General features: G+C 40.2%; 63 protein-coding genes and 3 tRNA genes (1 of these 66 running past the window's edge). 43 read left to right on the forward strand and 23 right to left on the reverse strand.

Translation table 11 applies throughout. The features are described 5' to 3' along the window. Positions 1–1,082 (forward strand): TrpB-like pyridoxal phosphate-dependent enzyme (locus ABWK04_07500; protein ID MEZ0361718.1); only part of this gene is annotated, 1,082 nt, incomplete at its 5' end. Here ABWK04_07500 and ABWK04_07505 read toward each other — a convergent pair. Beyond that, positions 1,079–1,333: a hypothetical protein gene (locus ABWK04_07505; protein ID MEZ0361719.1), complete on the reverse strand. Its 255-nt coding sequence runs from the start codon at positions 1,331–1,333 to the stop codon at positions 1,079–1,081. The two genes, ABWK04_07500 and ABWK04_07505, sit on opposite strands and share 4 nt — an antisense overlap. 95 nt (positions 1,334–1,428) lie before the next feature. On the opposite strand from ABWK04_07505, the gene ABWK04_07510 reads away from it, so the two are divergent. The 5 genes from ABWK04_07510 to ABWK04_07530 all read left to right on the forward strand — a co-directional run bounded on the left by ABWK04_07510 (position 1,429) and on the right by ABWK04_07530 (position 3,914). After that, positions 1,429–1,504, forward strand: a tRNA-Asn gene (locus ABWK04_07510). A gap of 12 nt (positions 1,505–1,516) precedes the next feature. Then, positions 1,517–2,095 carry a septum site-determining protein MinC gene (gene minC / locus ABWK04_07515; protein MEZ0361720.1) on the forward strand — a complete coding sequence of 193 codons (579 nt, stop codon included), beginning with the start codon at positions 1,517–1,519 and terminating at the stop codon, positions 2,093–2,095. After that, a complete protein-coding gene (minD, locus tag ABWK04_07520) occupies positions 2,092–2,880 on the forward strand; it encodes a septum site-determining protein MinD (protein ID MEZ0361721.1) in 789 nt (262 codons plus the stop codon). Before minC ends, minD begins: the two co-directional genes overlap by 4 nt. A 3-nt stretch (positions 2,881–2,883) precedes the next feature. Beyond that, entirely contained in the window at positions 2,884–3,123 is a 240-nt protein-coding gene (gene minE / locus ABWK04_07525; protein ID MEZ0361722.1) for a cell division topological specificity factor MinE, read from the forward strand. Then, the gene (locus ABWK04_07530) at positions 3,096–3,914 is read left to right on the forward strand and encodes an HAD-IIA family hydrolase (GenBank protein ID MEZ0361723.1); all 819 of its coding nucleotides are present in this window, start codon (positions 3,096–3,098) and stop codon (positions 3,912–3,914) included. Before minE ends, ABWK04_07530 begins: the two co-directional genes overlap by 28 nt. Here ABWK04_07530 and ABWK04_07535 read toward each other — a convergent pair. The 4 genes from ABWK04_07535 to ABWK04_07550 are packed head-to-tail and all read right to left on the reverse strand — an operon-like array spanning position 3,874 to position 7,634. Next, on the reverse strand, positions 3,874–4,911 hold the full coding sequence (locus ABWK04_07535) for a polysaccharide deacetylase family protein (GenBank protein MEZ0361724.1): 1,038 nt from the start codon (positions 4,909–4,911) through the stop codon (positions 3,874–3,876). The two genes, ABWK04_07530 and ABWK04_07535, sit on opposite strands and share 41 nt — an antisense overlap. After that, the gene (locus ABWK04_07540; protein MEZ0361725.1) at positions 4,908–6,002 is read right to left on the reverse strand and encodes a glycosyltransferase family 4 protein; all 1,095 of its coding nucleotides are present in this window, start codon (positions 6,000–6,002) and stop codon (positions 4,908–4,910) included. Before ABWK04_07540 ends, ABWK04_07535 begins: the two co-directional genes overlap by 4 nt. Next, positions 5,980–6,852 (reverse strand): peptidylprolyl isomerase, encoded by an 873-nt coding sequence (locus tag ABWK04_07545; protein MEZ0361726.1) that lies wholly within the window; start codon positions 6,850–6,852, stop codon positions 5,980–5,982. The genes ABWK04_07540 and ABWK04_07545 overlap by 23 nt, the downstream gene beginning before the upstream one ends. Continuing rightward, positions 6,795–7,634, reverse strand: coding sequence for a peptidyl-prolyl cis-trans isomerase (locus tag ABWK04_07550; protein ID MEZ0361727.1), 840 nt, complete (start codon positions 7,632–7,634; stop codon positions 6,795–6,797). The genes ABWK04_07545 and ABWK04_07550 overlap by 58 nt, the downstream gene beginning before the upstream one ends. Before the next feature lie 64 nt (positions 7,635–7,698). Between ABWK04_07550 and ABWK04_07555 the strand changes: the two genes are divergently transcribed. Next, complete coding sequence (locus tag ABWK04_07555) at positions 7,699–9,096, forward strand: FAD-linked oxidase C-terminal domain-containing protein (GenBank protein MEZ0361728.1); 1,398 nt, start codon at positions 7,699–7,701, stop codon at positions 9,094–9,096. Positions 9,097–9,196: 100 nt separating this feature from the next. On the opposite strand, the gene ABWK04_07560 is transcribed toward ABWK04_07555, so the two are convergent. The 3 genes from ABWK04_07560 to atpC are packed head-to-tail and all read right to left on the reverse strand — an operon-like array spanning position 9,197 to position 10,867. Next, positions 9,197–9,745: a DUF507 family protein gene (locus ABWK04_07560; protein MEZ0361729.1), complete on the reverse strand. Its 549-nt coding sequence runs from the start codon at positions 9,743–9,745 to the stop codon at positions 9,197–9,199. Between the two features lie 26 nt (positions 9,746–9,771). Continuing rightward, entirely contained in the window at positions 9,772–10,497 is a 726-nt protein-coding gene (locus ABWK04_07565) for a methyltransferase (GenBank protein ID MEZ0361730.1), read from the reverse strand. Then, complete coding sequence (gene atpC, locus ABWK04_07570) at positions 10,469–10,867, reverse strand: ATP synthase F1 subunit epsilon (protein ID MEZ0361731.1); 399 nt, start codon at positions 10,865–10,867, stop codon at positions 10,469–10,471. The genes ABWK04_07565 and atpC overlap by 29 nt, the downstream gene beginning before the upstream one ends. Before the next feature lie 48 nt (positions 10,868–10,915). Between atpC and gspG the strand changes: the two genes are divergently transcribed. After that, a complete protein-coding gene (gene gspG, locus ABWK04_07575; protein MEZ0361732.1) occupies positions 10,916–11,347 on the forward strand; it encodes a type II secretion system major pseudopilin GspG in 432 nt (143 codons plus the stop codon). 3 nt (positions 11,348–11,350) lie between these two features. Then, positions 11,351–12,472, forward strand: a complete 1,122-nt coding sequence (locus tag ABWK04_07580) for a glycosyltransferase family 1 protein (protein MEZ0361733.1) — start codon at positions 11,351–11,353, stop codon at positions 12,470–12,472. Here the strand turns inward: ABWK04_07580 and ABWK04_07585 are convergent. Next, positions 12,423–13,538, reverse strand: coding sequence for a glycosyltransferase (locus ABWK04_07585; GenBank protein MEZ0361734.1), 1,116 nt, complete (start codon positions 13,536–13,538; stop codon positions 12,423–12,425). The genes ABWK04_07580 and ABWK04_07585 overlap by 50 nt on opposite strands. Positions 13,539–14,242: 704 nt before the next feature. On the opposite strand from ABWK04_07585, the gene ABWK04_07590 reads away from it, so the two are divergent. Genes ABWK04_07590 through ABWK04_07645 form a run of 12 tightly spaced genes read left to right on the forward strand, consistent with a single transcriptional unit; the run spans position 14,243 to position 24,343 of the window. Next, the gene (locus ABWK04_07590; GenBank protein MEZ0361735.1) at positions 14,243–15,208 is read left to right on the forward strand and encodes a gluconokinase; all 966 of its coding nucleotides are present in this window, start codon (positions 14,243–14,245) and stop codon (positions 15,206–15,208) included. 46 nt (positions 15,209–15,254) lie between these two features. Beyond that, a complete protein-coding gene (gene leuA, locus ABWK04_07595; protein MEZ0361736.1) occupies positions 15,255–16,814 on the forward strand; it encodes a 2-isopropylmalate synthase in 1,560 nt (519 codons plus the stop codon). A gap of 10 nt (positions 16,815–16,824) precedes the next feature. Further along, a complete protein-coding gene (locus ABWK04_07600; protein ID MEZ0361737.1) occupies positions 16,825–17,754 on the forward strand; it encodes an FAD-dependent oxidoreductase in 930 nt (309 codons plus the stop codon). Positions 17,755–17,773: 19 nt separating this feature from the next. Next, entirely contained in the window at positions 17,774–19,057 is a 1,284-nt protein-coding gene (gene eno, locus ABWK04_07605; GenBank protein ID MEZ0361738.1) for a phosphopyruvate hydratase, read from the forward strand. A gap of 19 nt (positions 19,058–19,076) precedes the next feature. Next, positions 19,077–19,337 carry a septum formation initiator family protein gene (locus ABWK04_07610; protein ID MEZ0361739.1) on the forward strand — a complete coding sequence of 87 codons (261 nt, stop codon included), beginning with the start codon at positions 19,077–19,079 and terminating at the stop codon, positions 19,335–19,337. Then, positions 19,324–20,412 (forward strand): bifunctional diaminohydroxyphosphoribosylaminopyrimidine deaminase/5-amino-6-(5-phosphoribosylamino)uracil reductase RibD, encoded by a 1,089-nt coding sequence (gene ribD, locus ABWK04_07615; GenBank protein MEZ0361740.1) that lies wholly within the window; start codon positions 19,324–19,326, stop codon positions 20,410–20,412. Before ABWK04_07610 ends, ribD begins: the two co-directional genes overlap by 14 nt. Further along, complete coding sequence (gene fmt, locus ABWK04_07620; protein MEZ0361741.1) at positions 20,409–21,305, forward strand: methionyl-tRNA formyltransferase; 897 nt, start codon at positions 20,409–20,411, stop codon at positions 21,303–21,305. The genes ribD and fmt overlap by 4 nt, the downstream gene beginning before the upstream one ends. Before the next feature lie 39 nt (positions 21,306–21,344). Next, entirely contained in the window at positions 21,345–22,220 is an 876-nt protein-coding gene (locus ABWK04_07625; GenBank protein MEZ0361742.1) for a DUF86 domain-containing protein, read from the forward strand. 45 nt (positions 22,221–22,265) lie between these two features. Then, entirely contained in the window at positions 22,266–22,661 is a 396-nt protein-coding gene (locus ABWK04_07630; protein ID MEZ0361743.1) for a DUF2203 domain-containing protein, read from the forward strand. A 38-nt stretch (positions 22,662–22,699) separates the two neighbouring features. Next, positions 22,700–23,587, forward strand: coding sequence for a 4-hydroxy-tetrahydrodipicolinate synthase (dapA, locus tag ABWK04_07635; GenBank protein ID MEZ0361744.1), 888 nt, complete (start codon positions 22,700–22,702; stop codon positions 23,585–23,587). Position 23,588: 1 nt separating this feature from the next. Next, a complete protein-coding gene (locus ABWK04_07640; protein MEZ0361745.1) occupies positions 23,589–23,981 on the forward strand; it encodes a DUF4149 domain-containing protein in 393 nt (130 codons plus the stop codon). Beyond that, positions 23,978–24,343 carry a RusA family crossover junction endodeoxyribonuclease gene (locus ABWK04_07645; protein ID MEZ0361746.1) on the forward strand — a complete coding sequence of 122 codons (366 nt, stop codon included), beginning with the start codon at positions 23,978–23,980 and terminating at the stop codon, positions 24,341–24,343. Before ABWK04_07640 ends, ABWK04_07645 begins: the two co-directional genes overlap by 4 nt. On the opposite strand, the gene ABWK04_07650 is transcribed toward ABWK04_07645, so the two are convergent. The 3 genes from ABWK04_07650 to ABWK04_07660 are packed head-to-tail and all read right to left on the reverse strand — an operon-like array spanning position 24,337 to position 26,502. Next, positions 24,337–25,872 (reverse strand): LysM peptidoglycan-binding domain-containing protein, encoded by a 1,536-nt coding sequence (locus ABWK04_07650; protein MEZ0361747.1) that lies wholly within the window; start codon positions 25,870–25,872, stop codon positions 24,337–24,339. The genes ABWK04_07645 and ABWK04_07650 overlap by 7 nt on opposite strands. Beyond that, the gene (locus ABWK04_07655; protein ID MEZ0361748.1) at positions 25,841–26,113 is read right to left on the reverse strand and encodes an acylphosphatase; all 273 of its coding nucleotides are present in this window, start codon (positions 26,111–26,113) and stop codon (positions 25,841–25,843) included. The genes ABWK04_07650 and ABWK04_07655 overlap by 32 nt, the downstream gene beginning before the upstream one ends. A 17-nt stretch (positions 26,114–26,130) precedes the next feature. After that, on the reverse strand, positions 26,131–26,502 hold the full coding sequence (locus ABWK04_07660; protein MEZ0361749.1) for a hypothetical protein: 372 nt from the start codon (positions 26,500–26,502) through the stop codon (positions 26,131–26,133). A gap of 37 nt (positions 26,503–26,539) precedes the next feature. Here ABWK04_07660 and ispH point away from each other — a divergent pair, with 37 nt between their 5' ends. From ispH to ABWK04_07685, 5 genes are all read left to right on the forward strand, one after another. Next, positions 26,540–27,409: a 4-hydroxy-3-methylbut-2-enyl diphosphate reductase gene (ispH, locus tag ABWK04_07665; GenBank protein ID MEZ0361750.1), complete on the forward strand. Its 870-nt coding sequence runs from the start codon at positions 26,540–26,542 to the stop codon at positions 27,407–27,409. After that, positions 27,406–27,984, forward strand: coding sequence for a TetR/AcrR family transcriptional regulator (locus ABWK04_07670; GenBank protein ID MEZ0361751.1), 579 nt, complete (start codon positions 27,406–27,408; stop codon positions 27,982–27,984). The genes ispH and ABWK04_07670 overlap by 4 nt, the downstream gene beginning before the upstream one ends. 67 nt (positions 27,985–28,051) lie before the next feature. Further along, positions 28,052–28,471, forward strand: a complete 420-nt coding sequence (locus ABWK04_07675) for a hypothetical protein (protein ID MEZ0361752.1) — start codon at positions 28,052–28,054, stop codon at positions 28,469–28,471. 19 nt (positions 28,472–28,490) lie between these two features. Continuing rightward, positions 28,491–28,988 (forward strand): DsbC family protein, encoded by a 498-nt coding sequence (locus ABWK04_07680; protein MEZ0361753.1) that lies wholly within the window; start codon positions 28,491–28,493, stop codon positions 28,986–28,988. Continuing rightward, positions 28,985–29,503 carry an AAA family ATPase gene (locus ABWK04_07685; protein ID MEZ0361754.1) on the forward strand — a complete coding sequence of 173 codons (519 nt, stop codon included), beginning with the start codon at positions 28,985–28,987 and terminating at the stop codon, positions 29,501–29,503. Before ABWK04_07680 ends, ABWK04_07685 begins: the two co-directional genes overlap by 4 nt. Here ABWK04_07685 and ABWK04_07690 read toward each other — a convergent pair. Beyond that, positions 29,460–30,578 carry a S41 family peptidase gene (locus ABWK04_07690; GenBank protein MEZ0361755.1) on the reverse strand — a complete coding sequence of 373 codons (1,119 nt, stop codon included), beginning with the start codon at positions 30,576–30,578 and terminating at the stop codon, positions 29,460–29,462. The two genes, ABWK04_07685 and ABWK04_07690, sit on opposite strands and share 44 nt — an antisense overlap. 90 nt (positions 30,579–30,668) lie before the next feature. Between ABWK04_07690 and ABWK04_07695 the strand changes: the two genes are divergently transcribed. The 6 genes from ABWK04_07695 (at position 30,669) to ABWK04_07720 (ending at position 34,836) form a co-directional block, all read left to right on the forward strand. Beyond that, positions 30,669–30,899, forward strand: a complete 231-nt coding sequence (locus ABWK04_07695) for a ferredoxin oxidoreductase (GenBank protein MEZ0361756.1) — start codon at positions 30,669–30,671, stop codon at positions 30,897–30,899. 60 nt (positions 30,900–30,959) lie between these two features. Further along, entirely contained in the window at positions 30,960–31,529 is a 570-nt protein-coding gene (locus tag ABWK04_07700; GenBank protein MEZ0361757.1) for a carbon monoxide dehydrogenase beta subunit family protein, read from the forward strand. Continuing rightward, positions 31,526–32,005, forward strand: coding sequence for a Uma2 family endonuclease (locus ABWK04_07705; GenBank protein MEZ0361758.1), 480 nt, complete (start codon positions 31,526–31,528; stop codon positions 32,003–32,005). Before ABWK04_07700 ends, ABWK04_07705 begins: the two co-directional genes overlap by 4 nt. Before the next feature lie 65 nt (positions 32,006–32,070). Further along, positions 32,071–33,276: a transketolase C-terminal domain-containing protein gene (locus ABWK04_07710; protein ID MEZ0361759.1), complete on the forward strand. Its 1,206-nt coding sequence runs from the start codon at positions 32,071–32,073 to the stop codon at positions 33,274–33,276. Then, positions 33,266–34,126, forward strand: a complete 861-nt coding sequence (locus ABWK04_07715; GenBank protein ID MEZ0361760.1) for a thiamine pyrophosphate-dependent enzyme — start codon at positions 33,266–33,268, stop codon at positions 34,124–34,126. Before ABWK04_07710 ends, ABWK04_07715 begins: the two co-directional genes overlap by 11 nt. After that, positions 34,123–34,836: a 2-oxoacid:acceptor oxidoreductase family protein gene (locus ABWK04_07720; GenBank protein ID MEZ0361761.1), complete on the forward strand. Its 714-nt coding sequence runs from the start codon at positions 34,123–34,125 to the stop codon at positions 34,834–34,836. The genes ABWK04_07715 and ABWK04_07720 overlap by 4 nt, the downstream gene beginning before the upstream one ends. A 132-nt stretch (positions 34,837–34,968) precedes the next feature. On the opposite strand, the gene nuoH is transcribed toward ABWK04_07720, so the two are convergent. Both nuoH and ABWK04_07730 read right to left on the reverse strand, forming a co-directional pair. Continuing rightward, positions 34,969–35,979 (reverse strand): NADH-quinone oxidoreductase subunit NuoH, encoded by a 1,011-nt coding sequence (nuoH, locus tag ABWK04_07725; protein MEZ0361762.1) that lies wholly within the window; start codon positions 35,977–35,979, stop codon positions 34,969–34,971. A gap of 2 nt (positions 35,980–35,981) precedes the next feature. Next, positions 35,982–37,013, reverse strand: a complete 1,032-nt coding sequence (locus ABWK04_07730; protein MEZ0361763.1) for a histidine kinase dimerization/phosphoacceptor domain -containing protein — start codon at positions 37,011–37,013, stop codon at positions 35,982–35,984. Between the two features lie 11 nt (positions 37,014–37,024). Here ABWK04_07730 and ABWK04_07735 point away from each other — a divergent pair, with 11 nt between their 5' ends. The 3 genes from ABWK04_07735 to ABWK04_07745 all read left to right on the forward strand — a co-directional run bounded on the left by ABWK04_07735 (position 37,025) and on the right by ABWK04_07745 (position 40,182). Beyond that, on the forward strand, positions 37,025–37,672 hold the full coding sequence (locus tag ABWK04_07735) for a response regulator (protein ID MEZ0361764.1): 648 nt from the start codon (positions 37,025–37,027) through the stop codon (positions 37,670–37,672). 65 nt (positions 37,673–37,737) lie between these two features. Beyond that, positions 37,738–40,083, forward strand: coding sequence for a TonB-dependent receptor (locus ABWK04_07740; GenBank protein MEZ0361765.1), 2,346 nt, complete (start codon positions 37,738–37,740; stop codon positions 40,081–40,083). 25 nt (positions 40,084–40,108) lie between these two features. Further along, a tRNA-Met gene (locus ABWK04_07745) sits at positions 40,109–40,182 on the forward strand. On the opposite strand, the gene ABWK04_07750 is transcribed toward ABWK04_07745, so the two are convergent. The 4 genes from ABWK04_07750 to ABWK04_07765 all read right to left on the reverse strand — a co-directional run bounded on the left by ABWK04_07750 (position 40,183) and on the right by ABWK04_07765 (position 43,879). Next, positions 40,183–41,901 (reverse strand): ATP-dependent DNA ligase, encoded by a 1,719-nt coding sequence (locus tag ABWK04_07750; GenBank protein ID MEZ0361766.1) that lies wholly within the window; start codon positions 41,899–41,901, stop codon positions 40,183–40,185. A 10-nt stretch (positions 41,902–41,911) separates the two neighbouring features. After that, a tRNA-Lys gene (locus tag ABWK04_07755) sits at positions 41,912–41,984 on the reverse strand. Further along, entirely contained in the window at positions 41,947–42,924 is a 978-nt protein-coding gene (gene lpxK, locus ABWK04_07760) for a tetraacyldisaccharide 4'-kinase (GenBank protein ID MEZ0361767.1), read from the reverse strand. The genes ABWK04_07755 and lpxK overlap by 38 nt, the downstream gene beginning before the upstream one ends. Continuing rightward, positions 42,914–43,879 carry a flippase-like domain-containing protein gene (locus ABWK04_07765; GenBank protein ID MEZ0361768.1) on the reverse strand — a complete coding sequence of 322 codons (966 nt, stop codon included), beginning with the start codon at positions 43,877–43,879 and terminating at the stop codon, positions 42,914–42,916. The genes lpxK and ABWK04_07765 overlap by 11 nt, the downstream gene beginning before the upstream one ends. A 173-nt stretch (positions 43,880–44,052) precedes the next feature. On the opposite strand from ABWK04_07765, the gene ABWK04_07770 reads away from it, so the two are divergent. The 5 genes from ABWK04_07770 to rimO are packed head-to-tail and all read left to right on the forward strand — an operon-like array spanning position 44,053 to position 48,458. Beyond that, positions 44,053–44,673, forward strand: a complete 621-nt coding sequence (locus tag ABWK04_07770; protein MEZ0361769.1) for a hypothetical protein — start codon at positions 44,053–44,055, stop codon at positions 44,671–44,673. Between the two features lie 11 nt (positions 44,674–44,684). Continuing rightward, a complete protein-coding gene (locus ABWK04_07775; protein ID MEZ0361770.1) occupies positions 44,685–45,551 on the forward strand; it encodes a tyrosine-type recombinase/integrase in 867 nt (288 codons plus the stop codon). Continuing rightward, complete coding sequence (gene trmD, locus ABWK04_07780) at positions 45,548–46,291, forward strand: tRNA (guanosine(37)-N1)-methyltransferase TrmD (GenBank protein ID MEZ0361771.1); 744 nt, start codon at positions 45,548–45,550, stop codon at positions 46,289–46,291. The genes ABWK04_07775 and trmD overlap by 4 nt, the downstream gene beginning before the upstream one ends. Beyond that, entirely contained in the window at positions 46,288–47,199 is a 912-nt protein-coding gene (locus ABWK04_07785; GenBank protein MEZ0361772.1) for an MBL fold metallo-hydrolase, read from the forward strand. Before trmD ends, ABWK04_07785 begins: the two co-directional genes overlap by 4 nt. After that, positions 47,196–48,458, forward strand: coding sequence for a 30S ribosomal protein S12 methylthiotransferase RimO (rimO, locus tag ABWK04_07790; GenBank protein ID MEZ0361773.1), 1,263 nt, complete (start codon positions 47,196–47,198; stop codon positions 48,456–48,458). The genes ABWK04_07785 and rimO overlap by 4 nt, the downstream gene beginning before the upstream one ends. Here the strand turns inward: rimO and ABWK04_07795 are convergent. After that, entirely contained in the window at positions 48,455–49,012 is a 558-nt protein-coding gene (locus ABWK04_07795; protein ID MEZ0361774.1) for a Fe-S-containing hydro-lyase, read from the reverse strand. The genes rimO and ABWK04_07795 overlap by 4 nt on opposite strands. 43 nt (positions 49,013–49,055) lie before the next feature. Between ABWK04_07795 and ABWK04_07800 the strand changes: the two genes are divergently transcribed. Genes ABWK04_07800 through ychF form a run of 3 tightly spaced genes read left to right on the forward strand, consistent with a single transcriptional unit; the run spans position 49,056 to position 52,505 of the window. Next, positions 49,056–50,147: a type IV pilus twitching motility protein PilT gene (locus ABWK04_07800; protein ID MEZ0361775.1), complete on the forward strand. Its 1,092-nt coding sequence runs from the start codon at positions 49,056–49,058 to the stop codon at positions 50,145–50,147. Positions 50,148–50,149: 2 nt separating this feature from the next. Further along, on the forward strand, positions 50,150–51,373 hold the full coding sequence (locus tag ABWK04_07805; GenBank protein ID MEZ0361776.1) for a type II secretion system F family protein: 1,224 nt from the start codon (positions 50,150–50,152) through the stop codon (positions 51,371–51,373). 34 nt (positions 51,374–51,407) lie between these two features. Beyond that, positions 51,408–52,505, forward strand: a complete 1,098-nt coding sequence (gene ychF / locus ABWK04_07810) for a redox-regulated ATPase YchF (protein ID MEZ0361777.1) — start codon at positions 51,408–51,410, stop codon at positions 52,503–52,505. On the opposite strand, the gene ABWK04_07815 is transcribed toward ychF, so the two are convergent. The 3 genes in view from ABWK04_07815 to ABWK04_07825 are tightly spaced (each overlapping or abutting the next) and all read right to left on the reverse strand, a layout consistent with a single transcriptional unit that may run on beyond the window. After that, positions 52,495–53,538: a glycosyltransferase family 4 protein gene (locus ABWK04_07815; protein ID MEZ0361778.1), complete on the reverse strand. Its 1,044-nt coding sequence runs from the start codon at positions 53,536–53,538 to the stop codon at positions 52,495–52,497. The two genes, ychF and ABWK04_07815, sit on opposite strands and share 11 nt — an antisense overlap. Beyond that, positions 53,535–54,215: a polysaccharide deacetylase family protein gene (locus ABWK04_07820; protein ID MEZ0361779.1), complete on the reverse strand. Its 681-nt coding sequence runs from the start codon at positions 54,213–54,215 to the stop codon at positions 53,535–53,537. The genes ABWK04_07815 and ABWK04_07820 overlap by 4 nt, the downstream gene beginning before the upstream one ends. After that, on the reverse strand, positions 54,212–54,704 hold the 3' portion of the coding sequence (locus ABWK04_07825) for a protein kinase (protein ID MEZ0361780.1). It continues 323 nt past the right edge of the window; the window shows 493 of its 816 coding nt (coding positions 324–816); the start codon falls outside the window, past its right edge; the stop codon is at positions 54,212–54,214. Before ABWK04_07825 ends, ABWK04_07820 begins: the two co-directional genes overlap by 4 nt.

A 54,704-nucleotide genomic window follows, 5' to 3' on the forward strand; every position in this document is an offset into this window, starting at 1 on the left:
TGTGGAGACCTACACCTCTTCATAGAGCGAGAAATCTGGAAGAGTACCTTCAAACACCTGCAAAGATCTTTTACAAAAATGAGAGTGTATCACCGCCGGGAAGCCACAAACCAAACACTGCTGTAGCTCAAGCCTATTACAACAAAATATCCGGTGTTAAAAAGCTCACCACGGAGACGGGCGCTGGTCAATGGGGGAGTTCTCTCGCTTTTGCTACACAGTTTTTTGGTCTTGAGTGCGAGGTTTACATGGTTAGGGTAAGCTACAATCAAAAACCCTTCAGAAGGATACTTATGGAAACATGGGGAGCAAGAGTAATCCCCTCTCCCAGCCCTTACACAAACTCAGGAAAGAGTTTCTATGAGGAAAACCCCGAACACCCTGGGAGTCTTGGCATAGCCATAAGTGAAGCTATAGAAAAAGCGGTAACTTCATCCAATACTAAATACTCACTTGGAAGTGTTCTCAATCATGTGCTTCTGCACCAAACTGTAATAGGTCTTGAAGCAAAAAAGCAGATGGAAAAGGCAGGATATTATCCTGATTACGTAATAGGTGCGGTTGGTGGAGGGAGTAACTTTGCAGGGCTTGCCTTTCCCTTCATAAAGGATAAGATCACGGGAGACAAACCCAACCTTGAGATCATAGCTGTAGAGCCAGAAGCATGTCCTACGCTGACAAAGGGTGAATACAGATACGATTACGGAGATACGGTGGGGCTTACACCACTTTTGAAGATGTACACCTTAGGACACAACTTTGTTCCACCACCCATACATGCAGGTGGTTTGAGATATCATGGAGATGCACCTCTGGTGTGTCTTCTCTACAATGAAGGCTACATATCCGCATACGCATACAAACAGAGAGCGGTTTTTGAAGCTGCACTTACTTTTGCAAGAACAGAAGGTATAGTTCCAGCTCCAGAAACGGCGCATGCAATAAGAAAGGCTATAGATGTCGCTTTAGAGTGTAAAAAAACCGGTGAGGAAAAAGTTATACTCTTTAACTTTTCGGGACATGGCTACTTTGACCTTTCAGCTTACGATATGTACCTAAGGGGCGAACTGCCAGACACTTAATCGTCCCAGTCTCTCCAGTGTTTCCAATGCTTGTGCTTGTGAATGATGATAACCCTCTCTACAGGAGCGTAATTAACTGGCGGAGGATAATACGGGCGGTAGATAACGGGTCTTTCTACGTAAACCACTCTATCCGGACAGTAATAAGGGACTCCCAGATTCAAACCTACCGAAAAAAATACCCTATCGTGTGCATTTGAGATGCCAATAAGTCCTGAAGTTAATAAAATGGAAAGTATAAACTTCCTCATGCCTTTTACCTCCTTGCTTTTGAATTTACATTCCGTATATGAACAGAGGATGAAAGTTGAAGAGCAAATAAAAAACGGTTATAATTTTCTAAGTATCCGGGGTAGCTCAACAGGCAGAGCGGGTGGCTGTTAACCACCTGGTTGGGGGTTCGAGTCCCTCCCCCGGAGCCAAAAAGGTAAAAGATGATAGAAATAAGGGGATTAACGCTACCTGTCGTAGTAATAAAGGTGAAGGAGAAACTTAGCCCTCAAGAAGTGATAGGATACATAAACGAGAGGCTCTCCTCCAAACTTTTCAACGGTAGCTATTTTTTGTTAGATGGCGGGGGGTTTTTAAATGAGGAAGATCTTTCACAGATAGAAAATTTTTTAAGCTCTAAAAATATAAGGAGCGTAAAGAAGCTCAATTTAGATACGGGTGAGAGGGAAAAAGGCAGGCTTCTTGTGGTTCAGAGACATCTCAGGTCAGGTCAGAAAGTGGAACACAACGGTGACATACTCATCCTTGGAAATGTCAATAAAGATGCACAAGTTATAGCCAGTGGAAATATTATAGTTATGGGGAAACTCAGAGGAATTGCCGTGGCAGGTGCCTTGGGAGACGAAAGTGCAGTAGTTGTTGCCCTTCAAATGGAACCTCAGCAAATAAGGATAGGTAGGAAGGTTGCCATATCCAGCGATGAAGATAGAAGGTCACCCGGTTATCCGGAGGTTGCAAAAATTGAGAATGATACAATAGTTTTAGAGAAGGTGAAAGGATGACAAAGATATACGTTGTTACATCGGGGAAAGGTGGTGTAGGAAAAACAACGGTTACAGCAAATTTGAGTGTCGCCCTTGCCAAACTTGGCAAAAAGGTGTTGGCAGTGGATGCGGACATAGGATTGAGGAATCTTGATATGATACTTGGGCTTGAAAATAGAATAGTTTACGATGTACTGGATGTACTTGAAGGGAGAGTTGAGTTTTCTAAAGCGCTTGTCAAAGATAAGAGGGGAATAACTCTGTGGCTTCTCCCGGCAAATCAAACCAAGAACAAGGACGCTGTTGATAAAGATAGATGGGTAAAACTTCTTGAGGATATAAAATCATCGCAAGAATATGATTATGTGTTTATAGACTCACCGGCGGGTATAGAGCAAGGATTTCAAATAGCCGTACTTCCAGCTGATACAGCGCTTGTGGTGGTAAATCCCGAGGTTTCCTCTGTAAGAGATGCTGATAGGATAATAGGACTGCTTGAAAACATGGGTAAGAAGGATTACTTTTTGGTTGTGAATCGCGTAAGATGGGATGCCATAAAAAAGGGTGAGATGCTCTCCGTTGAAGATATAGTAGATATACTTAAGGCACCTCTCCTTGGTGTCATACCGGAAGAGCCAAAGCTTGTGGATTTCACAAACAGAGGGGAACCCATAGTTCTTGATAACAGTTATGGTGCTTCAAAAGCCATTTTAGACATGGCAAGGAGGATACTTGGAGAAGATGTGCCAATGATGTATCACGGGGAGAAGAAGAGCTTCTTAGAAAAGCTGTTCGGGAGGTAAGGTTTGTTTGACTTTCTGTTTGGCAGGGGAAAGAGCAGGGATGAGGCTGTAAGGAGACTTACTTTGGTGCTGGCTTACGAAAGGAGGGGACTGCCACCCAATTTTGTGGAAAAGCTCCGCGACGATCTCGTCTCGGTTTTCTCCAAGTATCCTCAGTTTGAGGTAAGAAGGATAGAGGTAGACATAAGGAGGGAAAAGGAGGGTTTTGATGAACTTTGGATCAGTATACCTTTCAAAAGCTAAACATGGTAAGACTTTTGCTCGATCTGGATGGTGTCCTTGTTAAGGATAAGGCTTTAAATCCCTTTCCTGATACAGTAGAGTTTCTAAGGTTTCTCAGCGACACTGGACTCCCTTTCAAGGTAGTTTCCAACAATTCCACAAGACCCCCTGAGGAGATACTTCAAGAGCTAAAAATCAAGGGCGTGAATCTAAGTAAAGAGAGGCTCGTTACACCCCTCAGCGTGCTTCCCAATTATCTCAGGGAAAAAGGCTTGTTTCATATATTCGTGATAGGTACTCCGTCGCTAAAGTCTTATCTTGAAAGGGAAGGCTTTCATGCAATTGAAAATCATAATGTTCAAGCAGTTGTAATAGGACAGGATAGATCGCTGGATTTTAGAAAGATAAAGGTGGCAACTTCGGCAATATTTCTATCAGATGCGGAGATAGTACCTGTAAACTTGAGTAGAATCGTAAAGGATGATGATGGTCTCTATTTTCCCGGTGCGGGATCAATAACACAGATGCTTCTCCATGCATGTAACTACAACAGGGAGGTGCCGAATCTCGGTAAACCTTCAAAAGAGTTTATAAATTACGCCCTTAGGGATATGCCAGAAGGAGAAACCTTTCTCGTAAGCGACGATATATATACGGATCTTATAGGGGCAAAGGATCTCGGTATAAACACAGTCTTTATGACTACAGGAAAATATAAAAGAGAAGAGCTTTTGAAAACAGATTTCCGTCCTGACTTTGTCTTTGAAAGTCTCAAAGATTTCGGAAGCTTTTTAAAAACTTTCCTAAGATAGCAAGAAATGACCACATGTCTTTGGGTACTGTCACCCTTGGCAGGAGATATGTGTCATCTTGAGGCTTTACTAATCTCTTTTCTGTGGTGAAGGCAGATATAAACCTTTTGGAAAGCTCTTTTCTTAAAAAGATGTCATAATCACCAAAGGGATAAGCCGAGTGTAAAATCTTCTCTCCTGTAATAGCTTCAAGCTCACTAAGAGATTCTTCTACTTCCCTTATAGTCCTTGCCATTCTTTCTTCTTCTTTCTCAAATTCCAAAAGCTTATCAAACCTACTTAACAGGTCATTTTTTAACTCCCTTTTCCAACCTGACATCTTAAAAAAGTCCTTATTTAGACTCTTCAAAAAGGCTTTCACTTCTTCTTTCAGCTTACCCTTCCTCACCGAAAGAGAGCCTCTCATAGGGAATATAGGAAATCCCATCTTTGGTTCTTCGGCGTAGGCGTGATATAAAGACCAGTGAAAATTCTTTCCATCACACAGATCCAACAGTTTCTCTTCATAGAAATCTTTAGTGTGGTACTTGGAGTGCCAACCGATATCAAAGACATCTTTCATGCTTAAAAGCTCCTCCTGTGTCAAAAAGTCATCACTTTTACCATATTTGAGAAATTCGTAATTGGCTTCCCACATATTTTTAGGATCGTATAGTTCACGAAGAGATACCTCTCCCTTCCAGTAATCCTCAAGATTCTTTCTTTTCCTTTCAATCCTTAGTATCCTTGAAGAAGCAATGAAAAGGGTAGCCTTTAGCTTATGCTTTTTTAGAATTGGATAGGCATAGATGTAGTTATCCGCATAACCGTCATCAAAGGTTATGGCGACAGATGGTGATTCTGGAAACTTACCGATCCTGAAATATTCTATTACATCGTCAAGAGTGATCAATCTGAAGAACCTTTTGAGTATATAAAGCTGTATATCAAAAGTCTTCCACCACAGATCAAAGGTTGGGTACTTGACAACTTTATGATAAAGCAAAATCAGTATCAAGAAAGTAACCTCTCAAAGAGTTTTTCGTATCCGTCTGCGGTTTTGTTTATAGAAAAGTCCTGTGCAGTTTTTATAGCCTCTTTGGATATTCTAATCAGATCCCCCTCAGTAAGCGAAATTACTTGCATCATCTTTCTTAAAAGTCCATCAAAATCACCTACATCCACCAAAAATCCGTTCTTTCCATCTTTTATCGCTTTCTCTATACCACCTGCTTTTGTTGATATGACAACCTTACCGCAAGCCATAGCTTGCAAAAGCGCATTAGATATACCCTCAAGGTAAGAGGAAAGCACAAAAAAGTCAGCCATGTTGAGAAGCTCATCCACATCTTCTCTAAAACCGAGAGCCAAGGATTTACTTTCTATACCGTACTTTCTTAAAAGCTCAGGCGCATAAATATCCGTATCAATACCCACAAGGACTAAATAACACTCATCACATTTAAGTTTAGAAAATGTCTCAATAAGTCTGTCTTGTCCCTTCACCTTTGGGTTCCAATTTGCAACATTTATAAACACCTTTGCATCTGGTGGGATATGGAGTTTACTCCTCACGATCTCCCTTATCGTAGGATCTGGTCTAAAGCGTTCAGTGTCTATACCGCTTTCTACAACAAAAACCTTTTCTGCGGGAAACCCCACGTTTAGAAGCTCCTCCTTTATGGTGGACGATACCACAACGAGAGCATCAGCATAGGCATACTTAAATTTTAGAGACATTATGTTCGGTATCCTACCAGATCTTTTTACAGCTACCAACTTAGGTCTCTTACTTAGAAAGGGATAAACCAATCTCACAAAGTCAAAGGCGTGCGGTGAATTTGCAATTACCACATCAAAATCCCCATTTTTTATTATCTTCCAAAGTCTGTAGTAATTGGCTAAGCTGAATCTTGAAAGCTTACTGTGATGTTCAAAAAAGTGAAATTTTACACCGTAAGGTGTTAGCTTTTCCACCATTTTTCCATACTCAAAGGCTAAGGCTAAATGCACATCCATACCTCTTTTCGCAAGCTCTTTTGCAAGGAGGTAAACCTGTTCTTTTGTACCACCCCAGCCTATCCCGTCAATTACCGAAAGAATGCGCATCGGAAATTATCTTTATAAAGCTTTTCTTTTTCAGACTTTCAATAAGCTCCCTCCTCCTTTCCTCAAGCTTTTTAGTAAAAAGCTCTTTTTTTAGCTCTTCCTCAGGAGTACCGCTGTATGTTTCCCTCTGATCTTTCACATATGCTAAATAAATGTGTTCATTATCTTCAGAGATAACAAGGTTTCCTGGGCTTGTCCTCCATACTTCCTTATCTAAGGGTTCAACGAGATCGCCTTTTTCTACGCTGAGGCTTTCCAGATTAGATCCAAGAGCTTTTGCAATTTCAGACAGCGTCTTTTTTTCCTCCATAAGCTTCAGCACTTTATCCCCATCCTTTTTGTCAAGTACAAGCAGATCTATATCCCTTTTAATTTTTACTTCCCCTCTTTTTAACTTTTCAAGTTCTATGTCAAGATCGGAGATTTTTATCTCCTTGGAAAGGTAAGCATTAAGTCCTTGGGTAGAAAGAAGCTCCTTTTCAAGGAATCCTTTTAGATCTTCTATGGTAAGACCTTCTTTTGAAAGCTCTTTCGCAAGCCCATCAATGTCCGTATTGTTAGCTTTTGCTATGTCCATAATAGCAGTGTTTATGTATTCCTCAGGGACATGCCCTCCTTTGTTTTCTAAAAATTGTGCGAGAATATACATGTCAACTATTTTTTTTATTACTTCTTTCTTGTCAGTGGTGTTGTAAAAAAGTTCTCCCAACTTTACATCACTCTCAAGTACAGGCTCACCGTTTACAGACGCAACAACCCTATCAACGAGTTTCAGCGCAAAGGTAGGAAGTATCAGAGTTGCCAAAAGAAGAATTCCACACGATACTCTTTTAAAACCTTTTGAAACCATTCTTTAAACACCTCCTGTCTTTTTTCTTTCAGAAGTTTCTCCCTGACTAAAGGCTTTGCCTCTTCAAGGGGAAGGATGCCTCCTCCTCTTCTGTCAATTATTTTAAGTATCAGGTAACCGCTACCCGTATCTATAGGCTTTGATACCTTCCCGACGTCGTAGGGATATAACTGCTCTTTAACTATCTCTGGAAGAGTTTGGATGGAGTACCACATAGGTTTTCCTTCTTTAATGGAATTCATTCCCTCAAGACTTCCCGACCCTGTCAGTAAACGGTAATAAGCCTCATTTGCGGTATCAAGATCATCCGCCAAAATCCTCATCACAAGCACTTGAGCGGGTAGTTTAAAGTCTCTTAAATTAAGATAGTAATATGCGATAACTTCTTTATCACCGACTTCTATGTTCCTGGCTATAGTATTTATGATCTTGTTAGTTAAAAGTTCCGTTCTCACAAAATTTTTGACCGTTTCACTTATAGAGTTACTTCCTATGTTTTTTGATATATAATCTCTCAATTCAGATTCTCTCACATTTATCCCCATTTTCTTAGCTTCTTGTTGTATTATTTGGCTTCTCACATACTCCACAAGAAATTCTTGCATATCCTTTTTTGTAGCATGAGTTATCGGCATATGTATGATCTCACGCCAATAAGCATTAAAGGCATCTATTAGCTCCTCTTTTGTGATGGCTTTCTGGTTTATTTTTGCGACTATGCTGGCATAAGAAAAACCAAACAGCACAAAACACGCTGTTATTATAAAACGAAACAGCATCATACCACAATTATAGATAATGTCATAAATCATTGCAATATCCTCATATCGGTTTATAATCACAACTATGTTTAGCATATTGAAAAAAAAGCCTATGGATAAACTCTCTGAGGTACTTGGCAAGAACAAGGTAAACACATCCATAGTGGAAAGAAAGTTATACTCCTACGATGCTACACCCATACCCGTGGAGAGATCCATCCCTTCTGCGGTAGTGTTTCCAGAAAATCAGGAGGATGTTCAAAAACTTGTTGAGATCTGTTATCAAGAGGATATACCTATCTTTCCAAGGGGTGCAGGCTCAGGTCTAACGGGAGGTGCGGTTCCTACGACTGAAAAGGGTGTGGTTGTTTCCTTTGAGAAAATGAAGAAATTCAGTGTGGATGTGGATAACGCTACAGCTACCGTAGAGCCTGGTGTTATTACTCACGACTTTCAACAGTATGTAGAAAAACTCGGACTTTTTTATCCACCGGATCCTTCCTCTTTTAGGTATTCCACAATAGGTGGAAATATAGCTGAAAATGCCGGAGGTCCAAGATGTCTAAAATATGGCGTTACGCGAGAATATGTACTTGGTATCACAGCGGTGATAAAAGAGGGCAAGGTCTTAAAGACGGGCAATCCAGTTATAAAAGATGTGGCAGGTTACGATATTACCAAGTTTTTTGTTGGTTCTGAAGGGACTCTTGGACTCATAACTTCAGCAACCCTTAAGCTTATCCCCAAACCTAGGGCAAGGGCAACCGCTCTGGTATTATTTGACAGATTGGAAGATGTAGGAAAGGCTGTTACGAGGATCATGACTTCTGGTGTGTTTCCATCAGCTCTTGAATTTATGGATGCTGATGCCATAAGAGCTGTTGAAGATCATAAGCCTGTTGGACTTCCTAAAGATGTATCCGCACTTTTACTCATAGAGCTGGACGGTTCTCCCCAAAGCGTAAAGGAAGATCTTGATCTTGTTGAAGGGCTCCTTAAACAGATGGGACTCAGAGTTAAAGTTGCTGAAGATGAAGCATCTGCAGAAAAGCTTTGGATGGCTCGTAAAAATCTCGGACCTGCGCTCGCTAACCTAAAAACCGGCAAAATAAACGAAGACATAGTTTTCCCGAGAATTTATCTCTCCGAAGCTATACCTAAATTGAGGGATGTAGCCAGAAAGTATGATCTCCTTATGGTCATTTTTGGGCATATAGGTGACGGAAATCTGCATGTTAATCTTCTTTATGACAAGAAAAATCGCGATGAAGAAGAGAGAGCGGAAAGGGCTGTTGATGAGATCTTTCACCTTGCACTTTCTTATAAAGGATCAATAACTGGAGAACATGGCGTAGGACTCACCAAAAGAAAGTTCCTAAAATGGCAACTGGGTGATGTAGGTGTGGAAGTAATGAGAGATATAAAGTCTGTTTTTGATCCGAAAAACCTGTTCAATCCTGGAAAACTCTTCACGGAAGATTAACACAATGAAGGCCCCGCCTCAAGAGTGGTAGGGTTGAAATGACCCGAACTTATGCCTCCGATGAAGCAGTCCGCTCCATATTCTACGAAGATGGAGTTATTCACAGTAATCCTCTCCTTTTTAAAGCATCTTCGTAGATCCTTCTGTAGAGATGATTCCACTCAGGCGTACCTTCCACTATCCTTCTGGAGTAAGATTTTATCCTCTCCCTAACTTCCCTGTCTATTTCCTCTTCTTCTTTCACCGCATCCATGAGTATCTGTCTTATCCTGTTTCTTATGTGGTGAGGTTCTTCATATATCTCAACGCTCTCTTCAGCCATTATAAGGTCCTTTATCATGTTAGCTATCTGGTTCATCCTCTCTCTCCTACTTGTGTGTATATTCATCTCCTCAGCCAGTTTTGCTCTCACGGCTCTGTATGCTGTTCTGTAATCAAGACTTGATTCTTCAAGCAGATCAAGCCTCTCTTTTAAAACCTCTTTTGTCTTTTCATCAAGCATCCTCTCTTCTTCTTCAGCCTCTTTAAAAACCGCAAGTATTTTCTTTTTAAAGGTATAGGGATCTTCCACTTCTATAACCCTTTCATCCCCCAACTCCTTTATAATTCTGTCAGCTATCCGCTCCATAAGTTTTTCCGGCAACCTCATAAAAGCCTCCTGAGATGTTTATTATATCACAGGAATTTGCAAAGGATATCTTTTACTTCGTCTGTATATTCACCATCGTCTCTATTTATTATTAATGGTTTTTCAATTGTTGCATATCCCTTACTATTCTTTACACCATATATATGCAAAAATTTACCATCTTTTTTCATTTTAGGATAAAAGATACGTAGAGTAATAGGATTTATATTGTTATTTTTTAAGGTTAAAATAGCCTCAACCCATCTAAAAGCTGTATAAAGTAAATTCACTTTACCACCATCTTTCAGAAGATATTTTGTAGCTTTAAGGAAGTCTGTAAGCTGTGTATCACCTTCAAAATGGAAAGTGTTATTTTTACATCCATAAGTCCTTGGATAAAAAGGAGGATTCAGTAAAACATTATCAAAATGATTCTTTTGCATAAACTTGTCCACGAAACGTATGTCCCCTTCTACAACGTGTACTTTGTCGGTAAGATCATTTATGCGGACGTTGTAAAGGAGAAGTTCAAGCATACTTTCGTCCCTTTCAACAGCCCATACTTCACAACCATACTTTAAAGATGCCAGAATGGAAAGTGTCCCAAAGCCTGCGCCTAAATCAACTACTTTGCTTTTTCTACCGATACCTTTCACATTTGATAGAAAAAGTATTTCCGTTACAGATAGCCTATGTTTTTTAGGCTGTTTAAACTTTACTTTACCGCCGAAAAAGGTAAACTCTTTAACTTCCAAATCTTTCAAGTATTTCAAGAAGGGTTCGCGCTCTATCCCTTACTCTTTCCCACTCCTGAATCTCTTCCATGGTTTGTGCTGTAGCAAGCTTTTTGACAGCTCGATCAAACAATTCCTTTTCCTTTCCTGCATCAATCTCACCTACAGTATAGGCTTCTTCAGCGAGGATTATCACCCTCTCAGGTGTTATGTCCACAAACCCGTATGTCACCGCTATTCCATCTTTTTGATTTCCATCAAAGTAAACAAGCCCCGGCTTTAACAGCGTCATAAGATACATATGCCTTTCCAAAACACCTATCTCTCCCTCCTGTGTAGGTATATTTACCAAATTTACCTGGCGTGAGAAGGCAATACCTTGAGGTGTAACTATCTCTACGCTTATCATGGATCATTATTATAACATGACTCAAATTACGCGTTATAATGTTTACTCATGAAAAGGGGTTTTACTTTAATTGAAATACTCATAGTGGTCATTATAATAGGGCTTCTTGCCGCTCTGGTAGCTCCGAGATTGGTAGGTAAACTCACCGAGTCAAAAGAGAAGATAGCAAGGCAACAAATAGCTATGCTTTCAACCGCTGTTGATCTGTTTAGGGCTGATGTAGGTAGATACCCAACAACTCAGGAAGGATTGGAAGCTCTCATAAAGAAGCCTGAAGGTATTCCCGATAATCTCTGGAAAGGTCCGTACGTTAAGGGCAACAAGCTACCACTTGATCCGTGGGGGAATCCTTACCACTACTTTGGTCCAGACGATCCAAAGACTAAAGAAAAAGGCGTAGATTATCTTATCATTTCTTACGGTTCTGACGGTAAAGAAGGGGGAGAAGGAGAAGCAAAGGATATATCAAACGCAGATTAATTTATGAAGCTCTTTATAAACGCAACTCACTTTTACGATAAACCAAGCGGTTTAGGAGTTTATACACAGAACTTAGTAAGAGCTTTGCTTAAAAGATACAGCAACGTAAAAGTTTTTACTGGTAATAGGAATATAGAGGTATCTGATCTTCACTCCTTAGTAATAACACCACGATGTATAAATCCAAGAAAAGGTACGTTCGGTCATCTTTTGCGCCTTTTATGGGAGCACAGTTTTCTTTGGATAAATACAATAAAAGAAAGACCCGATATACTGTTTTCAACCGTTCATGAAGGTATCGCACTTCCAATAATTAAGACAAAACAGATAATCACAATACACGACCTAATTGCTCTAAGATTTCCTCACTACTTTAAGAGATTAAAGTATTACTTTACCTATTTTCTGCCAGCAATTGTAGAAAATTCTTATGCAATTGTATGCGTATCAGAAAGCACGAAAAAAGACTTACTTACCTATTACAAACCAGATAAACAGATCTATGTTGTGTACCCAGGTTATGATAAAAGGATCTTCTTCCCAAGAAAGAGGGAAAAATTTAAGAGTTTTGGTAGATATATACTTTTCGTAGGAGATATGAGACCTCACAAAAATCTTGAGAGATTGATCCAAGCCATAAGCAAGTTAAGGCATCTGAATTTTAAACTGCTGATAGCTGGTAAGAAAGATGAGCGTTTTTATCCTGCGCTGGAAAAAATAGTTAAAGATCACAGGATAGAGAATAGGATCGTATTTTTGGATTACGTGCCACTTGAAGAACTACCACACATTTACTCATGCGCTGAAGCCTTTGTATTTCCATCCCTTTACGAAGGTTTTGGTCTTCCATTGATTGAATCTATGGCTTGTGGTTGTCCTGTTATAACTTCAGATATTCCACCCATCAGGGAGGTATGCGGTGATAGTGTCTACTATGTGGACCCTTACGATACGGAAAGTATAGCGGGCGCAATTTATCGCATACTCACTGATCCCCTACTAAGAGAAAATCTCCGTATTAGAGGAATAGATCGTGCAAAAGCCTTCTCTTGGGAGAGATCGGCCGATGAGCATGTCAAGATCTTTGAGGAGGTGATGAAAGGGAATTTTCAACAAAAGCTTTAAATTTTTCCCTGAAAACTTCTCTCCTGAACCTTTCTGCATTAAGTCTTATTACCTCAGGCGAAAATTTGCTTTCCGATCTTTCAAAATCTTTTATAGCTCTCAGAAGTTCAGTTTGGCTTTGTTCCCAAAAAAGTATCCCCGTTTTTCTATCTACAACCACCTCATTTGCACCACCTCGTCCGTAAGCTATAACAGGTACACCGCAAGCTTGAGCTTCTACCATAGCCATACCAAAATCCTCTTCAGCCATATAAATAAATGCTTTCGCTTTCATCAGGTATAACTTAAGCTCTTCTCTATTCACATAACCGAGAAATTCTACGTTCTTGCTGGCATCTTTTTTTAGTCTTTCGTAATCTGGTCCATCCCCTATTACGAGAAGTTTCCTATCTTTTATGGAGGAAAAAGTACTCACTATAATATCAATCCTCTTGTAAGGCACAAGCCTTGACACTGTTATGTAATAATCTTCCCTGTCTTTACTTACATTGAAGAATTCTACATCAATAGGTGGGTATATAACTTCAGCGCTCCTCCCATAGATTTTCCTTATGCGCTCTGCTACAGATAGCGAATTAGCTATGAAGTGATCAACTCTCTGTGAACTCGCATAATCCCACATCCTTATATAGTGAAGGAAAATCTTGGCAAGAAAACCTCTCACACCTCTGTCAAGGCGCAGCTGTCTGATGTACTGATGATACAGATCCCACGCGTATCTTATAGGTGTGTGACAGTAACATATATGAACTTGTCGGGAGTGCCTGAGAACACCTTTAGCTACAGCGTGCGAGGAAGATATTATAACATCGTATTGCGAGAGATCAAATTGCTCCACCGCGAGAGGAAAAAGAGGAAGGTAGTATCTGTAGTACTTTTTTGAGAAAGGGAGCTTTTGTATGAAGGATGTGTAAATTTCGGCATTTTTTAGGGGTTCTTTAAGAGATCCCGTGCCGTTACACAAAAGCGTGTATATAGGCGATGGGTAAAGTCTGTATATTTCCTCAAGCACTATTTCAGCACCACCGTACGATACAAGCCAGTCATGAACTATAGCACTTTTCATACACCTGCTTAGTATTATATCCCATATATATGTTAATATAATATCAAAAGAATTTCACACCATAGCTTATAAATGCTGTTTTTCAACGTATAAAGGAATATATGATTTTTATTATAAAAATTGTTCATATCATTGTAAATCAAGAATAAAGAAGCGATCATCTGTTAATATAATGTCATTTTGTTAGATCGTTGAAATACAAGCTTTATAATAGAATTTCACATCTATAAAATTTTCTCGCAAAATCAATGAGTTATGAACCAAGAATTTCACAGGAATTCCACATCTTCTTCACACCCTTTAATGGATCGCAAAAGCTCGTTTTCATAAACTATTGAAAATGCGTACTTTTTTATAAAAAGATCTTCACATAGTGCTACACATTGATATTTAAGCTCCAAAATAGAATTTCACATGTAAAATCATAAGCCATTGATCTTACGTTACATTTTTTAAATTAATTGATCTTACGGAATCAATGATTACAAGCATGGGGTGTGAAAAGGTGTGAATGAAAATTATAAGTTATTGATCTTACGTTACATTTTTCGGACAAACGAGCACTACAGAATCAATAACTTCAAATATGGGGTGTGAAATTCTTTTTACCAGATTGAGTAATATCAATGACTTGAGCTTTTCCGCGCCCTTGAGGTATTCTTTTATTATTATTATAAAAAAGAAAGAATAATAAGAAGACTAAGATGGAGATGCTAAATACACTTGCAAAGGAACTCAACGCTAAGGTTGTTCAAACGCACGCAAGCTGGGTACTTATTTTGGAAGACGTGGTCTATAAAATAAAAAAGCCTGTTAATTTTGGTTTTCTCGATTATTCTACACTTGAGAAGAGAAGAGAAAACTGCGAGAAAGAGGTACTTTTGAATAAGAGGCTTTGCGAAAACATCTACTTAGGTGTCGTGCCTATAAGCTATGTATTCGGTTCTTTTCGTATAGAAGATGAAAGTAATGTGGTGGAATATGCGGTAAAGATGAAAAGGATACCCCAAGAGAGGCTATTGTTAAATATGCTTGACAATGTATCAGAAGAGGATATGAAAAGGATAGCAAGACGCATAGCTATATTCCATTCTATGGCTGAAAGGAAGGACGAATTTGGAAAACTTGAGGTTATAAAGTACAATACAGACGAAAATTTTGAACAAACGCAAAAGTATGTTGGAATAACTATAGATGAAGCAGACTACAGATTCATAAAGGAAAAAACGGAAGCTTTCTATAAAAAATACACTCATCTATTTGAAAAAAGGATAAAAGACGGTAAGATAAGGGATGGACATGGGGATATTAGGCTTGAGCATGTAGCACTTTTGGAAGAAGGTATATGCGTGTTTGATTGTATAGAGTTTAACGAACGTTTTAGATGTGGTGATGTTATAAACGACATGTGTTTTCTCTCTATGGAGCTTGACTTTTATGGTAGGAAAAATTTATCCCTGGCTTATGAAGAAGAATACAAGAGGCTTTCAATGGATGAAGAATTTGACATATTCTTACCTTTCTTTAAGTGTTACAGAGCTTATGTTAGAGGAAAAGTAAACAGTTTCCTCTTGGACGATCCCTATTACCCATCAAAAGAATCGGCTACTGTCTTGGCAAAAAAACTCTTTAAGCTGAGCACTTTTTATGCACAGCTCATACCTACTTGACTTTTATTTAATTGAGAATTATTATCATTAAAGGAGGTTTTTAGGTATGGACAAAGTATATATCTTTGATACAACTCTGAGGGACGGAGAACAAGCTCCTGGATTTTCCATGACAACTGAGGAAAAACTCCAGATGGCTTATCAACTCTCAAAACTCGGTGTAGATATTATAGAGGCAGGCTTTGCAGCTGCATCCAAGGGAGATTTTGAAAGCGTCAAACTTATATCTGAAGAAATTGACGGTCCTGTAGTATGTTCGCTTGCGAGAGCTTTGGAAAAGGATATAGAGCTTGCAGGTGAAGCTCTAAAACATGCAAAGCGAAAAAGGATACACACCTTCATAGCTACGTCCGAAATACACATGAAATACAAACTTCGCATGTCTCCAGAAGATGTTCTTGATAGAGCAAAAAGGGCTGTAAGGTACGCAAGGAGATTTACTGACGAAGTTGAATTTTCTTGTGAAGATGCTACGAGAAGTCAGCGGGAGTTCCTATACAGAGTTATAGAAACCGCTATAAAAGCTGGAGCGAACGTTATAAACATACCTGATACGGTAGGTTATGCATTACCTGAGGAGTTTGCAAAACTCATAGAGGACATAAAAAACAACGTACCGAACATAGATAAAGCTATCATCAGCGTACATTGTCATGATGATCTGGGTTTAGCTGTAGCTAACTCCCTTATGGCTGTAAAGCACGGTGCAAGACAGGTGGAGTGTACGATAAACGGTATAGGTGAAAGAGCGGGGAACGCTGCTCTTGAAGAGATAGTTATGGCTCTTAAAGTACGCAAAGACTTTTTTGAAGGATTATACACTGAAGTAAAAACTAAGGAGATATACAAAACGAGTAGGCTACTATGTAGGATCACTGGATCTTTCGTTCAACCTAACAAAGCTGTAGTTGGGGATAATGCCTTTGCTCATGAATCTGGTATACATCAGCACGGTGTTTTGGCACATCCGCTTACTTACGAAATAATGAATCCGGAAGACGTTGGTTTTCCATCTACAAGAATAATACTCGGCAAACACTCTGGAAGGCACGCGCTTAAACGTAGGTTAAGCCAACTTGGATTTAATTTCAGCGATGAAGATATAGACAGAATCTTTGAAAAGTTCAAAAGTCTTGCTGACAAAAAGAAAGAGGTTTACGATGAAGACATTGAAGCGCTCATATATGAAGAGTTCCTGAAGGTGGAAGAGGAAGAACCCATAAAGGTCATGCACTATCAGGTTCAAACTGGTGACAACCTTCTTCCTACAGCTACAGTCATACTTACCTTCAAGGGTGAGGAAAGAACCGCAACTTCTACAGGAAACGGTCCTGTGGATGCTGTAATAAAAGCTATACAGAAAGCTCTCGGGCTTGAACCCAAACTTCTTGACTTTTCCATAAAAGCCTTAACTCCAAATACTGATGCACAGGCTGAGGCGAGACTTGTTATAGAGCTTGATGATTTAAAAGCTTCCGGTAGAGGTGTGGATACGGATATAATAAAGGCAAGTGTAAGCGGATTTGTGGATGCTCTAAATAGGGTGATGATGAGAAGGAGCTACATACTTTCTAAGGGGAGGGTAAGAGAAGAAGGAACGATCTAAAATATACATCATGCAACAGCTGATAATAATTGGTGGAGGACCTGCAGGCATATCAGCAAGTATATATGCTTCAAGAAAGAAAATGGACTTTTTGCTTTTAACGCGAGAAGTGGGTGGACAGGTAATAAAAGCTGGAGAGATAGAAAATTATCTTGGGTACGCTATGGTGGATGGTATAGCCTTCGTAGAGAAGATGATAGAACAAATGCGAAAGCTCGATGTGGAACCTGTATTAGATGAAGTCATCAACGTAGAAAGGACTGTTGATGGCTTTGGGGTAAAAACGATCTCAGGTAAATATTACGAAGCAAAAACCATCCTTTTTTGTACAGGTGCGGAACACAGAAGATTAAACGTGCCGGGAGAGAAAGAATATACGGGAAGAGGAGTATCTTACTGTTACACATGTGATGCCCCCTTTTTTAAAGATGTAGATGTTGTGGTTATAGGAGGAGGAAACTCCGGATTTGAAGCTGCGCAACAACTCACCAATTACGCATCGCAGGTGTATCTCGTAGAGATATCTGATAAGTTTGTCGCTGACGAGGTTCTAAAGGAAAAAGTGCTTTCAAGCCGTAAGGTTAAACCTATGTTGAGGCACAGGATTTTGGAAATAAGGGGTGATGTAAAGGGTGTGAAGGAGGTCCTTTTGGAAGATCTTGAAAAAAGAAGAATATACAGCATTAAGGTAGAAGGTGTGTTTGTAGAGATCGGCTTAAAGCCAAACTCTGAGTTAGCCAAAGATCTTGGAGTTTTAACTACCCAAAGAGAGGAGATCATAATAGATTGTAATAACAGGACATCAGAAAAGGGTGTGTACGCAGCTGGGGATTGCACCAATATTTTCGCAAAACAGATCATAACCGCTGCAGGAGAAGGAGCTAAAGCCCTCTTATCTATTTATCATGACCTTACTTACGGAATAAGTTCGTGGATTTAAGGGAGTATAATATATAACCATGTCCGCTATAAAGCAGGTCAAAGCGAGAGAAGTTTTGGATTCTAGAGGTAATCCTACGGTAGAAGTGGAGGTATTTTTAGAATCCGGGGCTGTAGGCAAAGCGATAGTACCCAGCGGGGCGTCTACAGGCGAAAAGGAAGCCATTGAACTCAGGGATCATGATCCAAAAAGATACTTAGGTAAAGGTGTTTTAAGAGCAGTAGATAACGTCAACAGCCTGATAGCTAAAGAGATCATAGGTCTTGAGGCTCAAAACCAGAAAGAGATAGATGATATACTCATAGCTATTGATGGAACACCTAACAAAAGCAGGTTAGGAGCAAATGCCATTTTAGGGGTAAGTATGGCTGTAGCAAAGGCATCTGCGCAAGAGTTGGGTATAGGGCTATACAGATATCTTGGTGGTATAAGTGCCAACAAACTACCAGTCCCTCTTATGAACGTGATAAACGGGGGAGTTCACGCTGATAACCCCTTAGATATACAGGAATTTATGATAGTTCCAGTAGGTGGTAGGAGTTTTTCCGAGTCCCTAAGAATGGGTGTTGAAACATTTCACACACTTAAAAATCTTTTGAGGGACAAAGGATATTCTACCAACGTTGGAGATGAAGGAGGTTTTGCACCAAATCTTGAAAGCACAGAAAAGGCTCTTGATATGCTCATGCTTGCTATAGAGAAGGCTGGGTATATCCCCGGTGAGGATATACTTATAGCTATCGATGCAGCTTCTTCAGAATTTTATTATGAAGATGAACTTTATCACTTGGAAGGAAAAAAGTTGAATAATGAGGAACTTTGTCAGTTTTATCTTCATCTTGTGGAAAATTATCCCGTAGTTTCCATTGAAGATCCTATGGCTGAAGATGACTGGAGAGGTTGGAAAATGATAACCCAGCTTTTAGGGAATAGGATCCAGCTTGTAGGTGATGACCTCTTTGTTACCAACGCAGAAATACTCTCAGAGGGAATAAAGAAAGGTGTTGCAAACGCCATACTCGTAAAGCTTAATCAGATAGGTACTGTTTCGGAAACGTTAAGGACTATAAGTTTAGCTAAGGAGAGGGGTTACGCTGTAATAGTATCTCATAGATCCGGTGAAACGGAAGATACATTTATATCTCATCTTGCTGTAGGTACGAATAGTGGTCAGATAAAGACGGGGTCAGCATCCAGAACGGATAGAATAGCTAAGTATAATGAGCTTTTGAGAATAGAGGAGGATCTTGAAAATGCGGCGAGGTTTGGAGGGAAGGAGGAGTTTTGGAGATTTCTCTCCTGATCTCCTTCCATTTATTTTTATGCTTTTGCTTATAATTTTAACAATTTATAATTTGTTTTTCAGTACCTTCAATATTTTTAAGGTGTTAAAAATGGAGAGGTCTATACAAAGCATTGATAGGAGACTGGAAGAGAACAAAAGCAAGAATGATAAACTTGAAAGTATGCTCGAGCTTGTTAAAAAAAATCCGAACGCTTATAAAGAGAAGTTCATAAGGGAATATTTACAGCTCCAAAAAAGCGACGAGAGAATAATACTTTTTAGTGATGATGGAATCTGAAAGGGACATTCATTTTATGAAGAGAGCTTTGGAGCTTGCAAAACTCAGGAAAGGTTTAACACACCCTAATCCCACAGTGGGTTGTGTTATAGTTAAAGATGGAAAGATAGTGAGCGAAGGGTATCACGAGAAGGCAGGCATGCCTCACGCTGAAGTTGTGGCTCTTGAAAGAGCTGGGAAAGAAGCAGAAGGATCTACCGTTTACGTAACCTTAGAACCGTGCAGTCATCATGGAAGGACTCCACCATGCACCGATGCCTTAATAAGGGCTAAGGTCAAGAGAGTAGTGATAGCTACACCAGATCCGAATCCACTAGTGTCAGGTAAAGGAATTTGGAAGCTCAAAAGCGCAGGTATAGAGGTAAGTATAGGAATCCTTGAAGAAGAAGCAAAAGAACTGAATGAGGACTTTTTCACGTACATAACATTAAAAAGACCTTTCGTTACAGTAAAGCTGGCTCAAAGTATAGATGGGTGCATAGCTACAAAACATGGAGAGAGCAAATGGATAACAAACGAAGAAAGCAGGGTATTTGCTCACAGACTACGGGCGCAAGCCACTGCAGTTCTCGTAGGTATAAATACTGTGGTAAGGGACGATCCATCTTTGACGATCAGGGCTTTCTTCTGGGAGAGACAACCTATCAGGATAGTACTTGATCCAATGCTTAGAATACCCTTGAGTTCAAAGCTTGTGAAGGAAAAAAGCGCAAAAACTTGGATTATAACAGCTTCGGAAAATAGAGAAAAGATAGAGTTTTTGGAGAGTCAGGGTGTAGAGGTGCTTTTAGCTCCAGTGGAAGATGGAAAGTTAAAGCTGGATGAGGTTTTGAGGGAACTTTACTTTCGGGAAGTTATGCATCTCCTCGTGGAAGGTGGGAGTATAACAGCTACGAGTTTTATAAAGGATAATCTTTATGATAGGCTTTTTGTTTTTGTTGCACCGATCATAATTGGTGATGGGTTGAGCATAGGCTACACAGGTGTTGAAAGGCTTCAAGATGCAAAAAGACATATGCTGAAAAACATATACAGGTTTGGACACGACCTGGGATTGGAGTATAAAAGAGTATGAAGATAGTCTTTATGGGTACGTCTTCCTACGCTGTACCGAGCCTTACAGCCATCTTTGAAAACTTTGGAGTTATAGGAGTTGTAACTCAACCGGATAAACCTGCACACAGGGGTCAAAAGCTTACGCCTCCGCCAGTTAAAGTGATGGCTATGCATTTGAATGTCCCTGTATATCAACCTGAGAAAAAAAGCCAGATTGAGGAACTCCTCCTTAGATTAAAACCCGATTGCGTTGTGGTTGTGGCTTATGGAAAGATACTGACCAGAAGCATTCTTGAGATCCCGCGCTATGGCTGTATAAACCTTCACGCATCGCTTCTGCCCAAGTACAGAGGACCAGCGCCTATACAAAGATGTCTGATGTCTGGTGAAAATCTGACAGGAAATACTGTGATCCTTATGGACGAAGGCATGGATACCGGAGACATACTGAGTGCGGAAAGCTTAAAAATAGAAGAGGATGATGACTATGTGAGTTTGGCTGAAAAGCTATCCGTACGAGGTGCTAAACTCCTAATTGATACATTAAAAAAGTGGTTTGAAGGAGAGATAACACCTACAGCACAGATGCACGAACAAGCCACTTACGCACCACCTATTATGAGGGAAGAGTACCGCATATGCTGGAAAGCGCCTGCTCAAAGCGTAAAGGACAGAATAAGAGCGCTTTATCCTGACTGCTATGCCTTTCTTGAAGGAGGTGAGAGGATAAAGATCCTCAAGGTGAAGGTTTGCCAAGAGAAGGGTGAGCCTGGGGAGGTTATACACAGAAAAAAGCTTCAAGTTGCTTGCGGTGAGGGTTGTGTTGAAGTACTTGAGCTTATAAATCCAAAAGGTAAAAAAGTGAGCGGTGAAGATTTTATGAGAGGCTATAACCCCAAAAACCTGATTTAAGAGCTTGATCCTGGAAGGATATATCTTAACTTCAAAATCATGAAAAAAGGACCTAACATAAGCCTCATACTGGAGAGTTTTCAGAATTTAGAAAAAGCTTATGTAGATTTAAAGAAAAATCTCTCCCTTCCAAAGGAAGAGTTTATCAACAACAAACTTGTTCTTGACAAGGTTCGTGTGGACTTTAATCTAGCTTTTGAAAGTAGTATGAGACCTTGCAGGCATCTCTCAACCCTTTATGGGTTAAAAACCACATCAAAGGATTGTCTAATTAAGCTTGCTGAGTATATAGGGATGGAAGACATACAGACTCTGCAGAGCTTTACAGATTTTTATTTCAAATACAGAGACCTCAAAGATACAGTTTCACCTGAGGAACTTTACGAATTTCTTAAGGAACATCTTGTAGTTTTTAAAAAGTACGCTCAAGCGGTGGTGGAGTATGTTAAAAAAAGCACGGGCAATTATCTGCTCATTGACTTTGATCTTCTCAACGAAAAGGCAAAGCACTTGAAAGAATCTATAAAAAAGATTGAGTTTGTTTTATCTCAAGGGATTGAGGAGTTTAGATCAAAACCTATGTATTATGATAGGGTAAAGTACTTTTATCAAGTTGCGTACGATAGCCTCTTTGACATATGTAAGCACCTTGCCCCTAAATTTGGTATAAAAAAGTTTGGAGATGACTGTCTTTCTAAGCTTATAGAGATCGGAGTTATACAGCAAGATTATTACATGGATGTTTTCAAGATGACACAGCTCAAAAATAAGCTTATAAGCACATGGGAGGTATCCCCTGACGAACTCTACATATCGCTTCACGAACTCAAAGACAAGTTTGAACCAGTTATGAAAGAGATATCAAAAAGTTTAAAAAGACTCCTTGAGGAGAAGGCAAGAGGTGGTAAAAGCTGAATTTTAAAGGTGGACAAATCTTCACGAAAGTTTATTATTTAAGCTATGAAGGTCTTTGATTTGGACAGTGCCAGAGAGTTGCTTACTCTCATAAAACCCCTTGTTGAGGCTATTAACATAAAAAGGGAAGAACTATATTCTCTGTATACGAGCATTGAAGAAGAAGAAGACAAGCTTGAGAAGCTTTATATGGAAAGTCAGACAAGAGAGCTTGATGCGGAAATAAGACAGTGCTTTCAGAAAATAGAAGCTCTTGGGGGTGTTATAAAAGGTACAGATCCTATACTGATAGATTTTCTCTCCTTTTATCAGAACAGATACATATGGCTATGCTGGAAGGAAGATGAAGATACTATACTTTACTGGCACGAGCTTGACGAAGGTTTTGCCGGAAGGAAACCTATAGAGCTTCTTAAAGAAGGTATTTCTGGATATTTCTGAACGCAAAACCCATTTTAGGTGGTATAATTCTAATCACTATGTTTCAGGGTTCAATAGTTGCGCTTATAACACCTTTTAAAGATGGTGAGGTAGATTACAGTGCTTTGGATCAGCTCGTTGAGTTTCATATAAACAACCATACGGATGGCATAGTAGTTTGTGGTACTACGGGTGAGTCAGCAACCCTAACTTTTGAAGAACACGAAAGGGTGATAGAACATGTGGTCAAAAGCGCAAAGGGAAGAATAAAGGTTATAGCTGGAACGGGCGCAAATGCTACACACGAAGCTATTGAACTTACAGCTCACGCAAAGCGTGTAGGAGCAGATGCCTGTTTGTTAGTTGTGCCTTATTATAACAAGCCCACTCAAGAAGGTATATACAGACACTTTAAAACTATAGCTGATGAGGTAGATATCCCTATGATCATATACAATATACCATCAAGGACAGGTATAGAGATATCACCGGAAACTCTTTACAGGCTTGTGAGAGACTGTTCCAACATAATTGGCTCAAAGGAATCAACTCCCAGTATGGACAGAATTTCTGAGATCTTTAAACTTTTGGGGGATAACTTTACCGTACTATCAGGTGACGATTCTCTTACACTGCCTATGATGGCGCTCGGCGCAAAAGGGGTAATATCCGTAGCTAACAATATAGTACCCAGAGAAGTAAAAAGTATGGTTGATTACGCTTTAAAAGGTGATTTCAAAAAGGCTATGGAGCTTCACTATTACCTTTTTGATCTTTTTAAGATACTTTTCGTGGAGACAAATCCCATACCGATAAAAACCGCCTGCTGGGCGCTTGGAATGTGCGAAAAAGAGTTCAGGCTCCCTATGTGTGAGATGAAGCCAGAAAACGAGAGTAAGCTTATAGAAATTCTCAAGAGATACAATCTCCCCATAGTGAGAGGATAATATGTCAAGGTTTTTGCTCTTCCTAAACTCCTTCTACCTTGGTTTGGGTGTCTTCTTCAGCTTCTATGTGGCACCTACACTTTTTAAAGTGCTTGAGAAGGAACAGGCTGGAAGGGTTGTTGAAAAGATATTTCCTGTGTACTTTGGTATAGGACTTTTTATAATGGTGTTTTCTCTCCTTTCGGGTTTTAAGCTGGGTAAGTGGGTTATACTTTTGCTAACTTTAAACCTTCTTGTACTTGCCTTTCAAGAGTTTTATGTACTTCCCTTATCGCATCAACTCAAACTTACGGATTATCAATCCTTTATGAAATGGCACGGCATATCCATGGTCTTGAATCTGGTCAACCTCCTGACAGTTTTCGTTCTTTGTCTTCTTCTCCTCAGGAAATGATAGAGATAGTTCTGTCCAAGATTCCTGTACCTAAGAGCAATCGCTACGTGCGAAAAAAAGGCGGGAAGGTCTTTAAACCACCGAGGGTAAAAAACTGGGAGGTTCGGGCTATGTGGGAAATATCTCAGCAGTATAGAGGAAAACCCTTGGAAGGAAGGCTCTCCATGGATGTCCTTTTGGTACTTCCTAACAACAGAAAAAGAGATATAGATAACATGTTAAAGAGCCTATGGGACATCCTTGAAAAGGCTGGAGTCATAAAAAACGATAACCAAATATACGAGATAAGGACAGTTAAAAAGGTTGTAAAAGGTCAGGAAGGTACGGTAATAAGGATAAAGGAATACATAGAGGATCACTGAGTATTTTTAAGATATTCGGTGGGATCTAAGGGAACACCGTCCTTAGTTCTGAGTTCAAAGTGGAGCATGCACTCTTGAGAATTGTTCTTGTTGCCTACGGTTGCTATCTCTTGCCCTTTACTGACGCTATCCCCCCTTTTTACCAAATTTTTAGAGTTGTACGCATAAAGGGATATAAAGTCTTTGTGTTCTACGATCACCATGTTTCCATAAGCTTGAAGGTCACCACCACTGTATATAACTTTTCCATCGTCAACGCTCCTTATAGGTTGTCCACAGTCAGCCAATATATCCACGCCCCTTGTGGACTTTACCATCTTTCCATCAACGGGCATAGGTATGCTACCTTTTGAGATCTTTACTTCGGTGGGTTGGGTCTCCTTTTCCTCCGGTAAATTTGCCATGGATCTTCCGCCGATCTCCGAAGATTTTTCCTCCTTAACAAGCGCAGGCTTCCCCTCTACAGGGATATTTATTACCTTGCCCGCTACGAGCTTTCCGCTTTTTAGACGGTTTGCTTTCATGATCTCTTTTTCGGAAACACCGTACCTTTCTGCTATAGATCTTAAAGTCTCACCTCGCCTCACTCTGTGCTTCACGTAATGTACGCTGGGCTTTTTTGCTTCCATCTTAGGTACTTTTATCTTTGTACCCTTACTCAAAAATTTTCCCTTTAACTCTGGATTTAGCTTCTCAAGCTCTTTAAGTGGTACACCAAGCATCTTTGATACATCCTTTAGCCTACCACCTCTTTTTATTGTGTAAATTTCGTACTCTTGTTTTACTTCCTCTCGCTCAGGTATTCTTATTTTTGTGCCTTTTTTAAGCCATACCCCTTTATACTCCGGGTTTAACTTTTCCAGTGTCTTTAATGGAATGCCCAATTTCTTTGATACGTGTTCGAGTTTTCCTCCGCGCTCAACTGTGTAAAATTCATAACCACCTTCCTCTTTGGTCGCTTCTTTCTCTTTTCCCGTTTCCATCTTAGGTATCTTCACCTTTGTACCCTTGCTTAAAAATTTGCCTTTGTATTCAGGATTTAGAGACTCTAACTCTCCAAGAGGTATACCGAGCCTTTTGGATATATCTTTCAGCCTTGCGCCTTTATGTACTGTATAATAACTATAGCTCTCTTCAGCTTTCTCGCTTTTGACAAACTTTTTGTGCGGTATCTTTATTTTTTGACCCTCAAGTACGTGTTCTGACTTTAGGTTATTAAATTCTACAAGCTCCTTTACGCTTACGTGGAACTTTTTACTTATCTTCTCAAGAGTATCCCCTTTTTTCACTGTGTACTCTGTGTATTGCTGTTTGCCCTTTTTTACAGGTATACATATTTTCTCACCCGCTCTTATCCTTTTAGTGTCAAGGTTTTTATTGCTACTGATTATAGCATCAACGCTCACACCTTTCTTTTTAGCTATATCCGACAGAGTATCACCTTTTTGAACTTTATAGTATTCGCATTCAACACCATAGGCAAAACTCAGCATTGCACTAATACCTAACGCTAAAACCTCTTTCTTCATCTTTTACCACCTCCTTTTTTATTTCCAGAAGTTCCACCCTTGAGAGAGGTGGACCATCGGAAAGTTTTTTTAGAAAATCCCATACAGTATCTTTATCTCCCTGTACGAATACTTCAACCCTACCATCAGGCATATTCCTCACCCATCCGTCAAGACCGTAACTTTCAGCGAGGGTTCTTGTATAAGCTCTAAAACCTACTCCCTGAACGATCCCACTTATGTAAACCCTGTAGGCAACCATAAAATAATTTTATCTTATTAAAAAGCTTCCTTGGATCTCACTTCTTCAATAAGATTACCTTTCTCATCATAAATTCTCATTAAGGCTTTCGTTTTCCTTATCTGCGTTTCAGATCTTATAACACCTCCCTTATACTGTACCCATCTCTGCCTTAGTCCATCTTGAGTAAAGTATATCTCCGATCTGAAATCCCCGCTTGCGATAACCATCTTACACCAATTTATATCTTCGTAATCTACTATGCCCTCAATGGTTATGTTAGTAACACCGCTGAGGACAATACCTCTTGGACACCAACTGCTTGTAACCTCTTTACCCGTATAAGTGCTTCTCTCTTTGCACGAAAAGACCAAAAGGGAGATAATTAGGAGAATTAACCATTTACGCATGAACACATTATACACTATAAGGCTTATATTTTTATTCATGGTTCAGATAATAGTTGCACCGCATGCAGGATTCTGTTTCGGAGTAAAGAGAGCTATAAATATTGCAGAGCAGTCTTCAGATCTTTCCAGACAGGGCAGAAAAGTTTTCACTATGGGACCCCTCATACATAATCCTCAAGAGGTGGGTAGACTCAGAAGTCAGGGTGTTGAACTTTTGATATCAGAAGATAGCTTAAAAAGAGGAGATACAGTCATAATAAGGTCACACGGCATACCCCCTCAAAAGGAAAGACATCTGAGGGCTTTGGGTATCAACGTGATAGATGCTACATGTCCTTACGTGAAGGCTGTACATGAAGCTGTTATGAAGCTCTCTAAGGAAGGATACTTTGTGGTGCTTGTAGGAGAAAAGAATCATCCTGAGGTAATAGGTACATTAGGCTATCTCCAGGAAGTTGGTGGAAAGGGTATCGTAGTTGAAAATAGGGATGATCTTAAAGCTGTTCTCGGTAAAGATAAGGTAGGCATAGTCGCACAGACAACACAAAACGAGCATTTTTTTAAAGAGGTAGTTGGGGAAATAGTACTTTGGGCTAAAGAAGTGAAAGTTATAAACACAATATGTAACGCTACGTCTGAGAGACAAGAGGATGTTTATGAGCTTGCACCTCATGTTGATGTTATGATCGTAATAGGTGGTAAAAACAGTGGAAACACAAGAAGGCTTTATGAAATATCGAAAAACCTAAATCCGAAAAGTTATCACATAGAAACAGCACAGGAGCTTTGTGGTGAGTGGTTTGAAGGAACAAAAAAAATAGGGATCACCGCAGGTGCTTCTACGCCAGACTGGATCATAAGAGAAGTAGTGGAAAAAATAGAAAAGATGTGTTTCTCAAAAGTATGATAGGCAAAAAGGAAAAAGCCGAGTTTACAAAGCTGGTAATACTAAATACAGCCAAAAAACTCTTCGTAGAGAAAGGATATTTTAATACCAGTATAAGAGATATAGCCAAGGAAGCCGATCTTAGTACGGGTGCAGTTTATCATCACTTTGGAAGCAAAGAAGAAATAGCAAGTGTTATATACAGGGAAACCTTAAATAGAATTAAAGACTTGATACAATCGGCTATAAGGGAAGGTGGAACAGCCAAGGAGCGTATAAGAAATATTGTTAAAAAGCTTTTTTATATGGCTGAAAAAGATAGATACACGATGGAGTATGCTCTTTATATAAAGCACAGGGAAATTATAGACACACCTATATGTTCCTCAGAACCTTACGAAATAATAAAAGACTGGCTTACAAAAGAAATCGACAATAAAAGTATAAAGTTAGCAGACGGAGATATGTTGGCGATACTTTTTACAGGCACTATAATAAGGTTCATGCAGTTGAGATGGGATGATATCATAAAGGAGAGTTTGGAGAGCTACTCGGATAAAGTTACTGAATTTTTATGGGAATTACTGAGAAGATAATTTTTTTTACACTTTCTTGACATACCGAACGTTCGGTATTACAATAAGGAGCAGGAGGTAAGAAAAGATGAAAAGGATGTCTATGATAGTGAGGCAAGACGCCTATGATCTTGTGCTTACACCTTTCGCCTTTGCTTATTTGGGAGCATCTGAATACGATGAGGTTAATATGCTTTTCGTTAACTGGGCGGTAAGGCTTTTGACCAAACAGGGGGTTGAAGCGATTAAACCTTCTGCGGACCATGCAGGTACAGCGATAGAGTTGATAGAAGAGCGGGTTTCTTCAGTCGGCTTACCCGCGGACATATACGGTATCATAAGAAAACTCAAGGAAACTGGTAAAGTGAATATATACGCTTGTAGCCTCGCTGCACAGATATTTGGGGTTGAGGAGAAAGATCTTTTACCGGAAGTTGACGGTATGGTTCATGCTATATGGTTCTTAAAGGAGAAGGTTGATCCGTCAACAGTTTTTATGCAGTGGTAAATGTATTAAAATAAACTTTATGGTGATCTTAGCATTGATGATTTTTTTCTTGATGCCTGTCTTGGGTGCAGATTTGTATTCGGAATTTATCAAAGAGAGGGTCAAGGAAATACCTTTAAATAAAGCTATAGTGGTGGGAAATGGGAAGAATAGGCTCATAACCTTCATAAATCCTGACTGCCCTCACTGTAGGAAAGAGTGGAAAGAACTGAGACCTCATCTTGGCAAAGTGAAGCTTTACATTTTCCTTTTCCCTTTCAAGACAGCTCCAGAGAGCTATCCAAAAGCGTTTTACATAGCATGTTCAAAAGATAAAGTAAAAGCCTTAGATGAGGTGCTTTCGGGTAAGTTTGATGGAAATCCGCCTAAGGTAAAAGAGTGTCCTCTGGTTTACGAACATGTAAATATAGCGCAGGAGCTGGGAGTTCAGGCAACACCTTACAACATAGTGCTTAAAGACTATAGAGTCATAGAAGGCTACAATCCGGAACTTCTCAATATGTTAGGCATAAAATGATAGTTGTGGTAATGGGTCTTTCTGGAAGTGGTAAATCCTTTATAGCGAAGATATTGCACGAAGAGTTTGGTTTTGAGTGGATAAGAAGTGATGCTATAAGGAAGGAATTGGCAGGTGTAGAAGAAGGAAGGCATGTAAAGGTCGGTTTCGGTGAAGGCATATATTCAGAAGATTGGACGAAGAGGGTCTATCAGGAAATGATAAAAAGAGCTGAACAAATTCATTCTCGTGGTAAAGATGTGGTACTTGATGCAACATTCCTGAAAGATTGGCAAAGGAATATGGTAAAAGAGCATTTTAAAAATGCGATATTTTTACTCACTCAAGCGCGGGAAGAAGAGATAAAGAGGAGACTTTCAAAAAGAGAAGATATATCAGACGCTGACTTTAGTGTGTATCTAAAACAGAAGGAGATCTTTGAAGAACCTAAGGAAGCTATAGTTATAAATACTCAAAAAGGAAGAGAAGAGATCAAGGCTGAGCTACAGAAGATTCTCGGAATATCTTATCCATAAGGCAATCCAAAGCCATACTAAGCCCTTCGTCACCTTTAGCTTTTATCACACAATCGGGAAGGATCCCCTTGTCATCCGTTATATTTCTACCATCTGGAAGCTTCATCTCGAAGGTAACAAGTCTGAGTATGTCACCGCAATTGTCTAACTGGTACATGTTACTGCCCACATACTTACCCACAGTTAGTTCACCTGCAACAATAGCTTTATCGTAAACCTTGAGTAGTACTGTGAGAAGCTCCGCAGCCGAGGCTGTCCAGCGATTTACAAAAACCAACAATGGTTTACTAAGGATAGGTTCACCACTCTTAAATTCGTATATGTCTGGTCCACCGTTTCTTGATTCCAAATAAAACATTACACCTTCTCCCCTGATTAACATGTCAGCTATAGCTTTAGTTACAGATATCAGTCCACCACCGTTATCTCTCAGATCAAGTAAGAGGGCATCTATATTCTGAGAGTTTAAGAATTCCAAAGCTTTCCTGAACTCTTCTACTGCGGGATTTGTAAAGTTCGTTAAGGCTATGTATCCTATCCTCTTATGATCCAGCAGGATCACCCTCACATCCTCAACAGGTGGTACGGTAAATTCACCTTTAATTATACGGAAATCAAGAACTGTGTTCCCTCTTTTTACGCTAACATTCAGAGTGCTACCAATCTGCACGTTTCTTATGGTTTGACTCCAGAGATTTTTCTCCTTTACACCATTTACGGAAATTATAATATCTCCTTCCTTTAGTCCAGCTTTTTCCGCAGGAGATCCCCTAAAAACACGCTTTATCTGTCCATCTTCATCCCACCTTATCCCTATCCCATACATCTTTGCCTTAGAGTACCAAAGCCTATCTTCCTCAAGCTTAGTTATTGCAGTCCATCTGTCACCATTTTTTCTTAGATACATGATGGCTTCGTCAAGGCTTCCCCACTCTACGCCATCCACTCTATCTTTCCACAAATAATACTTATTGATGAACTCTTTAAATCTGCTCAAAGCCTCTTCCTTTGAACACGTTTCCTGAGAATAAGCTATGTGTAAGATAAAAAACAGAAGGATCAGCGGAATACTCATACTGTTAGGTAAGAAAATATAAAGCAGGTTGACATTTTTTGCAAGAGCTTTATTTTAATAACTCCAAACAATCTCTTTTAGGAGGCAGGCATGTACTATGTAGCCGAGGTGATAAACGATGAGTGCAGTAAGTATAATTGCAAGCAGTGTACCCTGTTCTGTCCTGAACCCAATACCCTTATGTACACGGATGAGGAACATCATGCCTACGTTGTTCAAGATAGGTGTAAGGGTTGTGCCTTGTGCGTTTATGTCTGCGTTAACCTTCTCAAGCGCAACGCCATACATATGATAATGCCGGAAGTACATGTGGAAAAGTAAGCTATGGCTAATAGGAAGTGTTTTCTTGAAATTTTTAAAGCTTTTTTAAGGAGGTAAGTTATGGCAACACTTGGACCGAGCGGTTTTTCACCCTATCCAGTAGCTGTTTACGAGAGTGTTTTAAATCCACCGCCGGGTAAAGCCCTCATGTTTAATGAGATAGTAGATGAAGAGGTGGCAATGCGAGAAGCTGCCAAGGCTATGCTCACGAGACCAAACCCCACCATATTTCCTGGACCTCAGGTGCTTTACGCATGGAACGAGGAGGCTAAAGAAAAGGCAAAACTCGTGAGGGAAATGGCACAAGTTTTAGGAGCTAAGATCATTCCCATGTACGACTATAGACCTAAATATCCTAAGATAAATCCGGCAGTTGAGATAAACCCTAATCACCCCAACCTCACCATATGGCATAACAAAATAAAAGCTTGTATCTTTGTAGGGGTTCATTGTCATTATGCGAATGTAGCCCTTAAGATAATAAGGGCAGAGACCGACTGTTTCACCATAGCCATGTGTGGTATGGCAGGACATGAAGATGCCATGATAACCCTCAGAGACCAGCATGTGGAAGAAATGGAAAAGTTCATAAAGATAGCTCAAGAGGTTAAAAAGGAACTCGGGAAATGAAAACCACAGAAAAACTTTGGACTTATGAAGAATATCTGAAGTTAGGGGAAGACAAAGGATATGAAATAATTGAAGGGGAGCTTCTTGAAATGCCAGTGCCGAGCATAATACATCAAAGAGGTGTAAAGAAACTGCTAAAAAAACTTGACAAATTTGTGGAAGCAAAGAAAGTTGGCGAGGTCTTTGTATCTCCAGTAGATGTTGTTTTGTCTGAAATCTTAATCCTCCAACCAGACATATTTTTTATATCGGAGGAAAAGAAGGGCTTTAAGAGGGATGTGGAAGACAAAAGAAAGCTATACGCTCAGCATGACATAAAAGAATACTGGCTTGTTTTTCCAGAGGAGAAGGTAATAGAAGTTTTGAGTTTACAAGGAAAGGAATATGAAGTCTATTCCTGCGCTTATGAGAAGGGTAAGGTATGCTCTAAGCTCTTAGAGGGCTTTTGTGTAGAGCTTGAGGAGGTCTTTTCATGACATTAATCATCCAATCTATCACACTTTTTTATACATTTAAGCTAAATCTTCAAAGGAGGTAAGCTATGCAAACAGCTACCCAAACGGTGATATATAACAGGGCAGGACAACGGGTTGTATCACCCGATTATTTACTTTTTGAAGCACCAAGAACCAAACACTTCATGACAGGTTCAGAAGCTGTCAAAGAAGCGGTAAAAAGAGCTTCCGTTGATGCTTCTGTTTCTTATCCTATAACTCCCCAGTCTGAAGCGGCACACCTCATAGGTGAACTTTGGGTTGAAGGTTATGTAGGTGTTTATTTTAGAGGAGAGTCCGAGTTTGGTGTTATGTCAGAAATTGCAGGGTGTGCATTGGCTGGCGCAAGAACTATCACAACAACATCGGGACCTGGAACTCTCAGGGCTATGGAAAACTTTCCTATGTGGGCTGGAACGAGAATACCGGTTCAGCTTGTCCTTATGGCGAGAGGTGTAAATGCACCCCTTTCTATACAGCCTGACAATCTTGAAGTAGGATTCTTACTTGATACAGGTTGTATGATATGGTATGCGGAAACCGCGCAGGATCTCTTTGATATGATCCTTGCAGGTTTTGTGGTAGCTGAACAACCTGATGTGCATGTGCCTGTGATCACAGTAGTTGATGGATTTTTTGTTTCCCACACGAGAGAAGCTATAATGTTACCACCAGATGATATAGCCTTGCCACCCTATAACCCTTATAGAGCACCCATGCCAGTTATTGATGCTGAAGTTCCTCCAGGTAGATTTCTCAGGGATCCCTTCGTAATGAAATCCAACTATATATCCTATGCAACCCATGCCAGTTGGCAGTGGGAAGTTAGGGCTGCGATAGAAAGATCAAGACCTTACGCCAAGCATTATTTGAGAGGTCTTATAGAACACTTTGGAGATCCTGAGGCTGATCTCGTATTCGTTGCCTGCGGTACAGCATCCGCTCAAGCAAAGGAAGCAGTTAGGCTCTTAGAGGATGAAGGCATTTCCGCAAGAGTCGTTAAGCTAAAAACCATAAGACCCTTCCCCATTGAAGAACTTAGGCAAGCTGTTAAAGGTGCAAGATACATATTCGTACCTGAGTTTAATGTGGTTGGATGGCTGGAGAGGGAAGTCAGAAGATATCTCTATGGGCATTCGGATGCTGAAATAATAGGTGCGCCCAGAGTTGCAGGTGGTATGACAATGCCTGCAGAAGTTATTGTAAGGGAGGTCTTAAAGATTACAGGAAAGGAGGTTAAGCATGTCATATAAGATATACGATATAAACGAAGAACTTAAAGATTTTATGCCAAGAGAAATAGTTGATCTTGAAGAGAGAGCTACATGGGGCAATCCCAAGAGAGGAGTTATGGATCTGCCATATACTAAAGAGCTTATAGAAGAACACTCTCTATGTGCGGGATGTCCTGAGTCTATGGCTCTTCGCTATATACTTGCATCTCTTCCAAACCCTGAAGACACCATAATAGTGAACTCTACGGGATGTACCTCTTTAGTCTTTCCTCACATAGCTCTCCATACAGTTCACTCCCTTTTTGGGAACCAAAATGCGGTAGCTTCAGGTATAAAAAGGGTGTTAGAGTGGAGATTTCCAGATAAGGTAAAAGATGTAGTGGTGCTTGCAGGTGACGGTGCGACTGTTGACATAGGTCTTGATTGTACTCTTCAGTCCTTTTTCAGGCAAGAGAAAATCACCACCATATGTTTTGATAACGAAGTATATGCCAACACGGGTGGTCAGGAAAGCGGTCTTACGGTAAAGGGTCACGTTTTCAAGATGGCACCCAAAGGAAAACAGTGGGACAAAGTACCCTTCTGGCAGATCGCTATAGATTCGGGATGTCACTATGTGGCAAGGCTCACCGTTTCCTCACCTAAGAGGGTGGAGAGCGTAATAAAGAAGGCGATATATGTGGCGAGAGAGGTAGGACCCACTTACGTACACCTATACACTCCTTGTATCCTTGAGATAGGTCTGAACTCAGATGATGGACTTGATGAGATGAGACAGAGGGATAAAGAGCGGTTTAGCTTCTTTGAATATATGACACCACAAGCTGAAGAGGTCATAAACAGAGTTAAGGAGGAAGGATTGCTATGAGAAGAAGGAGAGTTAATATCAGAATGCCAGCTTTGGGAGGTCAAGGTGCCGTTACTGCGGCACATATTATAGCAACAGCTGCGGACTATGAAGGCTATTACGCTGTTTCCAATCCTTTCTTCGGAGCTGAAAAGAGGATGGCTCCTGCGGAAAGCTACGCTCGTATAGGTATAGAACCTATATACGATAGAGGTGAGGTGGTGTATCCGGATGTGATTATGGTTTTCCATCCGCAGGTTATTACTATGGGTAAATCTTACACCATGCCCTTTTATTCGGGTATAAAGCGCGACGGGCTTATAATCATAAACTCCGAGGAGGATCTACTTACAGAGGAGGATAAAGAGTTTTTGGAGTCTATAAACGTCAAAGTATTTAATTTCCCAGCTACTAAGTTTGCTATAGACATAGCTGGGACAGAGCTTTCTACAAACATGGCTATGATAGGTGCGCTTTTTGGTGCCATAGGTTCAGTAGGTCTTGAGGCTATTGAGGAAGGTATAAAATCAAGGTTTCTCAAGAAATTCGTTGCTTCAGGTGGTACCGCTTCTCTTGACTCAGCTTTGGAGAGAAAATTCAAAAAGAAGTTGGAACTCATAGAAAAGAACCTGAATACCGCAAAAGCTGCATACGAGCTCGGTAGAAAGTGGGCACAAGAGCAGGGACTTGAACCTTTTTTACCCAGACCTCAAGAAGTTCTTTCAAGGTGATTGTGGGGGTGCCTATTGGCACCCTCTCAATATAGGGTTTTTTAAGCATTCAAAAGCTTTTGGTGTACATATAGCGTACTGTATAACTTAGGAATAGCTTTATTCAATAGCAAAAAGGACAGAACCATCTCACTACAAAATGTATATTGCAATCGCTGTTATGATAACATTTGCAAGAGCTATTGGAAGGAGTATCTTCCAAGCTATTTCCGTTATATCCCTTGCCTGAAACCTCGGGAGTGTCCAATGTAGCCAAAGGACAAAGAAGACCAAAGAAAACATCTTCAAGAGAAACCACAGGTAAGGTGAAAAAGGTCCAAATATGTGCGGACCTGACCACCCCCCGAAGAAAAGTATCACAGCAAGGGCAGAAAGAGCCATAACGTTCAGGTACCACTCGGCAAGCGGAAAAATTCCAAATCTCATTCCACCATACTCTACATTATATCCTGTTACAAGTTCAGCTTCAGCCTCCTGAATATCAAAAGGTACGCGCCCTGACTCAGCGAGCATGCAAAAGAGAAAAAGCACAAAAGCAACAGGTTGGTAAAGTATGTACCATACACCACTTTTTATCTGAGCTTCCACTATACCTACAGTGCTCATACTTCCAGATAGAAGCACAACTCCTAAAACGGAAAAACCCAGTATTACCTCGTAAGCTATAATGACGGCGCTCTTTCTGAGAGAACCTATAAAAGCATACTTGGAGTTAGAAGCCCATCCAGAAAATATCGTGCCGTAAACTGCGAGAGAACCCATAGCAAAAATGAGAATAAGAGCTATGTTTACGTCAGAAACAACGGGTTCTATCTTATAACCCAAAAGTTCAAAACCTGGACCAAAAGGTATGACTGAAAAGAGCATAAGGGAAGGAGCCAAAGATAAAACTACAGCAAGATAGTAAACTGGCTTGTCCGCATTTCTTGGTATTATAGACTCTTTTGTAAGCAGTTTTATTCCATCTGCTAAGGGTTGTAAAAGACCAAAAGGACCTACGAGCTTAGGACCCATGCGCGCTTGAATGTGTCCAGCCAGTTTCCTTTCAAACCATGTGAGGTAGGCACCAAGCCCAAGCAACACACCCAGAAGTATGAGCACCTTGATAAGTGTAACTATGAAATTCAAGCCCATCTGTGCCATACTTACGCTCCTTTAATAACATTATACACTTTCGGTATACGAATTTTGAAACAAGCACCTTTTTTTTCTTCAATCTGCATACTACCATTGAATTGCTCAAGAAGCATACCTATGAGTTTAAGTCCGAGTCTTTCACCCCTTACCTTACCTTTGAATCCGATACCATCATCTCTAACCTCAAGAAATATCTCTGTACCACGATCTTTAAAGGATACGTAAATGTTACCGTCGTTGCGGTGTGGAAAGGCATGTTTTAAAGCATTTAATATAAGCTCACTCAGTATTATACCTATAGGTATGGCTATATCTATACTCAAGGACACATTGTCAATGTCATGGTGGATGCTTATACCTCCCCCGTAAGATATATGCAGATTATACAGTAGATTCCTTATGTAACTTCCTGTATCTATACTCGTTATATTCTCAGACCTGTATAAACTTTCGTGTATCATTGAAATAGCCATTATACGCTGTTGTAAGTCTTCAAGTACAGCTCTCGATGTAGCATTTTTTACTGTTCTGAGCCTCATACCTATCAGACTAAGCACTATCTGCAGATTGTTCTTAACCCTATGATGCACTTCTTTCAAAAGTATATTTCTCTCCTCAAGGGAAGCCCTAAGCTTCTCTTCTATATTTTTGCGCTGTGCTATTTCAGAAAGAAGATGCTCTGTCCTTTCTCTCACTTTCCTTTCAAGCTCTCTCTGAAACTCTTTGAGCTTTACTATAGTTGGCATCCACTTTTTTAGCCCGACCGCTATCAAGAAAAAGCCAAGAAGATACCCAAAGAATCTCTCAAAAATAGATTGATATAAAGTTTTGCCCAATATGAAGTACTTGCCAAGATCTGGGAAGTTATCACTTAGATCAACGAGCATACCTATAAATACTAGAAAGAAACCCAAAAGCATATAATTCCAACCTTCCTGCTTGTTTATGTTCTCACGTTTTCCTATTAGGAAAAGATAAAGAAATATGATCAAAAGCAGAAGCGTACTGAAAAGCTCAAGTAACAGCTCATGCAGGTACATATTTTAATAGTATGCCTAAGGGAAGATTACTCATAATTGAGGATGAAGTCATAGTAGCAAGGTATATAAAGGATGTTTTAGAATCCTTTGGTTATCAAGTGGTTGCCTGCAGTTCATCCGGTGAAGAAGCGGTGAGATTAGCAAAAGAACTTCATCCTGATCTCGCTTTGGTAGACATAGTTCTAAAGGGTAGCATGGATGGTATAAAGACGGCTCACCATCTCACAACCTTCTTAGGTATACCTGTCATATATGTGACCGCCTATACAGATGAAGATACCCTTTCAAGGGTTAAAGGTACGGATTATCTGGGTTATCTTGTAAAGCCCTTTGATGATAAGGATATATACGTAACGGTTGAACTCGCTATGCATAAGCGCAAAAACAAAAGGGTGCTGAAAAAACCACTTCGTAGGGTTTTGGGATCTCTTAATAAGGATGAGCTTAAAGTCCTCCTTTTCTTCATAACCACCTGCGATACCGACGGTTGGATACACATACCGTTGCACAAAATAGCTAAGGAGGTAAAAAGCGACACGGGTAATGTCTCAAGAGCTATAAGATCGCTGAGTATGAAGGGGTATGTGGAGGTTTTAAAGAACGGTAGGGAAAACTATTACAGGCTCTCAAAAGACTTAGCTTACGAAGAAAATCTATGATCTGTATCATTGTAAATATTATAACTTTCTGGTAAGCTCTATACAAAACATTTTGGAGGTGTGCTATGAGAGGGTTTTCAAAGGGGTATCTCTTTTTCATCTCACTAAGTTTAGTATCCTTATCTCATGGTCAGGAAAAGGAACTTGAACCTGTTGAGGTAATAGGGATATCCCCACTGCACGGGGTGGACGTTTCAAAAGAGAAGTTTCCATCTGCGGTAGAAACGGAGACATCACAAGAAATTGAGAAACAGAGAACAGTAAACTTAAGTGACTTTCTAAACTTGAGATTCAGCAGTATTCATCTTTCGACCGATAGGAGCAATCCCTTTCAGAACACCGTTATATACAGAGGCTTTACTTCTTCGTGGTTGATAGGTCAATCCCAAGGTCTTTCTGTGTATTTTGACGGTGTGCGTATGAACGAACCTTTCGGTGATGTGGTAAACTGGGACACTATACCTGACAAGGCTATAAACAGTTTGAATCTGATACCAGGCTCTAATCCTATTTTCGGTCTTAACACGCTCGGCGGTTCTCTATCCATAGAAACTAAAAATGCTTTTAATTTTCCAAGAAGTGAGGTAGGTGCATACTTTGGATCTTTTGAGCGCAAGTACAGCTGGTTTCAGACAGGATATAAGCTAAAGGAAAATCTTGGGCTTTACATTATGGGTGACTGGTATAAGGGAAAGGGTTGGAGAGATTTTTCCGACACAGATGTGAAGAGGGCATTTGGCAAACTCTCTTACCTCCTTGACAGAGGCTTTCTTGACTTTTCTATACTTGCAACCGATAACACTATACAGAGCACAGATGTGCTGTTAGAGAAGTTTTTAAATATAAATAGACACATGGCTTTCACAGCTAAGGATATATACAAAAATAACACTTATCTTTTTACACACAGGGGTAGTTACGAACTGAGTGATCGTGTAACTCTTGACTGGAACCTTTACTACAAAAGAAGTAGGTTCGGTTTTGACAGCGGTGATATGACGGATTTTCAAATAGAGGATGGCATACTCTACACGGAAGAAGGACCTGTTTTGGATAAGAGCGGTAACGTCATACCCTTCCCAGAAGGACTGATACCTGGCGTTATAAACAGGACACTGATAAAACAAAACGTTTATGGTGGAACAATTCAGGCTACTTTTAAGGGGAATTTTAAGGGTATGAAAAACAGTCTAACTGTGGGTGCCGGTATGGATACTTCTAATGTGAAGTATACCTTTGATAGGGAAATCGGAGCTTTCAAACCAAACAGGGAAGTATCCGGTTTTGGTGTGCTTCTGGGTTCAGCAGGAGATGATATATTTTTTAGGGATGTCAAAAATACGAATGCAGTTTACAGCCTTTACTTTCTTGATATTCTCTCACCACTCAAACCCCTTGACATATTTATAGGAGGACGACTCAATCACATAAGGATAAAGCTTGAAGATAAAACAGGTCTTTTCCCGGATATAAACGGTACAAACTCTTATTCAAGATTTAATCCTGCTATGGGGGTTTCCTACGAGGTTCTGCACGGCGTTTTCGCTTACGCCTCTTACTTTGAGTCTTCAAGGGCTCCTACACCCGTGGAGATAACTTGCTCTGACCCTAACGAGCCTTGCAGATTACCCTCCGCTTTCGTGCAGGACCCACCCCTCAGGCAGGTTGTGGCAAAGACTCAGGAGGCAGGGATAAAGGGTATTATCACTGGAAACATTTACTGGTATCTGTCTCTTTTTAATACTGATCTTAAGAATGATATACTTCCTGTTGCCGGTGGAACTCTCGGACAAGTTTATTTTAAGAATGTGAGCAAGACCAGAAGGAGGGGTGCAGAAGTAGGGCTTGAAGGTAAGGTGGGAAAACTTGATTTTTTCGCAGGTTACACACTTGTGGATGCTGAGTTCAGAACTCAGGAATTATTTAGCAGTCCAAACCATCCTCTTGTACGTGAGGTGTGTGATAATGGAGGTAACGACCCAAGGGTCAATTGTGATCTCAAGGCTTTGGTTGTAAAGCCTGGGGACAAAATACCGGGTATACCAAAGCACAGTCTAAAACTTGGGATGAGTTACGAACTTATAAAAGGTCTGGTGATTGGAACGGACATCCTCTATTCGTCCGGCGTATACCTGCTTGGCGACGAGGCAAATCTTGACAAGAAAACCAGGAACTATACATTGGTGAACCTTACAGCCAATTATAGGATCGGAAAGCTTACGCTTTTTGCAAGGATAGATAACCTCTTTGACAAAAAGTACGAAACAACGGGTAGATATGTCTCCTTAGAAGATGCTGCTAAGCTGAATTCTCTTTTGCCTGTACCTATAGATCCGAGGACTGACAGTTCGAGAGCTTTAGCTCCAGGTGCACCCAGAAGCTTTCTCGTGGGTTTTAGTTACTCCTTTTGATGTATTGTAATAAAATATATAATAAGGCGGTGTAGCTCAGCTGGTTAGAGCGGAGATCTCATAAGTCTCAGGTCGGAGGTTCGAGTCCTCCCACCGCCATTACTCCACACTCACCTTCTTTTGCATTTTGTACATTTTTACTATCTCGTCCACTGTATTGGCATCTTCGGCTCTTTTGTCACCTCTTATAAATCCCACAGCTCTTGGGAATCTAAGGGCAAATCCCGGCTCTTGAGAAGTTCTTCCCGCTGTATGCAAAGGAGATCTCGTTATTTCGTCAGCTGTAACCGTTATAACATACTTGGGTTCCACCCAAACATCCGGTTCAAGCAGTGAATCAACTCTCGCATGTCTGTGTGGTATCTTTATCTGATCCAACAGATCCTTTAATTTAACCCATTCATCTTCTGTAAAACCCGAACCTACTTTACTGATAGTTTTAAAGGTATCCGTTTGAGGATCATATAAGGCGGTAAGCAATGCACCTATACCGAGTTTGGTTCTCGCTCCCTTCCCATAGAAGTACCCCACTATGACTACATCTATGGTATCCGCAAGTGATCCTTTATAGCTTCTCTTTAACTTTATCCAGTTGAAGTTTCTTGAACCAGCGGTGTAAGGTGCGTCCAACCTCTTAGCCATTATACCTTCCAAACCTCTTGATACAACATCTTCAAAGAACTTTTCTATATCCTTTACATTGTCCGTTATGAACATTTCCGAAGTTAGAAGGAGGGAGTTTTTGGGCAATATCTCTTCAAGCCTTTTCCTACGTTCAATGAAAGGTTTTGATGTGAAGTCTTCACCTTCCAGATATAGGAGATCAAAGGTGAAAAGTTTCAGGGGAAACTCCTTTGCGTATTCGGATACACCGTACTTTCTTTTCCTCTGTATTGTGATCTGAAAAGGATAGAACTCTCCTGTCTCTTCGTTGTAAGTTATAGCCTCACCTTCTATAATCACTTCTCCGAACTTCACGTGTTGTAAGACCGCCTCCTTTACATCTGGAAACATGTCGGTCATCCTCTCCAAATTCCTTGAGTATATCTCTATATCTTTACCCTTTTTATGAACCTGAAGTCTAAAGCCATCGTACTTAGCCTCTATAGCACATTTGCCGAGGCGTTTTATGATCTCTTCAACATTCGTGACCCTCTCAGCGAGAGCCATCCTGATGGGATAACCTACCTTTATTTTAAATTCCCTAATTCCCTCTATACCTGTCTGTACGAGAACCTTTGCGACCAAACCGAGATCCGAACACAAATTGTAAGCTCTTTCTATAGCATCTTTATGTTCCTTGCCGTTTATCAAGTTAGCCAATGCTTCTATCAATGTTGCGTCTCCTACCCCTAATCTCAATCTGCCTACTATGATCCTCGCCGCATATTTGGCTTCCAAACTTGAAAGACCTTTTATGAGACTCATTATCCTGAGAACTTTGTCCTTTGTACCTCTGGTAGTTGCTATATCCAAAAGCTCATCGTAAACTTGCCTAACACTCAGTTCCTTACCTTCCCAATTTACAAGCTCAATTGCAGTTTCCCCTATGTCTCCCTTTAATTTGTAGAGTTTTTCTACTTGGGAGATCTTAACACTTGAGGCTTTAGAAAGCGCATCCATCATAAGTTTTTCCGAAACACCCATCTGAATACCTCTAAATGGAGGTAATATTTCCCCTAGCGTAAGATAAACTACTTTGTCTATATCTTCGTGAGTTGCTTTACGAAGCATTTCGGCGAGGATGTTTGACATTTCTATCCTGCTTGTGGTTTCTTCCAACCTCTGAAAGTATTGGGAAAGCTCTTTAAACTTCATGTTATCAAAATGGGCTGGGCGGGAGTCGAACCCGCGACCCACGGATTAAGAGTCCGTTGCTCTGCCTGCTGAGCTACCAGCCCTATGCCTTCTTATTATAGCATTCTCTAAAAGCTCTATCAAGCCAGGGACATCAAGGGAGTAATCAAGGTAATAGACATTTTTGTATGAAGGAAGCTTCACTATGTCTTTAAGCGTAGTTATATATAGCTTATCTTGCGAAAGTTTGAGATCCTTATAATCGTAGTGATCCTTAAAAGAAATCTTTTTAATAACCTTGATACCGAGGTTATCCAATGTTTTGAAAAACTGCTCGTTGTCCCCCAATCCTGCAAAAGCGATAACTTCAAGATTTTTTAGTTCGTGTACCGGATTTCCTTCACCATCAAGTATCCTCCAGTTTTTTCTATAGAGTTTAAAAACAGGTTTTTCAAGCTTTATGTCCCATTCATTAAGTTCTTGATAAGACAAAACGATCGCATCAGCTCTAAAAAGTGAGGAAAGAGGTTCCCTAAGCCTCCCATAAGGTAGCAGATGGTCTTTTAGATCTTCTTTCTTTAATAGAAGGATATCAAAGTCTCTGTATATTCTCCTATGCTGAAAACCATCATCAAGTATGAGAATTTCTGCCCTCAACTTTTCTACTGCGTAAAATCCTCCTCTGCACCTTATTTCATCAACCACCACACTCACCCCTTTTAGGACCTTTGCGAGCATAAAAGGTTCATCACCCGCTTCTTCCCATCCGACCTTCAATTCGCCCTTATAAGATACAAGCAAAGTACCCTTCGTTTTTCTTCCGTAACCCCTTGAGAGTATACAAACATGAAACTTTTTTGACAGATATTCGGATATATACCTCACGAGACTGCTTTTTCCAGTACCCCCTACTGATAGGTTTCCTACGCTGATAACTGGAATTCCAAGCTTGCATACCTTTAAGACATTCCGATCATAAAGGAAGTTTCTCAAATTAACCGCCCACAGATAAGGATTTAAAAGATCTAAAAGATTAGTTTCCATCTTTTAGCTTCTTTGTATCAATAAGTATAAGTGCGGAAAGTAAAATACCTCCTATCAGAGCGCTCAGATACTGGCTTACAAACCTCCATATGAGGGCAAAGATCCCCAAGATAAAAGGCTCAAGAAAAGGAGAAAAGACGGATAGCGCTCCCAGTTCACCCACACCGCTACCTCCAGGTGTAGGACTTATAAATAAGGCGTAAACTAAAAAAAGTTGATTTAAAAAGATACTTAAAGTATCAACATCCGCATGAAAAGCTTTAACTAAAAACACTCCTACGGAGAGAAAAGATATGTATAGTAAAACACTGCTTACAACCGCACCTAATATGTATCTCTTTTTGTCCCTCAAAAAGATCTTCATGGTAACTGCATACCTCTTTAATGTATTTTTTATCTTGGCTGTAAACTTCCCGTTGGACGAGTTTTTCCTCAGGAAAATCCTCAAGAACACATACAAGGTACCAGCTATGGTTAAAACTATAGCCACCAATTCAAGGAGATCTTTCGCCTGAGATGGATTTTTAAAGAGAGCATAAACGGTCAAGGGGAAAGCTAAGATAAAGAAGGATGCACCTGTGAGGGTTTTCATAGTAACCACACTCATTACTTTATGGAGTTGACCACCCTTTCTCATCAATGTGTAAATAGACAAAAACTCTCCCCCCAAATGAGCTGGTGTCACCGTAGCACCAAAAGTATTTATTAGGGATATTACATAACCGTATGCAAATGAATATTTCATCCCCATGGCTCTTGAAAGTACAAAGAGCCTTATGTTATCAAAGGTATGGTAAAAGAACATGCTCAATAGAGCAAGTATTATATACCTCTTTTCAAGAAGAAACAGGATGTTTAAAAGCTCTTTTGAAAAGGTCTTTTTGAGAATATACAGAGCTGTAGCAAATATTATGAGTATGGTAATTAAAGAACCGTAAAGGATTGATCTGTACATATAAATAGTTTAAGACATCACTAATTAGCGGGTAGTAGGATAAAAACTGCTGTTAATATAATCGCTATTATCTTAACAAACTTTTCAAACATCACCCGTGCGTCAATTGATAGATTTGACATTGATAGTAAAAACTGTTAAATTATGTCAAATAAAGTATCAGGAGGTATATCATGAATGATGTCAAATTGAAGGCGAGTGATTACGCCCTGCATGTGGGGGTCTCTCTAAACACCGTGAAAAACAGAATAAGATCGGGAATACTAAAGGGTAGCAAGGAGGAAGATGGTATATGGTACGTGTACCTTTCACGGGATGAGTACGAACATCTCTTGAAGTCTGAAGAGAGGCGTAATGAGAAGCAAAAGGAAATAAGCAACAGCCTTGAGAAATTGAAAGCGAGTTTTGAAGGACAGCTCATAGCTACGTATATAGAGATACAGATGTTCAAGGATCTCCAAAAGGAAGAACTCCTTCATGAGATGTCAAGCCTTTATACCCTTTTAGCCGTGAGGGAAAAGGAGATACAGATAATGAAAGATGAGATGGAAAGAATGGAAAAGGCTTTAAAAGAAAAGGAGGATAGCTTGAAAGACCTTCAACGAAGGACTATGGAGCTTGAAAGGAGTCTCAAGCATATGGAAAGTCAGCTAAGAGAAAAAGATCTTATGCTCGCAGAAAAAGACATACAAACGCAAAAGTTGCTACTTGAAAAAGAGAGAGAAATTCTGAATAAAACCGCACAGATTGAAAAGCTTAAAAAAGAACTTGAGTTAAGAGAACGCAAGGATTAGAATTTAAATTTATGGATAGGGCTGACCTCCTCCAACTTTGGAAAAAAACGCTGGAGAAAACCAAAAGTGGAAGGACGGTTATCACCTACTTAAAGAGCCTTCAATCTTTTTTGAGACACGTAGAGGGAGAGGATATAATCGGCGTTGATCCAAAAAAGATATACAGCTACGTAGATACATCCAATCTGAATACCTCTTCTATTCTTACACATCTGTCTGCCATAAAACACTTTTATAAGTTTGCCTTCAGAAGGGGATACGTGGATAGAGAGAAGTACTCACAAATAGAATCTGTCATAGATGAAGTCAGGGAAGATGTAGGTAGAAATCTCTCCCAAAGGTATCCTAAGGCTCTTTCAAAAGAGGAGGTTAGGGAGATCTTGTCTGCTGTAAGCGGAACAAAGTATGAAAAAATATACGTACTTTTTTTATACAGCGGAATAAGGCTTTCTGAGTACCTCTCTCTTAGAGAAGATAACTTTTACCAAGACAAGAGCGGTCTTCTGTGGATAAGACTATTGCCTGACATGACCAAGAGGAGAAAGGAGAGACTCGTTCCCGTACTTGGAAGCACTAAGGAAGAGACTTACGCTGTAACGGATAGACTGCTTGCGTGGATAGAATCTTACGATGAAAACTTTAGGGTAAAGAGGGGATCTCTGCAAGTTTTTACCAATCGTCTGTCTCACAGATTGGGTATTCCTTTTTCTCTTCATAGCTTTAGGCACACGTACATAACTAACCTTGTAAATAGTGGATTTCCTGCCGAAGTGGTTAAAGAGTTTGCAGGTCACTCCAACGTAAGAACCACTATAGACATATACTATAGATTTAGTCATGAGAGGGCAAGACGGCTAATAGAAAATTTCTTAAGATGAAGTTTTTTGTGTTCACCCTTTTTCCGCAAGTGATTCAAGGTTATGCACAGTATGGGGTTATAAAACAGGCTATAAAAAAGGGATCTCTGGAACTTCACGTCGTGAATCTAAGAGAGTATGCAATCAAGAGGAAAGTAGATGACGAAGCCTATGGAGGAGTGCCAGGTATGGTGATAAAACCTGAGCCAGTTTTCTGTGCGTACAGAAGTATTACACAAAATTATGGAAAGCCGCATACCATAATACCTCAACCGTGGGGAAAGAGACTCGTTCAGCAGGACTTTGAAAGGCTTAGTAGGAAGGAAAGTATAGCCATTATATGTGGTAGATACGAGGGTCTAGACGAGCGCACAAGCGTACTTGCGGATGAAGAGTTATCCTTAGGGGACTTTGTCCTTTCCGGAGGTGAGATATTTGCGCTCGCTTTACTTGAAGGTGTAGCAAGATTATTACCAGGGGTACTCAGTCAGCCAGAAAGTCTTTTGTCGGATTCCTTCAGAAGGTGGATGGGGTATCCAGTTTATACAAGACCTCCTGAATACGAAGGTATGAAGGTTCCTGATGTACTACTTTCTGGAAATCATAAACTTATAGAGCTATGGAGGCTCTGGCATTCTATAGAGAGGACATTGAAGTATAGACCCGATCTCATTCCTGATGATCTCACTCCTATGGAGAAGGATATAGTGGAAAACATAAAAAAAGGAACTAAATTTGAAGATTGGGTAAAAGGAAGATGAAGGCTCTGCTATACATTCTGATACTTGTGGTTATTGGCTTTTCTCTGGAGATGAAACTTAAAAAAGTGGAAGAGAACATCTACATGGTGAGGGGTGTAGATGCTCTACCTTCTTTGGAAAATGAAGGTTTTATTTCAAACGCTTACGCTGTACTTACACAAGAGGGATGGGTAGTCATAGATACTCTTTCCACTCCTGAGCTATCTGAAAAGTTTGCAAAAGAGCTTTTACGTATAAAGAATGTCCCGATAAAGTATGTCTTGATAACTCACTATCATCCCGATCATTGGTACGGGGCGAAAACGTACAATAATTTTGGAGCCAAGATAGTTGCACATAGGAAACTTCGAGAACTTTACAATTCCGGGGAGGCGAGGGCTATACTTGAAGAAGCAAATAAAAGTTTTAAAGGTCTTTACAACGATGTAGTTTTAGTTCCACCTGATTTGGTTGTTGATGATAAACTGAATATTCGTGCAGGTTCTGAAGAGTTTGAGTTAATAGCCATGACACCGGCTCATACAAATAGTGATATAGTGGTATACATGCCTAAACGCAAAGTACTCTTCGCTGGGGATCTCGTTTACGATCATCGCATACCTTTCATGGGGGACAGGAATGCAAGCTCAAAAGGTTGGGAGGAAGTACTTCGCAGGATGAAAAACATGGACATAAGGCTCATATTAGGTGGACACAACGATCCTATGGAGAAAAGCGCAATTGACTATACTCTCGGATACATTACTTATTTGAGACAAAATATAAAGAAGATGAAAGAAGAGGGAAAATTCATAGATGAGATAAAAAAAGCACTAAAGGATTCCCCATATAAGAACGATGCTATGTACGAGCAGTTTCACAACGTCAACATATTCAGAGTGGACAGTGAACTGGATATGGAGCCATGAAGGTAGGAGTTATAAGTCTCGGATGTGCTAAAAATCTCGTAGATACAGAGGTGCTTTTGGGTAAGCTCAGATCGGGCGGTGCGGAGCTTGTCAGCGATCCAAAAAAGGCTGACGTTATAGTGATAAACACATGCGGTTTTATAGAACCCGCTAAGATGGAAGCCATAGAGACCATTTTGGAGTTCGCAGACAAAAAAAAGGTAATAGTTATGGGCTGCTTAGTACAAAGGTACAGAGAAGAACTCAGAAAAGAGATCCCGGAAGTTGTAGCTTACTTCGGAACTGAAAGTTGGGATAGTATTGTGGAATTTTTAAACCTAAAACCTGAGAGAGAAGAGAAAAGATTACTTACCACACCAAAATCGTACGCCTATCTTAAGATCTCGGAAGGATGTAACCGTCTTTGTTCCTTTTGTGCCATACCTCTCATAAGGGGGAGACACAGATCAAGACCAGTTGAAGATATTCTTCGTGAGGCTAAACATCTGGCAGATCAGGGAGTAAAAGAACTTTGCCTTGTATCTCAAGATACTACTTATTATGGAAGGGATATTTACAAAGAGGTATATCTTACAGAGCTTCTTGCAGAACTTGAAAAAGTTGAGGGTATAAAGTGGATAAGACTGCTTTACCTTTATCCTACGGAAGTGGATGATAGGCTTTTACACTACATTTCCAATTCGGAAAAGGTACTTCCTTATTTTGATATACCTCTTCAACACATATCCACACGCCTTTTAAAGAGTATGAGGAGAGGATACGATGAAGTTTTTGCAAAAAAGCTCGTAGAAAAGATAATTAAAACCTTACCCGATGCGGTTTTGAGAACCACATTCATAGTAGGTTATCCACTGGAGGAAGAAGAGGACTTTAAGAAGCTCTTGGACTTTGTAGAAGAAGGATACTTTCACTGGATGGGTGTATTCCCGTACTATCAGGAGGAGGGTACTCACGCATACCTGCTCGGAGATCCTATTCCGCATAGTAAAAAGGAGGAGAGGAAAGAGACGCTTCTTAGGTTGCAAAAAGAAATCACTCAAAGAAAGCTCCGATCTTTTGTGGGAAAGAGTTTGGAGCTTCTGGTAGATGGCTTTGATGAAGAGTTTGGCTTCGTACCTATAGGTAGGATTTATGCTCAAGCTCCGGAAGTGGACGGAATTACTTACATAGAATCCTGCAGAGAACTAAGAGAGGGAGAGGTAGTTAAGGTTAGGATAACTCAAGTTGGGGATTACGACCTTGGAGCTGAAGTCATCTAAGGATCAATTTGAGCAAACTTCATTCTTCCCTCTTCAAACACATCGCCCCCGTATATGTCATTAGCAACTATAACAGGAAAGTTTTCTACATAAAGCTTTCTTACAGCCTCTGTACCGAGATCTTCGTAAGCTATTATTTCGGAGGATTTTATACTCTTTTGTAGAAGGACAGCCACACCACCTACAGCAGCAAAATAAACAGCTTTGTACTTTACTAAAAGATCTCTAACTTGTTGACTTCTGTAGCCTTTACCTATCATACCCTTGAGTCCAAGCTTCAGAAGTGGTTCTACGTATTTATCCATTCTGATAGCTGTAGTCGGTCCTGCAGAGCCTATAACCTGCCCAGGTTTTGGTGGCGTTGGTCCAACATAGTATATGACTTGTCCCCTCATATCAAAAGGTGGAGCTTCGCCTCTGCTTAAGGCTTCCACCATCCTCTTATGGGCTGCATCTCTCGCTGTGTATATATATCCGGTTATAAGTACCTTGTCACCTACTCTAAGACTTTCCACAATCTCATCCGTCAAGGGAGTAGATATCCTTTTCTCCATAAAATCATTTTACAATACTATATTATTTTATAAGGAGGGAAGTATGACGCCTACTGCGCAGTCTCAAGAGGTTAAGCTTGTGGATCTTTTAATTAAAACGGTACAGCTCGGTGCCAGTGACCTTCATATAACACCTGGAGCAAAGCCTTCAGTAAGGATAGATGGTAGGATAACACCTCTTGCTGAATACCCAGTGCTGACACCTGAAATGACGCAAAAGCTCGCATACTCAGTTATGTCCGAAAGGCACAGAAAGGATCTTGAAGAGAAGGGTCAAGTGGACTTTTCCTTTGGTGTTAAGGACATAGGGAGGTTCAGAACTAATGTCTTCTTCCAGAGAAACTCCATAGCTGGAGCGTTTAGAAGGCTCCCTTACAAGATAATGAGCGTAAAAGAGCTGGGACTCACGGAAAAGGTACTTGAACTATGCCACAAAAGTATGGGACTTGTTTTAGTAACAGGTCCGACGGGTTCAGGAAAAACTACTACTTTGGCTTCTCTCATCAATTACATAAATGAAAACTTTCCTTATCACATAATAACTATAGAGGATCCCATTGAGTATGTCTTTCAACACAAAAAAAGCATAGTGAATCAGAGGGAGATAGGGGAAGATGTGGATAGCTTTGCGAGCGCGCTAAGAGCAGCTTTACGTGAAGATCCAGATGTTATTCTTGTAGGTGAGATGAGGGATCTTGAGACTATAGAGATAGCCCTCAGGGCTGCGGAAACTGGACACCTGGTTTTTGGAACGCTTCATACAAATACCGCTATATCAACAATAACGAGGATTATAGATGTCTTTCCTCCTACACAGCAGGAGCAAATAAGGATACAGCTCTCCTTTGTACTTCAAGGAGTTATTTCCCAAAGACTTCTCCCAAAGGTAGGGGGTGGGAGGATATTAGCTTACGAGCTTATGATCCCAAACACAGCGATCAGAAACCTAATAAGGGAGAACAAACTTCAGCAGGTGTACGCCATGATGCAAAGCGGTCAAGCCGAAACGGGTATGCAAACTATGAATCAATCTCTGGCAGGTCACTATAGGGCAGGTCTCATAACCCTTGACGACGCTTTCAAGTACTCTCCAGATGTAAAAGAACTTGAAAGGATGATAGGTAGGAGCTTTTAAATATGCCTAAGTTTAGATACAGAGCCTTTGGAGAAGATGGCACCTTTGTGGAGCAAGAAGTTACTTATCCGAGCCATGAGCTTCTCGTATCGGAGCTTCAGCAAAAAGGTTTTACCATAGTTGAGGTAGAGGAGCTTGAAGTTAAGAAGAAGAGGGAGATAAAAATAAGCCTGCCTTTTCTTAAAGGCGTAAAGGATAGAGATATATCCATATTCTGCAGACAGCTCGGTACTATGATAAATGCAGGGGTAAACATAATAGATGCTATAAACATACTTTCCGAACAGCTTCCCAACAGATCCCTCTCTGAAGCCTCAAAAGAAGTAGCCAAGATGGTAAGTGAAGGTATGTCCCTCTCTGCGGCTATGAACAGGTTTCCCAAAGTGTTTCCCGAGCTTGTGGTGAATCTTGCTAAGGTTGGTGAGGAAACGGGAAATCTTGACGTTGCCCTTATAAGAGCAGCAGATTATTACGAAAAGATGGCTATGATAAAGAGTAAGATAAAGAGTGCCTCTTTTTATCCTATTTTTGTAGTAGTAATAGCCACCATCATAGTTACTGGCATACTATACTACCTTGTACCTACCTTTGCCCAGATGTATCAAAGTCTTGGAGGTGAGCTTCCACTTCCTACACAAATGCTCGTTAATGCATCAAACGCTTTAAGAAATAACCTCATGCTTATAATAGGCGTAATATTACTATTTTCCGCAACTTTTAGATTGCTTTATCAGAAAAATTATGCCTTCAGGAGATCCGTTCATGCTTTTTCACTTAAAGCTCCAAAGATGGGAGAGCTTGTCTTAAAGAGTGCCATGGCAAAGTTTGCAAGAACTATGGCAACACTCTTTGCGAGCGGGGTTTCCCTTGAAAGAGCTTTTGACATAGCAGGTCAAGTCACTGGGAACCTTGTGATAAAGGAATCAGTAGACAGAGCAAAGAAGAGAGTCATAGAAGGTAAACCTATGCATTCTTCTTTAGAAGAGACAGGTATATTCCCAAAGCTCGTTATAGCTATGGTGAGGGTCGGTGAAGACACGGGAAGACTTGACGAGATGCTTGATACCATAGCGAGGTTTTACGAGGACGAATTTGATAGAGCCGTTGAGGGAATGATAAAACTTATAGAACCCGCACTTATGGTATTCATAGGCGGTATTGTGGGTCTCATACTCGTAGCGCTATACCTACCCATCTTCAAGATGGGAGAACTCATAAAAGGTTGATTGAAAACAGCAAGATGCTTATATTTATTCATTTATGCTGAGTATAGGAATAGTGGGGCTTCCCAATGTAGGCAAATCCACCCTGTTTAACGCTATCACTGAATCAGCCAAGGCTCAAGCCGGGAATTATCCTTTCTGTACTATAGAACCCAATATGGGTGTTGTGGAGGTTCCCGATAAAAGGCTCTATAGGATAGCTGAGCTTGAGAAATCAAGAAAGGTCACACCTACATTCATTGAGTTTGTTGACATAGCTGGTCTTGTCCGTAACGCCAGCAAAGGTGAAGGGCTTGGAAATCAATTTTTAGCCCACATAAGGGAGGTGGATGCCATCGCTATGGTTTTGAGATGTTTTGAGGATCCTGACGTAGTTCATGTGGAAGGTACAGTTGATCCAGTAAGAGACGCTCAGATAATAGATCTGGAATTAATAGCAAAAGACCTTGAAACGGTGAGCAAAAGGATAGAGAAGATAGAAAAGATGGCAAGACTTGGAGACAAAAAAGCAAAAGAGGAGCTTGAAAAACTCCTTTATCTGCGCAACATTTTGGAAAACATAGAGCCAGTAAGAAAACATAAGGAACTTCCCGTTGAGATAAGTGAATATGCAAGAAAAACGCTATTTTTACTTACCATAAAACCTGTCCTGTACGTGGCGAATGTAGATGAGGAGGGACTTTTGGGAAACAGCTATGTAGATAATGTGATAAAGTATGCAAAGCAAGAGGGTGCGCCTGTTGTTGTTATCTGTGCAAAACTTGAGGCTGAGCTTGTAAGTATTCCACAAGAAGAGAGGAAGGAATTACTATCAGCTTACGGACTTGAGGAACCTGGTCTTAACAAGTTCGTAAGAGAGGGTTACGCGCTTTTGAACCTAATAACCTTTTTTACAGCTGGAGAGAAAGAAACAAGAGCTTGGACAGTAATTAAAGGTACTAAAGCCCCTCAAGCTGCAGGAAAGATACACTCAGATTTTGAAAAGGGCTTTATAGCTGCCGAAGTTATAAACTATGAAGACTATACCAAAATAGGCTCTATTAGCAAAGCCAAAGAACTTGGACTTGTGAGACTTGAGGGTAAAGATTACGAGATAAAGGATGGTGACATAGTGTACTTTAGGTTCAACGTCTGAGGTTCTCTAAACTTTCCATAAAATTATTTATCACTGAATCCCTTGAAAACTTTTTCTTGTAAACCTTGAGGGAGTTTTGAGACATTTCTCTCCAATGGTTTACAGCTTTTTTGAGTTTTTTGGCGAGGTCAGTCAGATTTCCCGCTTTAAATACGTAGCCATTCCTTCCTTCTTCTACAGCCTCTTTAATACCACCTACGTCCGAAACTACAAGGGCGCAACCACAGGCAAGTGCCTCTATAGCAACTCTCGGAAAAGCCTCTGTCTCTTTTGAAGGTATTACACATATATGCGACCTTTTGTAATACTCCTCAACATCAGGAACATAACCAACTACGCTCACATGCTCATGTATTCCCCTCTCGTTTATGTAAGACTTTATACATTCCCTTAACTTACCATCTCCCACGATCCAGGCTTTGAGATCTTTTTCAGTATTGAGCAGAGAATCAAAAGCCATTAAAAAATCCATAACTCCTTTTCCTTCCTCAAGCTTCCCCACAAAGAGAAGCTCCACTGACTTTGGGGACTTCTCTCTGTAAAAAAACCTCTCCTCATCGACTACGTTGTAAATTACCTTAATTTTATCTTCCCTTACACCTTCCTCTATGAGATTTTTCTTCACATGCTCGCTTACCGCTAAGAAAAGGTCTACCTGTGGAAAGATAATCTTTCTGACTATTCGTTGTTTCATTCTCTCCATATGTCTAAAGAGTACCACTCTTGTACCACCCAACTTGCCAGCTATTACCGCATTAGGATACTCTTTGCCATTGTTCGCTACAAGAAAGTCCGGCTTCAATCTCTTTACCAGACTCAGGAGTTTTATTGTACTTACCAGAGCCAGACTGTGGGGAAAGGATAAATGAAATTTTTCAATCTCTAAGGTGTGTTTGTCCACATAGGAATCCTTAGCGCAAACTAAAAGTATGTCTACACTTTCCTTTAAAAGCTCTTTTATCATCTGTACAGTGTGTATTTCAGTCCCTCCAAAGTTGGGATTGGGATTGCCATTCAGCCAAAGAACTCTCATAAGGCTACCTTCAAAAGGAACTTAAGCGAAAAATCGCTTCCAAATACTGTCAACCTTCTTATTTCAAAAGGGTTATGGCTATCCTCCACCGAGCCATGTTTTGTGGTAAATGCCATTATATAACCAGCTTCTTCCACCATATCCCTAACCTCTGGATTATAATCTCCGTAAGGGTAGCAAAAAGCTTTAACTTCAATGCTCAGTTTATCTTCAAGGAGTTTTTTTGAATCCTCTATCTCCACCTTTGCCTTTTGACGAGGTATCTTTGAGAGGTAAGGATGAGTTAAACTGTGTGAGCCTATTTCTATGCCAGCTTTTATAAGCTCTCTCAGATGCTCCCAATCCATTATAGGTTTTTTTACATTCAATTTTATATAGTCCCACTGGTTAAACTTTCCCACAAGGCTTGCGGGTACGAAAACCAATGCAGGGAGATTCAATTCCTTCAAGATGGGAAAGGCATGTTCCCAAAAGTCCAGATAAGCGTCATCAAAAGTCAGCAATATGCCCTTCTTTGGCTTTTCCTTTCTGAGAACCGCATCGCTATTTGAGAAGTTGTAACCAAAAAGTTCAAGCAGTCTTATCTGTCTTTTAAAGCTTGGCGGTTTAACGTAAAGAGTTTTAAGTTTTGCCCTCGGTGGTGGATAGCTTACGTTGTGGTAGGTAAGAACCTTCACGCTAACCTCTCCCTTATCATGTATTCAATAAGTTCTTTTGCTGTTCTGAACCTCTTACTGTGATCACTGCTCAGCATTATGCCGAGTAATCTTTTTATACGCTCTGATAGAGCATCGTCCAGAGTGTAAGATCCTTCTTTGTTTCTTTTGAGCTTTTGCTTTTTGTCTATGCACTCAAAGGGATCTCTTCCCGTGAGCATAAAGTGAAGTACACAGCCCAGAGAAAATATGTCACTGCTTCTGTGTATCTCGCACCTGAATACTTCCGGTGCAATGTACCCTACCGTACCTTTTACATCTATTACGCTCTGGCTACCTCTTATCCTCACAAGTCCGAAGTCACCAAGCTTCCAAACTGTATCACGAAGCACCTTTTTGCCAAAGATGTTTTCCGGCTTTATATCCCCATGTATGTATCCCCTACCGTGTAAAAACTCAAGTCCTCTCGCTACGTGCAGTAAAACTTTCAGAGCTTCATTCTCCTGCAGT

Origin of the sequence: Hydrogenobacter sp. (genome assembly GCA_041287335.1) — a bacterium.
Lineage (GTDB): Bacteria > Aquificota > Aquificia > Aquificales > Aquificaceae > Hydrogenobacter.

Excerpts from the sequence above, each read along its gene's own strand:
- ABWK04_07505 (MEZ0361719.1), bottom strand. The coding sequence starts at position 1,333 with ATGAGGAAGTTTATACTTTCCATTTTATTAACTTCAGGACTTATTGGC.
- minC (MEZ0361720.1), top strand. The coding sequence starts at position 1,517 with ATGATAGAAATAAGGGGATTAACGCTACCTGTCGTAGTAATAAAGGTG.
- minD (MEZ0361721.1), top strand. The coding sequence starts at position 2,092 with ATGACAAAGATATACGTTGTTACATCGGGGAAAGGTGGTGTAGGAAAA.
- ABWK04_07540 (MEZ0361725.1), bottom strand. The coding sequence starts at position 6,002 with ATGCGCATTCTTTCGGTAATTGACGGGATAGGCTGGGGTGGTACAAAA.
- ABWK04_07545 (MEZ0361726.1), bottom strand. The coding sequence starts at position 6,852 with ATGGTTTCAAAAGGTTTTAAAAGAGTATCGTGTGGAATTCTTCTTTTG.
- ABWK04_07550 (MEZ0361727.1), bottom strand. The coding sequence starts at position 7,634 with ATGATGCTGTTTCGTTTTATAATAACAGCGTGTTTTGTGCTGTTTGGT.
- ABWK04_07555 (MEZ0361728.1), top strand. The coding sequence starts at position 7,699 with ATGTTTAGCATATTGAAAAAAAAGCCTATGGATAAACTCTCTGAGGTA.
- ABWK04_07560 (MEZ0361729.1), bottom strand. The coding sequence starts at position 9,745 with ATGAGGTTGCCGGAAAAACTTATGGAGCGGATAGCTGACAGAATTATA.
- atpC (MEZ0361731.1), bottom strand. The coding sequence starts at position 10,867 with ATGATAAGCGTAGAGATAGTTACACCTCAAGGTATTGCCTTCTCACGC.
- gspG (MEZ0361732.1), top strand. The coding sequence starts at position 10,916 with ATGAAAAGGGGTTTTACTTTAATTGAAATACTCATAGTGGTCATTATA.
- ABWK04_07580 (MEZ0361733.1), top strand. The coding sequence starts at position 11,351 with ATGAAGCTCTTTATAAACGCAACTCACTTTTACGATAAACCAAGCGGT.
- ABWK04_07585 (MEZ0361734.1), bottom strand. The coding sequence starts at position 13,538 with ATGAAAAGTGCTATAGTTCATGACTGGCTTGTATCGTACGGTGGTGCT.
- ABWK04_07590 (MEZ0361735.1), top strand. The coding sequence starts at position 14,243 with ATGGAGATGCTAAATACACTTGCAAAGGAACTCAACGCTAAGGTTGTT.
- leuA (MEZ0361736.1), top strand. The coding sequence starts at position 15,255 with ATGGACAAAGTATATATCTTTGATACAACTCTGAGGGACGGAGAACAA.
- ABWK04_07600 (MEZ0361737.1), top strand. The coding sequence starts at position 16,825 with ATGCAACAGCTGATAATAATTGGTGGAGGACCTGCAGGCATATCAGCA.
- eno (MEZ0361738.1), top strand. The coding sequence starts at position 17,774 with ATGTCCGCTATAAAGCAGGTCAAAGCGAGAGAAGTTTTGGATTCTAGA.
- ABWK04_07610 (MEZ0361739.1), top strand. The coding sequence starts at position 19,077 with ATGCTTTTGCTTATAATTTTAACAATTTATAATTTGTTTTTCAGTACC.
- ribD (MEZ0361740.1), top strand. The coding sequence starts at position 19,324 with ATGATGGAATCTGAAAGGGACATTCATTTTATGAAGAGAGCTTTGGAG.
- fmt (MEZ0361741.1), top strand. The coding sequence starts at position 20,409 with ATGAAGATAGTCTTTATGGGTACGTCTTCCTACGCTGTACCGAGCCTT.
- ABWK04_07625 (MEZ0361742.1), top strand. The coding sequence starts at position 21,345 with ATGAAAAAAGGACCTAACATAAGCCTCATACTGGAGAGTTTTCAGAAT.
- ABWK04_07630 (MEZ0361743.1), top strand. The coding sequence starts at position 22,266 with ATGAAGGTCTTTGATTTGGACAGTGCCAGAGAGTTGCTTACTCTCATA.
- dapA (MEZ0361744.1), top strand. The coding sequence starts at position 22,700 with ATGTTTCAGGGTTCAATAGTTGCGCTTATAACACCTTTTAAAGATGGT.
- ABWK04_07640 (MEZ0361745.1), top strand. The coding sequence starts at position 23,589 with ATGTCAAGGTTTTTGCTCTTCCTAAACTCCTTCTACCTTGGTTTGGGT.
- ABWK04_07645 (MEZ0361746.1), top strand. The coding sequence starts at position 23,978 with ATGATAGAGATAGTTCTGTCCAAGATTCCTGTACCTAAGAGCAATCGC.
- ABWK04_07650 (MEZ0361747.1), bottom strand. The coding sequence starts at position 25,872 with ATGAAGAAAGAGGTTTTAGCGTTAGGTATTAGTGCAATGCTGAGTTTT.
- ABWK04_07655 (MEZ0361748.1), bottom strand. The coding sequence starts at position 26,113 with ATGGTTGCCTACAGGGTTTACATAAGTGGGATCGTTCAGGGAGTAGGT.
- ABWK04_07660 (MEZ0361749.1), bottom strand. The coding sequence starts at position 26,502 with ATGCGTAAATGGTTAATTCTCCTAATTATCTCCCTTTTGGTCTTTTCG.
- ispH (MEZ0361750.1), top strand. The coding sequence starts at position 26,540 with ATGGTTCAGATAATAGTTGCACCGCATGCAGGATTCTGTTTCGGAGTA.
- ABWK04_07670 (MEZ0361751.1), top strand. The coding sequence starts at position 27,406 with ATGATAGGCAAAAAGGAAAAAGCCGAGTTTACAAAGCTGGTAATACTA.
- ABWK04_07675 (MEZ0361752.1), top strand. The coding sequence starts at position 28,052 with ATGAAAAGGATGTCTATGATAGTGAGGCAAGACGCCTATGATCTTGTG.
- ABWK04_07680 (MEZ0361753.1), top strand. The coding sequence starts at position 28,491 with ATGGTGATCTTAGCATTGATGATTTTTTTCTTGATGCCTGTCTTGGGT.
- ABWK04_07685 (MEZ0361754.1), top strand. The coding sequence starts at position 28,985 with ATGATAGTTGTGGTAATGGGTCTTTCTGGAAGTGGTAAATCCTTTATA.
- ABWK04_07690 (MEZ0361755.1), bottom strand. The coding sequence starts at position 30,578 with ATGAGTATTCCGCTGATCCTTCTGTTTTTTATCTTACACATAGCTTAT.
- ABWK04_07695 (MEZ0361756.1), top strand. The coding sequence starts at position 30,669 with ATGTACTATGTAGCCGAGGTGATAAACGATGAGTGCAGTAAGTATAAT.
- ABWK04_07700 (MEZ0361757.1), top strand. The coding sequence starts at position 30,960 with ATGGCAACACTTGGACCGAGCGGTTTTTCACCCTATCCAGTAGCTGTT.
- ABWK04_07705 (MEZ0361758.1), top strand. The coding sequence starts at position 31,526 with ATGAAAACCACAGAAAAACTTTGGACTTATGAAGAATATCTGAAGTTA.
- ABWK04_07710 (MEZ0361759.1), top strand. The coding sequence starts at position 32,071 with ATGCAAACAGCTACCCAAACGGTGATATATAACAGGGCAGGACAACGG.
- ABWK04_07715 (MEZ0361760.1), top strand. The coding sequence starts at position 33,266 with ATGTCATATAAGATATACGATATAAACGAAGAACTTAAAGATTTTATG.
- ABWK04_07720 (MEZ0361761.1), top strand. The coding sequence starts at position 34,123 with ATGAGAAGAAGGAGAGTTAATATCAGAATGCCAGCTTTGGGAGGTCAA.
- nuoH (MEZ0361762.1), bottom strand. The coding sequence starts at position 35,979 with ATGGCACAGATGGGCTTGAATTTCATAGTTACACTTATCAAGGTGCTC.
- ABWK04_07730 (MEZ0361763.1), bottom strand. The coding sequence starts at position 37,013 with ATGTACCTGCATGAGCTGTTACTTGAGCTTTTCAGTACGCTTCTGCTT.
- ABWK04_07735 (MEZ0361764.1), top strand. The coding sequence starts at position 37,025 with ATGCCTAAGGGAAGATTACTCATAATTGAGGATGAAGTCATAGTAGCA.
- ABWK04_07740 (MEZ0361765.1), top strand. The coding sequence starts at position 37,738 with ATGAGAGGGTTTTCAAAGGGGTATCTCTTTTTCATCTCACTAAGTTTA.
- ABWK04_07750 (MEZ0361766.1), bottom strand. The coding sequence starts at position 41,901 with ATGAAGTTTAAAGAGCTTTCCCAATACTTTCAGAGGTTGGAAGAAACC.
- lpxK (MEZ0361767.1), bottom strand. The coding sequence starts at position 42,924 with ATGGAAACTAATCTTTTAGATCTTTTAAATCCTTATCTGTGGGCGGTT.
- ABWK04_07765 (MEZ0361768.1), bottom strand. The coding sequence starts at position 43,879 with ATGTACAGATCAATCCTTTACGGTTCTTTAATTACCATACTCATAATA.
- ABWK04_07770 (MEZ0361769.1), top strand. The coding sequence starts at position 44,053 with ATGAATGATGTCAAATTGAAGGCGAGTGATTACGCCCTGCATGTGGGG.
- ABWK04_07775 (MEZ0361770.1), top strand. The coding sequence starts at position 44,685 with ATGGATAGGGCTGACCTCCTCCAACTTTGGAAAAAAACGCTGGAGAAA.
- trmD (MEZ0361771.1), top strand. The coding sequence starts at position 45,548 with ATGAAGTTTTTTGTGTTCACCCTTTTTCCGCAAGTGATTCAAGGTTAT.
- ABWK04_07785 (MEZ0361772.1), top strand. The coding sequence starts at position 46,288 with ATGAAGGCTCTGCTATACATTCTGATACTTGTGGTTATTGGCTTTTCT.
- rimO (MEZ0361773.1), top strand. The coding sequence starts at position 47,196 with ATGAAGGTAGGAGTTATAAGTCTCGGATGTGCTAAAAATCTCGTAGAT.
- ABWK04_07795 (MEZ0361774.1), bottom strand. The coding sequence starts at position 49,012 with ATGGAGAAAAGGATATCTACTCCCTTGACGGATGAGATTGTGGAAAGT.
- ABWK04_07800 (MEZ0361775.1), top strand. The coding sequence starts at position 49,056 with ATGACGCCTACTGCGCAGTCTCAAGAGGTTAAGCTTGTGGATCTTTTA.
- ABWK04_07805 (MEZ0361776.1), top strand. The coding sequence starts at position 50,150 with ATGCCTAAGTTTAGATACAGAGCCTTTGGAGAAGATGGCACCTTTGTG.
- ychF (MEZ0361777.1), top strand. The coding sequence starts at position 51,408 with ATGCTGAGTATAGGAATAGTGGGGCTTCCCAATGTAGGCAAATCCACC.
- ABWK04_07815 (MEZ0361778.1), bottom strand. The coding sequence starts at position 53,538 with ATGAGAGTTCTTTGGCTGAATGGCAATCCCAATCCCAACTTTGGAGGG.